The sequence below is a fragment of the Deinococcus radiotolerans genome (assembly GCF_014647435.1).
Taxonomy (GTDB): Bacteria; Deinococcota; Deinococci; order Deinococcales; family Deinococcaceae; genus Deinococcus; species Deinococcus radiotolerans.
On the sequence record NZ_BMPE01000011.1, the window covers coordinates 1 to 55,133 of the forward strand.

53 protein-coding genes and 5 tRNA genes are annotated in these 55,133 nt (G+C 70.3%); 28 read left to right on the forward strand and 30 right to left on the reverse strand.

Going from position 1 to position 55,133, the window contains the following annotated elements; genetic code table 11:
- Positions 1-113: 113 nt before the first annotated feature.
- From IEY63_RS15235 to IEY63_RS15260, 6 genes are all read left to right on the forward strand, one after another.
- Entirely contained in the window at positions 114-368 is a 255-nt protein-coding gene (locus tag IEY63_RS15235) for an acyl-CoA-binding protein (RefSeq protein WP_189069858.1), read from the forward strand.
- Positions 369-500: 132 nt separating this feature from the next.
- Positions 501-1,262, forward strand: a complete 762-nt coding sequence (locus IEY63_RS15240) for an ImmA/IrrE family metallo-endopeptidase (RefSeq protein WP_189069958.1) — start codon at positions 501-503, stop codon at positions 1,260-1,262.
- Positions 1,259-2,119, forward strand: a complete 861-nt coding sequence (gene folP / locus IEY63_RS15245) for a dihydropteroate synthase (protein WP_189069859.1) — start codon at positions 1,259-1,261, stop codon at positions 2,117-2,119. The genes IEY63_RS15240 and folP overlap by 4 nt, the downstream gene beginning before the upstream one ends.
- Before the next feature lie 22 nt (positions 2,120-2,141).
- Positions 2,142-2,525 carry a dihydroneopterin aldolase gene (gene folB, locus IEY63_RS15250; RefSeq protein ID WP_189069860.1) on the forward strand — a complete coding sequence of 128 codons (384 nt, stop codon included), beginning with the start codon at positions 2,142-2,144 and terminating at the stop codon, positions 2,523-2,525.
- A complete protein-coding gene (gene folK / locus IEY63_RS15255; RefSeq protein WP_189069861.1) occupies positions 2,522-3,046 on the forward strand; it encodes a 2-amino-4-hydroxy-6-hydroxymethyldihydropteridine diphosphokinase in 525 nt (174 codons plus the stop codon). Before folB ends, folK begins: the two co-directional genes overlap by 4 nt.
- A gap of 60 nt (positions 3,047-3,106) precedes the next feature.
- Positions 3,107-3,601, forward strand: coding sequence for a hypothetical protein (locus tag IEY63_RS15260; protein WP_189069862.1), 495 nt, complete (start codon positions 3,107-3,109; stop codon positions 3,599-3,601).
- A gap of 59 nt (positions 3,602-3,660) precedes the next feature.
- Here the strand turns inward: IEY63_RS15260 and IEY63_RS15265 are convergent, their stop codons facing one another.
- The 4 genes from IEY63_RS15265 to IEY63_RS15280 all read right to left on the reverse strand — a co-directional run bounded on the left by IEY63_RS15265 (position 3,661) and on the right by IEY63_RS15280 (position 5,586).
- The gene (locus IEY63_RS15265; RefSeq protein WP_189069863.1) at positions 3,661-3,975 is read right to left on the reverse strand and encodes a hypothetical protein; all 315 of its coding nucleotides are present in this window, start codon (positions 3,973-3,975) and stop codon (positions 3,661-3,663) included.
- Positions 3,976-4,146: 171 nt separating this feature from the next.
- Positions 4,147-4,488 (reverse strand): YraN family protein, encoded by a 342-nt coding sequence (locus tag IEY63_RS15270; RefSeq protein WP_189069864.1) that lies wholly within the window; start codon positions 4,486-4,488, stop codon positions 4,147-4,149.
- A gap of 13 nt (positions 4,489-4,501) precedes the next feature.
- A complete protein-coding gene (locus IEY63_RS15275) occupies positions 4,502-5,173 on the reverse strand; it encodes an HAD family hydrolase (RefSeq protein ID WP_189069865.1) in 672 nt (223 codons plus the stop codon).
- A complete protein-coding gene (locus tag IEY63_RS15280; protein ID WP_189069866.1) occupies positions 5,170-5,586 on the reverse strand; it encodes a putative dsRNA-binding protein in 417 nt (138 codons plus the stop codon). Before IEY63_RS15280 ends, IEY63_RS15275 begins: the two co-directional genes overlap by 4 nt.
- A gap of 30 nt (positions 5,587-5,616) precedes the next feature.
- On the opposite strand from IEY63_RS15280, the gene IEY63_RS15285 reads away from it, so the two are divergent.
- The 3 genes from IEY63_RS15285 (at position 5,617) to IEY63_RS15295 (ending at position 8,022) form a co-directional block, all read left to right on the forward strand.
- Positions 5,617-6,093 carry a hypothetical protein gene (locus IEY63_RS15285; RefSeq protein ID WP_189069867.1) on the forward strand — a complete coding sequence of 159 codons (477 nt, stop codon included), beginning with the start codon at positions 5,617-5,619 and terminating at the stop codon, positions 6,091-6,093.
- 113 nt (positions 6,094-6,206) lie between these two features.
- The gene (locus IEY63_RS15290; protein ID WP_229784745.1) at positions 6,207-7,448 is read left to right on the forward strand and encodes a uracil-xanthine permease family protein; all 1,242 of its coding nucleotides are present in this window, start codon (positions 6,207-6,209) and stop codon (positions 7,446-7,448) included.
- Between the two features lie 67 nt (positions 7,449-7,515).
- Entirely contained in the window at positions 7,516-8,022 is a 507-nt protein-coding gene (locus IEY63_RS15295; protein ID WP_189069868.1) for a hypothetical protein, read from the forward strand.
- Between the two features lie 60 nt (positions 8,023-8,082).
- On the opposite strand, the gene uvrB is transcribed toward IEY63_RS15295, so the two are convergent.
- Positions 8,083-10,098, reverse strand: coding sequence for an excinuclease ABC subunit UvrB (gene uvrB, locus IEY63_RS15300; protein WP_189069869.1), 2,016 nt, complete (start codon positions 10,096-10,098; stop codon positions 8,083-8,085).
- 139 nt (positions 10,099-10,237) lie between these two features.
- Here uvrB and IEY63_RS15305 point away from each other — a divergent pair, with 139 nt between their 5' ends.
- Complete coding sequence (locus IEY63_RS15305) at positions 10,238-11,458, forward strand: TCR/Tet family MFS transporter (protein WP_189069870.1); 1,221 nt, start codon at positions 10,238-10,240, stop codon at positions 11,456-11,458.
- A gap of 26 nt (positions 11,459-11,484) precedes the next feature.
- On the opposite strand, the gene IEY63_RS15310 is transcribed toward IEY63_RS15305, so the two are convergent.
- Positions 11,485-12,393: a LysR substrate-binding domain-containing protein gene (locus IEY63_RS15310; RefSeq protein ID WP_189069960.1), complete on the reverse strand. Its 909-nt coding sequence runs from the start codon at positions 12,391-12,393 to the stop codon at positions 11,485-11,487.
- Between the two features lie 164 nt (positions 12,394-12,557).
- Between IEY63_RS15310 and aceE the strand changes: the two genes are divergently transcribed.
- Positions 12,558-15,248: a pyruvate dehydrogenase (acetyl-transferring), homodimeric type gene (gene aceE / locus IEY63_RS15315; protein WP_189069961.1), complete on the forward strand. Its 2,691-nt coding sequence runs from the start codon at positions 12,558-12,560 to the stop codon at positions 15,246-15,248.
- Positions 15,249-15,350: 102 nt separating this feature from the next.
- Positions 15,351-17,093, forward strand: coding sequence for a dihydrolipoyllysine-residue acetyltransferase (gene aceF / locus IEY63_RS15320; RefSeq protein ID WP_189069871.1), 1,743 nt, complete (start codon positions 15,351-15,353; stop codon positions 17,091-17,093).
- 57 nt (positions 17,094-17,150) lie between these two features.
- On the opposite strand, the gene IEY63_RS15325 is transcribed toward aceF, so the two are convergent.
- Positions 17,151-17,612, reverse strand: a complete 462-nt coding sequence (locus IEY63_RS15325; protein WP_189069872.1) for a hypothetical protein — start codon at positions 17,610-17,612, stop codon at positions 17,151-17,153.
- A gap of 103 nt (positions 17,613-17,715) precedes the next feature.
- Here IEY63_RS15325 and IEY63_RS15330 point away from each other — a divergent pair, with 103 nt between their 5' ends.
- Complete coding sequence (locus IEY63_RS15330) at positions 17,716-18,273, forward strand: RNA ligase 1 family protein (RefSeq protein ID WP_189069873.1); 558 nt, start codon at positions 17,716-17,718, stop codon at positions 18,271-18,273.
- Positions 18,274-18,326: 53 nt separating this feature from the next.
- On the opposite strand, the gene IEY63_RS15335 is transcribed toward IEY63_RS15330, so the two are convergent.
- The 3 genes from IEY63_RS15335 to IEY63_RS15345 form a co-directional block, all read right to left on the reverse strand.
- Positions 18,327-19,190: a carbohydrate ABC transporter permease gene (locus IEY63_RS15335; protein WP_189069874.1), complete on the reverse strand. Its 864-nt coding sequence runs from the start codon at positions 19,188-19,190 to the stop codon at positions 18,327-18,329.
- Positions 19,180-20,118: a carbohydrate ABC transporter permease gene (locus tag IEY63_RS15340; protein ID WP_189069875.1), complete on the reverse strand. Its 939-nt coding sequence runs from the start codon at positions 20,116-20,118 to the stop codon at positions 19,180-19,182. The genes IEY63_RS15335 and IEY63_RS15340 overlap by 11 nt, the downstream gene beginning before the upstream one ends.
- 89 nt (positions 20,119-20,207) lie before the next feature.
- Entirely contained in the window at positions 20,208-21,503 is a 1,296-nt protein-coding gene (locus IEY63_RS15345; RefSeq protein WP_189069876.1) for an ABC transporter substrate-binding protein, read from the reverse strand.
- Between the two features lie 159 nt (positions 21,504-21,662).
- On the opposite strand from IEY63_RS15345, the gene IEY63_RS15350 reads away from it, so the two are divergent.
- Positions 21,663-21,818, forward strand: coding sequence for a hypothetical protein (locus IEY63_RS15350; RefSeq protein WP_189069877.1), 156 nt, complete (start codon positions 21,663-21,665; stop codon positions 21,816-21,818).
- A gap of 16 nt (positions 21,819-21,834) precedes the next feature.
- On the opposite strand, the gene IEY63_RS15355 is transcribed toward IEY63_RS15350, so the two are convergent.
- From IEY63_RS15355 to pxpA, 3 genes are all read right to left on the reverse strand, one after another.
- Positions 21,835-22,494 carry a potassium channel family protein gene (locus IEY63_RS15355; RefSeq protein ID WP_189069878.1) on the reverse strand — a complete coding sequence of 220 codons (660 nt, stop codon included), beginning with the start codon at positions 22,492-22,494 and terminating at the stop codon, positions 21,835-21,837.
- 75 nt (positions 22,495-22,569) lie between these two features.
- Complete coding sequence (locus IEY63_RS15360; protein WP_189069879.1) at positions 22,570-23,691, reverse strand: nucleotidyl cyclase domain-containing protein; 1,122 nt, start codon at positions 23,689-23,691, stop codon at positions 22,570-22,572.
- A gap of 60 nt (positions 23,692-23,751) precedes the next feature.
- Positions 23,752-24,498 carry a 5-oxoprolinase subunit PxpA gene (pxpA, locus tag IEY63_RS15365; protein ID WP_189069880.1) on the reverse strand — a complete coding sequence of 249 codons (747 nt, stop codon included), beginning with the start codon at positions 24,496-24,498 and terminating at the stop codon, positions 23,752-23,754.
- A 41-nt stretch (positions 24,499-24,539) separates the two neighbouring features.
- Here pxpA and IEY63_RS15370 point away from each other — a divergent pair, with 41 nt between their 5' ends.
- Entirely contained in the window at positions 24,540-25,973 is a 1,434-nt protein-coding gene (locus tag IEY63_RS15370; protein WP_189069881.1) for a S41 family peptidase, read from the forward strand.
- 57 nt (positions 25,974-26,030) lie between these two features.
- Here IEY63_RS15370 and IEY63_RS15375 read toward each other — a convergent pair whose 3' ends face one another.
- Positions 26,031-26,987: a 5-oxoprolinase subunit C family protein gene (locus IEY63_RS15375; protein ID WP_229784746.1), complete on the reverse strand. Its 957-nt coding sequence runs from the start codon at positions 26,985-26,987 to the stop codon at positions 26,031-26,033.
- Positions 26,984-27,616 carry a 5-oxoprolinase subunit B family protein gene (locus IEY63_RS15380; protein WP_189069882.1) on the reverse strand — a complete coding sequence of 211 codons (633 nt, stop codon included), beginning with the start codon at positions 27,614-27,616 and terminating at the stop codon, positions 26,984-26,986. Before IEY63_RS15380 ends, IEY63_RS15375 begins: the two co-directional genes overlap by 4 nt.
- A 101-nt stretch (positions 27,617-27,717) precedes the next feature.
- Between IEY63_RS15380 and IEY63_RS15385 the strand changes: the two genes are divergently transcribed.
- The 5 genes from IEY63_RS15385 (at position 27,718) to IEY63_RS15405 (ending at position 29,594) form a co-directional block, all read left to right on the forward strand.
- Positions 27,718-28,992 (forward strand): nitrilase-related carbon-nitrogen hydrolase, encoded by a 1,275-nt coding sequence (locus IEY63_RS15385; RefSeq protein ID WP_189069883.1) that lies wholly within the window; start codon positions 27,718-27,720, stop codon positions 28,990-28,992.
- A gap of 81 nt (positions 28,993-29,073) precedes the next feature.
- A tRNA-Ser gene (locus IEY63_RS15390) sits at positions 29,074-29,161 on the forward strand.
- A gap of 17 nt (positions 29,162-29,178) precedes the next feature.
- Positions 29,179-29,266: transfer RNA gene (locus tag IEY63_RS15395), tRNA-Ser, on the forward strand.
- Between the two features lie 38 nt (positions 29,267-29,304).
- Positions 29,305-29,381 (forward strand) — tRNA-Arg (locus IEY63_RS15400).
- A gap of 136 nt (positions 29,382-29,517) precedes the next feature.
- Positions 29,518-29,594: transfer RNA gene (locus tag IEY63_RS15405), tRNA-Arg, on the forward strand.
- 47 nt (positions 29,595-29,641) lie between these two features.
- Here the strand turns inward: IEY63_RS15405 and IEY63_RS15410 are convergent.
- Both IEY63_RS15410 and IEY63_RS15415 read right to left on the reverse strand, forming a co-directional pair.
- Positions 29,642-29,812: a hypothetical protein gene (locus IEY63_RS15410; RefSeq protein ID WP_189069884.1), complete on the reverse strand. Its 171-nt coding sequence runs from the start codon at positions 29,810-29,812 to the stop codon at positions 29,642-29,644.
- 61 nt (positions 29,813-29,873) lie between these two features.
- Positions 29,874-31,043 (reverse strand): S8 family serine peptidase, encoded by a 1,170-nt coding sequence (locus tag IEY63_RS15415; protein WP_189069885.1) that lies wholly within the window; start codon positions 31,041-31,043, stop codon positions 29,874-29,876.
- A 110-nt stretch (positions 31,044-31,153) separates the two neighbouring features.
- Between IEY63_RS15415 and IEY63_RS15420 the strand changes: the two genes are divergently transcribed.
- On the forward strand, positions 31,154-31,963 hold the full coding sequence (locus IEY63_RS15420) for an SDR family NAD(P)-dependent oxidoreductase (protein WP_189069886.1): 810 nt from the start codon (positions 31,154-31,156) through the stop codon (positions 31,961-31,963).
- Between the two features lie 55 nt (positions 31,964-32,018).
- Here the strand turns inward: IEY63_RS15420 and IEY63_RS15425 are convergent, their stop codons facing one another.
- From IEY63_RS15425 to IEY63_RS15445, 5 genes are all read right to left on the reverse strand, one after another.
- Positions 32,019-32,609 carry a DUF4384 domain-containing protein gene (locus tag IEY63_RS15425; protein WP_189069887.1) on the reverse strand — a complete coding sequence of 197 codons (591 nt, stop codon included), beginning with the start codon at positions 32,607-32,609 and terminating at the stop codon, positions 32,019-32,021.
- Positions 32,610-32,889: 280 nt separating this feature from the next.
- Positions 32,890-34,275 (reverse strand): hypothetical protein, encoded by a 1,386-nt coding sequence (locus IEY63_RS15430; protein ID WP_189069888.1) that lies wholly within the window; start codon positions 34,273-34,275, stop codon positions 32,890-32,892.
- Between the two features lie 96 nt (positions 34,276-34,371).
- The gene (locus IEY63_RS15435) at positions 34,372-34,515 is read right to left on the reverse strand and encodes a hypothetical protein (protein ID WP_189069889.1); all 144 of its coding nucleotides are present in this window, start codon (positions 34,513-34,515) and stop codon (positions 34,372-34,374) included.
- A 541-nt stretch (positions 34,516-35,056) separates the two neighbouring features.
- Positions 35,057-35,130 (reverse strand) — tRNA-Gln (locus IEY63_RS15440).
- A 102-nt stretch (positions 35,131-35,232) separates the two neighbouring features.
- Positions 35,233-37,905 (reverse strand): DEAD/DEAH box helicase, encoded by a 2,673-nt coding sequence (locus IEY63_RS15445; protein ID WP_189069890.1) that lies wholly within the window; start codon positions 37,903-37,905, stop codon positions 35,233-35,235.
- Positions 37,906-37,993: 88 nt separating this feature from the next.
- Between IEY63_RS15445 and IEY63_RS15450 the strand changes: the two genes are divergently transcribed.
- Entirely contained in the window at positions 37,994-39,142 is a 1,149-nt protein-coding gene (locus IEY63_RS15450) for an ATP-binding protein (protein ID WP_189069891.1), read from the forward strand.
- Positions 39,143-39,157: 15 nt separating this feature from the next.
- Here the strand turns inward: IEY63_RS15450 and IEY63_RS15455 are convergent, their stop codons facing one another.
- The gene (locus IEY63_RS15455; RefSeq protein WP_189069892.1) at positions 39,158-41,308 is read right to left on the reverse strand and encodes a hypothetical protein; all 2,151 of its coding nucleotides are present in this window, start codon (positions 41,306-41,308) and stop codon (positions 39,158-39,160) included.
- A gap of 477 nt (positions 41,309-41,785) precedes the next feature.
- On the opposite strand from IEY63_RS15455, the gene IEY63_RS15460 reads away from it, so the two are divergent.
- The gene (locus IEY63_RS15460) at positions 41,786-44,980 is read left to right on the forward strand and encodes a collagen binding domain-containing protein (protein WP_189069893.1); all 3,195 of its coding nucleotides are present in this window, start codon (positions 41,786-41,788) and stop codon (positions 44,978-44,980) included.
- A gap of 64 nt (positions 44,981-45,044) precedes the next feature.
- Here the strand turns inward: IEY63_RS15460 and IEY63_RS15465 are convergent, their stop codons facing one another.
- Both IEY63_RS15465 and IEY63_RS15470 read right to left on the reverse strand, forming a co-directional pair.
- The gene (locus tag IEY63_RS15465; RefSeq protein WP_189069894.1) at positions 45,045-45,518 is read right to left on the reverse strand and encodes a COG4315 family predicted lipoprotein; all 474 of its coding nucleotides are present in this window, start codon (positions 45,516-45,518) and stop codon (positions 45,045-45,047) included.
- An 8-nt stretch (positions 45,519-45,526) separates the two neighbouring features.
- A complete protein-coding gene (locus tag IEY63_RS15470; RefSeq protein WP_189069895.1) occupies positions 45,527-46,303 on the reverse strand; it encodes a diguanylate cyclase domain-containing protein in 777 nt (258 codons plus the stop codon).
- A gap of 151 nt (positions 46,304-46,454) precedes the next feature.
- Here IEY63_RS15470 and ispF point away from each other — a divergent pair, with 151 nt between their 5' ends.
- From ispF to IEY63_RS15490, 4 genes are all read left to right on the forward strand, one after another.
- A complete protein-coding gene (gene ispF, locus IEY63_RS15475; RefSeq protein ID WP_189069896.1) occupies positions 46,455-46,964 on the forward strand; it encodes a 2-C-methyl-D-erythritol 2,4-cyclodiphosphate synthase in 510 nt (169 codons plus the stop codon).
- Positions 46,957-47,421, forward strand: a complete 465-nt coding sequence (locus IEY63_RS15480; RefSeq protein WP_229784747.1) for a tRNA (cytidine(34)-2'-O)-methyltransferase — start codon at positions 46,957-46,959, stop codon at positions 47,419-47,421. The genes ispF and IEY63_RS15480 overlap by 8 nt, the downstream gene beginning before the upstream one ends.
- 87 nt (positions 47,422-47,508) lie before the next feature.
- The gene (locus IEY63_RS15485; RefSeq protein ID WP_229784748.1) at positions 47,509-47,751 is read left to right on the forward strand and encodes a hypothetical protein; all 243 of its coding nucleotides are present in this window, start codon (positions 47,509-47,511) and stop codon (positions 47,749-47,751) included.
- A 133-nt stretch (positions 47,752-47,884) separates the two neighbouring features.
- A complete protein-coding gene (locus IEY63_RS15490; RefSeq protein ID WP_189069897.1) occupies positions 47,885-48,448 on the forward strand; it encodes a DUF2087 domain-containing protein in 564 nt (187 codons plus the stop codon).
- Here the strand turns inward: IEY63_RS15490 and IEY63_RS15495 are convergent.
- On the reverse strand, positions 48,435-49,883 hold the full coding sequence (locus IEY63_RS15495) for an RtcB family protein (protein ID WP_189069898.1): 1,449 nt from the start codon (positions 49,881-49,883) through the stop codon (positions 48,435-48,437). The two genes, IEY63_RS15490 and IEY63_RS15495, sit on opposite strands and share 14 nt — an antisense overlap.
- A 229-nt stretch (positions 49,884-50,112) precedes the next feature.
- Between IEY63_RS15495 and IEY63_RS15500 the strand changes: the two genes are divergently transcribed.
- The gene (locus IEY63_RS15500) at positions 50,113-51,360 is read left to right on the forward strand and encodes an aminopeptidase (RefSeq protein WP_189069899.1); all 1,248 of its coding nucleotides are present in this window, start codon (positions 50,113-50,115) and stop codon (positions 51,358-51,360) included.
- A 62-nt stretch (positions 51,361-51,422) separates the two neighbouring features.
- Here IEY63_RS15500 and IEY63_RS15505 read toward each other — a convergent pair whose 3' ends face one another.
- The 4 genes from IEY63_RS15505 to IEY63_RS15520 form a co-directional block, all read right to left on the reverse strand.
- The gene (locus tag IEY63_RS15505) at positions 51,423-52,340 is read right to left on the reverse strand and encodes a ferritin-like domain-containing protein (protein ID WP_189069900.1); all 918 of its coding nucleotides are present in this window, start codon (positions 52,338-52,340) and stop codon (positions 51,423-51,425) included.
- Positions 52,341-52,507: 167 nt separating this feature from the next.
- Positions 52,508-53,149 (reverse strand): MerR family transcriptional regulator, encoded by a 642-nt coding sequence (locus tag IEY63_RS15510; RefSeq protein WP_189069901.1) that lies wholly within the window; start codon positions 53,147-53,149, stop codon positions 52,508-52,510.
- A 148-nt stretch (positions 53,150-53,297) separates the two neighbouring features.
- Positions 53,298-53,645 (reverse strand): hypothetical protein, encoded by a 348-nt coding sequence (locus tag IEY63_RS15515; protein WP_189069902.1) that lies wholly within the window; start codon positions 53,643-53,645, stop codon positions 53,298-53,300.
- Between the two features lie 99 nt (positions 53,646-53,744).
- Positions 53,745-54,737: a malate dehydrogenase gene (locus IEY63_RS15520; protein WP_160977050.1), complete on the reverse strand. Its 993-nt coding sequence runs from the start codon at positions 54,735-54,737 to the stop codon at positions 53,745-53,747.
- Between the last annotated feature and the right edge of the window lie 396 nt (positions 54,738-55,133).

Below are 55,133 nucleotides of genomic sequence, written 5' to 3' on the forward strand. Positions count from 1 at the left end.
CCCCACGGGCTGACTGCAACTCTGCTTCCTCACCCCCGACGCCTCCAGCGTCGGGGGTGCGCTTTGTTGTGCCTCCACCTCAACCACTTTCTGAACCGGGTACAATTCCTGGCATGACCACTCCGTTCGAACAGGCCCAGCAGGACGTGCAGATCCTCAGCCGCAAACCCAGCAACGACACCCTCCTGAAGCTGTACGCGCTGTACAAGCAGGGCAGTGCCGGTGACGTGAGCGGCAAACGCCCCGGCGGATTCGATTTCGTCGGCGGCGCCAAGTACGACGCCTGGGAAACCGTGAAGGGTAAAACCCAGGAGGAAGCCCAGGCGGAGTACGTGGCACTCGTGCAGACGCTCAAAACGCAGGACTGAGTGCAACCTCTCGGGGTCCCGGCCGTTGAATGCCGGACGCGCGGCCCCGCGGGCGTTCACGGTAAGCTGGGGGCTGTGAGTGACGCGCCCCCCACCCTGACGCCGGACGTCCTGAGCGGCGCGAAGGCCCGCATGCGTACCCTGGCCGCCGAGTACGGGGCGGCGCTCCCGGGCCTGGACACGCACAGCCTGATGGTCGGCCTGGACGACGTGCAGCTGACCTTCATGGCCATGGGTGACCGGGACGGCGCGTACGACCCGGAGCACAAGGTGATCCTGATCAACAGTCAGGTGCGGCCAGAACGGCAGCGCTTCACGCTGGCCCACGAGATCAGCCACGCCCTGCTGCTGCGCGACGATGACCTGCTGAGCGACCTGCACGACGAGTTCGAGGGTGACCGGCTGGAACAGGTGATCGAGACGCTGTGCAATGTGGGCGCCGCGGCGCTGCTGATGCCGCAGGGCCTGATCGAGGAGCTCCTGTCCCGCTTCGGCCCGACCGGCCGGGCGCTGGGTGAACTGGCCCGCCGCGCGGACGTGAGCGCCAGCACCGCGCTGTACACCCTGGCTGAGCATACGGCCGCGCCCGTCCTGTACGCTGTGTGCGCCGTGACCCGCCAAGGGGACGACGATGAAGAGGGCGGTGGGAAGGCCCTGACAGTCCGCGTGAGCAGCGCCGCGCCCGGCGTGAAGTACAGCCTTCGCGTGGGCACACCTATTCCGGATGATCACCCGGCCGCCGTCGCGCTGGACACCCGCCTGCCCATCGCGGAGGACAGCTTCGTGCCGTTCCGCTCGGGCCGGAAGATGCCCGCGCACGTGGACGCCTTCCCGGACCGGCACCGCGTGATGGTCAGCTTCCACCTGCGCGAGAAGGTCAGAGAAGGCGCATGAGGCACGCCCTGCACTTCCGGCGCCCGGTCCCCGGTGCGCACCGAGACGGAGACGGCTGGACGCTGACGTGGGAAGGTGCGGCCGTCATGGGCATCCTGAACGTCACGCCGGACAGCTTCAGTGACGGCGGGCGCCACGCCGCCCTGGACGCCGCGCTGGCGGCCGCCCGGGCCATGCAGGAGGCGGGCGTGCTGTTCATCGATATTGGCGGTGAGAGCACCCGCCCCGGCGCGCAGCCCGTCCCCGCACACGAGGAACTGGACCGCGTGCTGCCCGTCATCCGCGCCCTTCAGGGCACGGGGGCCGTGATCAGCGTGGACACCATGAAACCCGAGGTGGCTGCCGAGACCCTGCGGGCCGGCGCGCACCTGATCAACGACGTGACCGGCCTGCGCGACCCGCAAATGCGCGCCGTCTGCGCTGAGGCCGGGGCGCCCGCCTGCGTCATGCACATGCAGGGTGAACCGCGCACCATGCAGCGCGACCCGCACTACGACGACGTGGTGCAGGACGTCCACGCGTACCTGCACGCGCAGGCTCAACAGGCCCTGGCCGCCGGGGTACCTGACGTGATCTTGGACCCCGGCATTGGCTTCGGGAAGACACTGGAGCACAACCTCGCCCTGCTGCGCGCCCTGCCGGACCTGACGGCCAGTGATCACCCCGTCCTGATTGGCGCGAGCCGCAAACGCCTGATTGACTTCATCGCTCACGTGCCCGACGCGGCCGAGCGCGATCCCGGCACGCTGGCCCTGCACCTGCATGCCGCCCGGCACGGCGCGGCCATCGTGCGCGCACACGCCGGGGCGGCGCACGTGCAGGCCCTGCGTGTGCAGGCGGCCCTGAACCCCACCTGACCCCAGCGCCTACACTCGGGGGATGACGACTGCTGCTCCCCCTTCCAGCCGCGTGGTGCTCCGGGGCCTGGAATTCCACGCCCGGCACGGCGTATTCGAGACGGAAGCCGTGCTGGGCGCGCGCTTCGTGGTGGACGCCGAACTGCATTACCCCTTCGCGGGCCTGAGTGACAACCTGGCGGACGCCGTGAACTACGCTGAGGTGTACGCCGCTATTCAGGAGGAGGTCACCGTGCTCAGGCACCAGCTGATCGAGGTGCTGGCCGACCGGATCGCGCGGCGGCTGCTGGCGGATCAGCCGCGCCTGACGCACGTGACCATACGCGTGCACAAGCCCTTCGCGCCGCTGCCCGGCGTGTTCCGCGACGTGTTCGCCGAACTGACCCTCGGGCGGGAGGACCGGTGACCGCCCCGGTCAGCGTGGCGTTCATCGCGCTGGGCGCCAACCTGGGCGAACCCCTGCCGACCCTCCGCTGGGCAGTCACCCAACTGCGCGCCCTGGGGCAGGTCAAGGCCCTGTCCCGCCTGTACCGCACCGCGCCCGTCGGCGGGCCCGCCGGGCAGCCCGAGTATCTAAACGCCGCGCTGTGCCTGCACACACCCCTCAGCGCGCGTGACCTGCTGGCCGGCCTGCACGACATCGAGCGCCACGCTGGACGCACCCGCAGCCAGCGCTGGGAGGCCCGCACCCTCGACCTCGACTTGATCCTGTACGGCCGCCTGACCAGCGACGACCCTACCCTGCTGCTGCCCCACCCGCGCGCCTGGGACCGCGCTTTCGTGCTGGCCCCTCTGTGCGACCTGCACCCGCAGCTGCCCCACCCCACCACCGGCGAGACCGTCAGCGCCGCCCTGGCCCGCACCGACCGGCAGGGCGTGCAGGCCCACATGGACGACTGGTTCGACGACTGGTCCCCCGCCGGGTAACCGCACTGTCCCGCGTCCCACCCTTCCCCGGGCACGCGGGACGCTATGCTGAGCGGCGACATGAGCACGCACACCACATCCACCAGCCACGGAGGCGCTGGCCGCGCGCTGCTGTGGGTTGCCATCCTGCTGACCCTGGCCCTCCTGAGCTTCGTGACCGCCACCGCCGTCCGTCACAACCCCATCAACAGTGACCGGGCCGCCAACGGCGTCAGCAAGTACCGCTTCATCGAGGAATGCAAGGAGCTGGCGCATGACAGCGAGCAGCTCACGGTGGGCGCGATGGGCCAGACCATCCCCCTGAAGACCCTGGTCGAGCAGAGCAGCCCCCTGAAAGCCGGGGATGAGATTCACGCCACGCTGGAAGCCACCTCTGCCGAGATCGTGAAGGCCACCCAGACCGTCGAGGGCGGCGGCTGGACCCTCACCGCGCCCGCCACCATCGCCATCCAGAACGGCGCGAACGTCAAGACCCTGGGCCAGCTGCCCCTGGCCTGCGCGCACGACAAGAAGACCGGCAAGACCACCGCCACCCTGAACCTCCCCGGCCAGTAAGCGGCACACAGGAAGGCCCCAGCTGGTGTGTCGGCTGGGGCCTTCCCGCTGCCTTGCCGTTACATCACAACGTCCAGCCCGCTGAGGCACTCCTCGGCAATCGCGCGGGCCAGCGGATCACGCGTACTGCGGGCGTAACTGACGCCCAGCTGCAGGTGCCGCTGCCCGTCCGGGCCGCCCAGCAGCTCCAGCGTCTGGAAGAACGCCAGGTGCGTGTGCGCCAGCAGCACGTCCCGCGTCCGCTCGGGCGGCAGGACGCTCAGGAGCTCCAGCGCCTCGCGGTACAGGCGCAGCGCGCGGCCCTGATCGCCCTCCACGGCACTCTCCCGCCCCAGTTGCAGGGCGCGGGCGGCCGACAGGTAATCACTGCGCATGCCGGGGATTCTACCGTGCGGGCAGCGCAGGACGGCGCATACGGACTCCGGTGGAACGGTTTGCAAAACCTTTCCACCCGAGCGGAGCGAGCAGGAGCGAAACGGGTTCCGGTCGTGGAGTGGGCAACCCGGTGTGGTTCCGGGTTGTCAACGAAACAAACGGAATCCGTATCACTCGACCGCGTGCAGGCTCAGTGTGCCAGCCCCGGCGCTGCCGTCAATGGTCAGCACCTCCAGGCGGCAGGGGAGATCATCACGCCCCAGTTCACGCGTCAGGTAGGTCAGCGCGGCCCGGTGCATCAGCGCCAGCTTGCGCGGCGTGACGGACTCCGCCGCACTGCCAAAGCGCGCCGAGCGGCGCTGGCGGACCTCCGTGAACACCAGCGTCCCGCCCGGCTCGCGCGACACCACGTCGATCTCACCACCGGGAATCCGGTAGTTGCGGGCCAGGATCTCGCGCCCCAGCCCGGTCAGGAACGCGGCGGCACGGTCCTCGGCCTGCGCGCCCTTCATGCCGCTGGCCCGCTCAGTTCAGCCACGCCGCCCAGCCCGTGAAGTCCGGCACGGCCAGCGCCGCGCCCGCCGCGAGCAGGGCCGACTCCGGCGCGGTGGTCGTCAGGGCCACCACCCGGCAGCCCGCCCCGGCCGCGCTGCGCACGCCGTTCACGGCGTCCTCGTGCGCGAGGCAGTCGGCGGGATTCAGGCCCAGCCGCTGCGCGCCCAGCAGGAACGGCTCCGGGTGAGGTTTGCCGCGCGTGACGTCCTCACCCAGCACCCGCGTCACGAAGCGCGGCCCGAAACCCAGCTGCTCCATGCCGAACGCCACGTTCACCGCGTCGGCACTCGTGACCAGCGAGAAGGGAATCCCGCGCCCGTCGAGCGCGTCCAGGTAGTCGCTCAGGCCCGCCACCTCGCGCAGCGCGCCCGCCGCCAGGGACCGGTAGCGGCCCTCCTTCGCGTCGTGAAAGCGGGCGGCCAGCGCCTCGTCCGGGTAGGTGCCGGTCAGGCGCTCGATGATCTCCGGGTTGCGGCCCCCGTCCACCTTGTGATCCAGGTCGTCCTCTGACAGGTTCAGGCCCAGCACCTCCAAGGCCACCTCCTGCCACGCCTGCCGGTGAAAGGCGTTGTTTGCGGTCAGGACGCCGTCCATGTCGAACAGCACCCCGGCGGGCCGCCACGGCCACTCCCGCCCGCTCATAGGGGGTCTGGCCCGTGGCCGAGATCCAGCAGCAGCTCGCGGTACAGGCGGCCCGCGTCGCGGCGCACGTCGTCCAGCGTGGCGTCCTCGTCCGCGAACTCCGTGGCGGTCTCCAGCGCGGCCTCCAGCACCCCGGCGTAGATCGGCCAGCGACCCGCAGGGGCCTCGTCGAGCACCTCCTCGGTGTCCGCCATCGGCTCGCCGTCGAGCACGCGCAGCGCCGAATCCGCCGCCGCCCGCTCGGCGTCCTTGCGGCTGCGGCCCGAGCCGCCCTCGCCCAGCGCCTCCCCGCCGATCCGCACCGTCACGTGGAACGTCCGCTGGTGGGGCGGACCGTCGGACGACACCTCGAATTCCGGCGCGCCCAGGCCCAAGCTCAGGGCGCGCGCGATCAGGTCACCTTTCGCGTTCATGCACCCCAGCCTACCCGCTACGCTGAAGGCATGCGCCTCCCGACCCTCCTGCTGCCCCTGCTGCTCGGCGCGGCCCTCGCCGCCCCCGCCCCCACACCCGTCCAGCCGGGGCAGACCTGGACGCTGAGCGCCACCACCTTCGACGGCGAGGTGCTGAGCACGGCCCTGCGCCTGACCGCTGTGCCGCCCGCCCCCACTGCGCCCGGCACCTACCGCGCCGACCGGGGCAGCCTGCTGCTCGATGCGACCGCCGACACGCTGATCGCCCTGGACCTGAAAGACGCCCGCGAGGGCGGCCTGGGCCTCGCCTGCGTGCTGCGCCTGAGCACCCTGGGCCAGCCCGGCGCAACCGGTGTGCTCGCCAGCGGCCCCCTGAGCGACCTGCCCGCCGCACTGGCACGCGCCCTGGCCGTTCTGGACGTGACCCGCACGCCGCAGGAACAGGCCGACGCCGCGCGCGAACTGCGCCTGGGCCAGTGCACCCTGACGCTGGCCCCCACGCCCTGACCGGTTGCCCACCCGCCGCACGGCAGGTGCGCTACCCTGAATCCCCGGAGCAACGCCGCCCCCACCCGCCCACGCGTGCGGGTACCGACCCATGCCCTCTGGAGGCCCCCGCCGTGACCCTGAACCCCACCCGCCCCAGCGCCCGCCAGATCGTGCTGGGCCTGCAACACTCCATCGCCATGTTCGGCGCGACCGTCCTGGTCCCCATCCTGGTCGGCCTGTCCCCCAGCGTCGCGCTGTTCGGCGCGGGCGTCGCCACGCTGCTGTTCCACCTGCTCACGCGCGGACAGGTCCCGATCTTCCTGGGCAGCTCGTTCGCGTTCATCGCCCCGACCGCGCTGGTCGTCAAGGAATTCGGCCCTGCCGCCGCCGGGGGCGGCCTGATCGCCGCCGGGGCCATGTACCTGCTGTTCAGCGGCCTCGTGAAACTCCTCGGCGTAGGTCGCCTGCTGCGGGTGTTCCCGCCCGTCGTGACCGGCCCCGTCATCATCGTGATCGGCCTGGGCCTCAGCAGCGTCGCCGTGAACCAGGCCAAGACGAACTGGTGGCTGGCCCTCGTCACGCTGGCCGCCGCCGTCATCGCCAGCATCTACGGGAAGGGCCTGTTCCGCATGATTCCCATCCTGGTCGGCGTCGTCACCGGGTACGTCGTGTCCCTCCTGACCGGGCAGGTCAGCCCGGACGGCCTGAACGCCATCGCCGCCGCGCCCCTGCTGGGCCTCCCGGACTTCCACGCGCCCACCCTGGACTGGCGGGCCGTGGCGATCATCGCGCCCGTCGCGGTCGTCACGTTCATCGAACACGTCGGGGACGTCATCGTGAACGGCCGCGTCGTCGGGAAGAACTTCCTCGAGAACCCCGGCCTGAGCCGCACCCTCCTCGCCGACGGCCTGGCGAACATGAGCAGCGCCGCGCTCGGCGGACCCGCCGCCACCACCTACGCCGAGAACACCGGCGTCCTCGCCCTCACCCGCGTGTACGACCCGCGCGTCCTCCAGATCGGCGCGGTGTTCGCCGTCCTGTTCGGCTGCTCCCCGAAACTCGCCGCGGTGCTCAAAAGCCTCCCGCAGGGCGTGCTGGGCGGCGTGAGCATCCTGCTGTTCGGCATGATCGCCAGCGTCGGCATCCGCACCCTCAGTGAGGCGCGGATCGACTTCGCGCACAGCCGCAACCTCATCATCGTGTCCCTGATCCTCGTGCTGGGCCTCGGCGGCGCCGCGTTCCCCATCAGCGTCGCGGGCACCAGCCTCGAACTGCACGGCATGGCCCTCGCCGCCCTCGTCGGCATCGTCGCGAACCTGATCCTGCCCGCGCAGACACCCGAACCGGATGAACCCGAACGCACCCTGCACTGAAGCGCGGCTCGCCCCGGCCTGTCACCTGAGGCAGCGAGCCGGGGCGCGCGTTGTTAGGCTCGGCCTCATGACACGACACCTCGTGCTGGCCGCCCTGCTGACCCTCACGCCCCTCGCCCACGCCGGCAGCGGCAACGCGGCCCCGCGCGCGGTCACGCCCTTCGGCGTACCGGCCAACGCCCTCATCCGGCCCGGACAGACCTGGGTACTGGGCGGCGTCACGGTCAGCGGTGAACGTATCCGCCGCGAAACGACACTCGGCGCCTACGCCCGGCCTCAGGGAGCCGGCTGGGATTTCGGATCGCCGCTCGGCATCTTCAGCTGGCAGCCCAAGATCCGCACCGTCGTCGTCGAGGACATGACCGACGAGAGCGACATTCAGCTGTGCATTGCCATCGAGGAGCAACGGGGTGCGCGCGGCGTCCTCATCAGCGGCACCGACGAGCAGATCGATCTGCTGATCGGGCGCATCAACGCGGCAATCATGAACCCCGGCACGCCCGACCAGCTCATTCAGGACGTCCGCACCGCTGGCGTGAACGCCGGCACCTGCACCCTCACCCTCAAACGCTGAACGCACGAGGCGGCGGGCCACCTCCTGATCAAGGTTGGCCCGCCTCTTCATGACAGTCGGTCAGCGTCGTCCCTTGCGGCGGACCTTCTGTCCGGGCACGGTGGCCTGCTGGAATTCCTTGCCCTGCAATTTCGCCTCGATGGCGCGGATCTGGTCGCGCAGGGACGCGGCGCGTTCGAAGTCGAGGTCCTCGGAGGCCTGCCACATGTCGAGTTCCAGGTCGGTGAGCTGCGCGGACAGGGTGTCGCGGTCGTTGCCGACGGTGGCGGAGCTGATCTCGTCGGGCTGCTCCTCGCCGCGGATGACGTCGCGCACGCCCTTGATGACGGTGGTGGGGGTGATGCCGTGGGCCTCGTTGTACGCCATCTGTTTCTCGCGGCGGCGGGCGGTCTCGTCCATGGCGAACTGCATGGCGGGCGTGACCGTGTCGGCGTACAGGATGACCTCGCCGTTCACGTTACGGGCCGCGCGGCCGATGGTCTGGATCAGGGCGCGTTCACTGCGCAGGAAGCCGGGCTTGTCCGCGTCGAGGATGGCGACCAGCGAGACTTCCGGCAGGTCGAGGCCCTCGCGTAGCAGGTTGATGCCGACCAGCACGTCGTAATGCCCCAGCCTCAGGTCGCGGATGATGACCTGACGCTCGACGGAGTCGATGTCGCTGTGCATGTAGCGCGCCTTCACGCCCTTCTCGAGCAGGTACTCGGTGAGGTCCTCGGACATCCGCTTCGTGAGGGTCGTGACCAGGGTGCGTTCGCCCTTCGCGCTGCGCTCGCGGACGCGGCCCAGCAGGTCCTCGATCTGCCCCTGGATGGGCCGGATGCCCACGGGCGGGTCGATCAGGCCGGTCGGGCGGATGATCTGGTCGGCGACCGAGTCGCTGTGCTCCCGTTCGTACGGGCCGGGCGTGGCGGACACGAACACCAGCTGCCCGGTCTTGCTCATGAACTCGTCGAAGTTCAGCGGGCGGTTGTCCATCGCGCTGGGCAGGCGGAAGCCGTAGTCCACCAGCGTCTGCTTTCTGGCCCGGTCGCCGTTCGCCATCCCGCCGATCTGCGGGACCGTCACGTGCGACTCGTCGATGAACGTCACGAAGTCGTCCGGGAAGTAATCCAGCATCGTGTACGGCGTGTGCCCCGCCGCGCGCCCGTCAATGTGACGGGAGTAGTTCTCGATGCCCGAGCAGTACCCCAGCACCTTCAGCATCTCCAGGTCGTAGAGGGTGCGTTCCTTCAGGCGCTGCGCTTCAAGCAGCTTTCCGGTCGACTTGAAGTACTCCAGTCTCTCGTCCAGTTCCTGCTGGATGGTCACGATGGCCCGCTCGATGTTCCCCGCGCTGCTCACGTAGTGCTTGGCGGGGTACACCACGGTCGCGTCCAGATCCGCCAGCCGGTCCCCGGTCAGCGGGTGCACCACGCTGATGCGTTCCACGTCGTCGCCCCACAGCTCGATCCGCAGCGGCTGCTCGTCGTACGCGGCCCATACCGTGACCACCTCGCCCTTTACCGCGAAACGGCCCGGCATCAGCTCGATGTCATTGCGTTCGTACTGCATGTTCACCAGCCGCCCCAGCAACTCGTCACGCGGCATCTGCCCGCCCTTCTTCAGCACTGCGTTCAGCGCCGTGTACTCCTTCGGGTCACCCAGGCCATAGATGCAGCTGACCGACGCCACCACGATCGTGTCCCGCCGCGTCAGCAGGCTGCGCGTGGTCGAGTGCCGCAGCCGCTCAATCTCCTGGTTGATGCTGGCGTCCTTCTCGATGAACAGGTCCTTCCCGGGCACGTACGCCTCGGGCTGGTAGTAGTCGTAGTAACTGATGAAGAACTCCACCGCCGCGTCCGGGAAGAACTCTCGGAATTCGGATGCCAGCTGCGCGGTCAGGATCTTGTTCGGCGCCATGATCAGCGCCGGGCGCTGGGTCTCCTCGATGACCTTGGCCATGGAGTACGTCTTGCCGGTGCCGGTCGCGCCGAGCAGCGTCTGGAAGCGCAGGCCGGAATCCAGGCCGTCTACCAGGGAACGGATGGCGGTGGGCTGATCCCCGGAGGGCTGGAACGCGGACGTGACCTTGAGCATGGAACCTCCAGAAGCAGGTGGGGAAGGGGAGAGTGGGCGCAGCCCGAACGAATCTCCGTATTTTACGCCCCGGACGTAAGGGGATGGTAAGCGAGATGGCTGAAGGGAACCTTGACCTGCGGGCCGTACACTGCCCGTCATGCGCGCCCGCCCTGCCGCCCTGATCTTCATCCTGCTGACGGCCCTGATCGACATCATCGGGATCGGGTTGATCATTCCGGTGCTGCCAGGGCTGGTGAAGGAACTGGCCGGGTCGGAGGTGGCGGGCGCGCGCACGATCGGCTGGCTGACGGCGGCGTACGCGGTGATGCAGTTCGTGTTCGCGCCGATCCTGGGTCGCCTGAGTGACCGCTACGGTCGGCGGCCGGTGCTGCTGCTGTCCCTGACGGGCCTGGGCCTGGACTACCTGCTGCTGGCATTCGCGCCGAACCTGTGGTGGCTGCTCGCGGGGCGCGTCCTGGCCGGGATCACCGGGGCGAGCCTGACGGTCGCAAACGCGTACATCGCGGACGTCACGCCGCCCGAGGCGCGCGCGAAGAACTTCGGACTGCTGGGCGCGACCTTCGGGGTGGGGTTCATCCTGGGGCCCGCGCTGGGCGGCCTGCTGGGCGAGTATGGGCTGCGCGTGCCGTTCCTGGTCGCGGCGGGCCTGACCGGCCTGAACGTCCTGTACGGCCTGTTCGTCCTGCCCGAGTCGCTGCCGCCCTCGGCCCGCACCCGTGACCTGCGCCGGGGCGACCTGAACCCCTTAAAACCCCTGGCGGCACTGGCGCAGTACCCGATCCTGCGCAGCCTCACCCTGACGTTCGTGCTGCTGGGCCTTGCGGGTCAGGTGATCTTCAGTACGTGGGTGCTGTACACCGAACGCGTCCTGTCCTGGAGCCCGTCGCAGAACGGCGTGGCACTGGCATTCTTCGGGGTGCTGACGGCCGCCGTGCAGGGGGGCCTGATCGGGCCGTTCATCGCCCGTTTCGGCGAGCGGCGCACCATCATGACCGGACTGGTCAGCAGCGTCCTGGAATTCCTGGTGCTCAGCGTGGCCCGCAGCGGCCCACTGCTGTACGCGTCCCTGGTCGTGGGGGCGCTGGGCGGCCTCGCGAACCCCGCCATCCAGGGCCTGATCTCCCGTCAGGTCGGCGAGACCGAGCAGGGCCGCGTGCAGGGCGCCATCACCAGCCTGAACAGCCTCGTGGGCGTGGTGGGGCCCATCGTGGCGACCAGCGTGTACGCCGCCGGGTCGGGCGCGGGTTTTCCCGGCGCGGCCTTCCTGATGGGCGCGGTGCTGTCCGTGATCGGCACGTTCGTCCTGCTGGGTGTCCTGCGCGGCCTGCCGGACACGGGGCGACCGGCGCAGGGATAAGGCAGGACAGCGGGTGAGGGGCCGCCTTACTTCGGGGGTCCCTCTGCCGGGTCGCCGCGCAGGACCTCCTCCGCGACGGTCAGGAACGCGCGGATGATGGGGTTGCGGCCGTCACCGCGCCGCCACACGGCCACGATGTCCACGGTGGGGGCGTCCTCGATGGGGCGGTAGGCGACGCCGGGCAGGGACAGGCGGCTGAAGAACTCAATCGGCAGGAACACGCCGACGCCCGCCGCGACCAGGGACAGCAGGGTGGGCACCTCGATGGCCTCCTGCACGACGTGGGGGGTAAATCCGGCGCCGGCGCACCAGCGCATGACCTGATCGAAGTACGTGGCGCGGATCTGCCGGGGGAAGAAAACGAAGGGCTCGGCCCGCAGGTCGCTGATCTTCAGCCGGCGTTTGCGGGCCAGGGGGTGCGCGGCGGGCAGCGCGGCCACCAGCGGCTGGCGCCACAGGGCGCGCGAGTCGAGGCTGGGGTCGCGCACGGGCAGCAGCATCAGACCGATGCCCACCTGCCCGCCGCGCAGCGCGGCCTCCTGTTCCTGCGCGGTGAGTTCGCGCAGATCCACGCTGACGTTCGGGTACAGCTCCCGGAAGCGCCGCACGATCTCCGGCAGGCCGCCGAAGGCGAGGCCGCTGACGAAACCCACGCTCAGGCGGCCCACCTCGCCCCGCGCGGCGCGGCGGGCGCGCTCGACGGTCTGTCCGGCCAGGGCGAGCGTCTCGCGCGCGCCGATCAGGAATTCCTGCCCGGCGGGGGTGAGCTGCACGCGGCGGGTGGTGCGCAGCACCAGCGGCACGCCCACCTCCTCCTCCAGGTTGCGGATGGAGTTGCTGAGGGCCTGCTGGACGACGAACACACGTTCGGCGGCCCGCCCGAAGTGTTCCTCCTCGGCCAGGGCCACGAAGTGCCGCAGGTGACGCAGTTCGATCGACATGCCTGAGCGGCAGCGTAGCGCGCGCCACCCACCAGTGACAGTGGTGAATCCCATGAGAATTCCCTGTTGGAAGTGTGGGACCGGCGGGGCCTATGCTGGGCAGCATGACGCAGTCTCCCAAGAACACGGCCCCGCCGAACCGGCCCGCGCGCGCCGGCATGAACGCGCAGGAACGCCAGCAGCTCAACGCGGTCGAGACGCAGGAGTGGCTGGACTCGCTGGCGTACGTGTTCGCGGACGCCGGGGACAACCGCGCGGCGGAACTGCTCGAGGAACTCGATCACTACGCGTACTTCCACGGCGCGCCGATCACGTTCAAGCAGAACACCCCCTACATCAACACCATCGACGTCGAGGCGCAGCCCGAGTACCCCGGTGACGCCGAGATCGAACGCAAGATCCGCAACATCATCCGCTGGAACGCGGTGGCCATGGTCATCAAGGCGAACAAGAACAGTGACGGGATCGGCGGGCACCTGTCCACGTACGCCAGTGCCGCCGAGCTGCTGGAGGTGGGCTTCAACCACTTCTTCCGCGGGCACGGCGCCGGGCAGGACCGCGACCTGATCTTCTACCAGGGCCACGCCAGCCCCGGCGTGTACGCCCGCTCCTTCCTGGAGGGCCGTTTCGACGAGGCCCGCATGAACCGCTTCCGCCGCGAACTCCAGCCGGGGGGCGCGGGCCTCTCAAGCTACCCGCACCCCTGGCTGATGCCCGACTACTGGGAGTTCCCGACCGTCAGCATGGGCCTGGGCCCCATCCAGGCGATCTACCAGGCGCGCTTCATCAAGTACCTCGAAAACCGCAGCCTGAAACCCAAGGGGGACGCGAAGGTCTGGGCGTTCCTCGGGGACGGCGAGATGGACGAGCCGCAGAGCATCGGCGCGATCAGATTTGCCGCGTACGAGAACCTCGACAACCTGATCTTCGTGCTGAACGCCAACCTCCAGCGCCTCGACGGGCCGGTGCGCGCCAACAGCAAGGTCATCCAGGAGTTCGAGGCGCTGTTCCGCGGCGCGGGCTGGAACGTCATCAAGGTCATCTGGGACAGCAAGTGGGACGAACTGCTCTCCCGGGACTACAACGGCCACATCGTCAAGCGCTTCGAACTGCTCGTGGACGGCGAATCGCAGCGCTACGCGGCGTTCGGTGGGAAGGAACTGCGCGAGAAGTTCTTCAACACCCCCGAACTCAAGGCCCTGATCGAGGGCTGGAGCGACGCAGACCTGGAACTGCTGAACCGCGGCGGGCACGACATCAACAAGATCTACGCCGCGTACGCCTCGGCCGTGAAGCACCAGGGCAGCCCCACCATCATCATCCCGCGGACCATCAAGGGTTACGGCCTGGGCGAGAGCGCGCAGGCCCGCAACGTTGCCCACCAGGTCAAGAAGCTCGACTTCCACAGCCTCAAGGACCTGCGCGACACGCTGGAACTCCCCCTGACCGACGAGCAGGTCGAGCACCTCGAGTACTACCACCCCGGTCCCGACAGCCCCGAGGTGAAGTACGCCCTGGAACGCCGCGCGGCCCTCGGCGGGCCGATTCCCGCCCGCCGGGTCGAGTACCCGCACCCCACCATCCCGAACGGCGAGTTCTACGAGGAGTTCGCCAAGGGCAGCGGCGAACGCCAGGTGAGCACCACCATGGCCGCCGTGCAGATCATCAGCAAACTCCTGCGCGACAAGGAGATCGGCAAGCTGGTCGTGCCCATCGTCCCCGACGAGGCCCGCACCTTCGGCATGGACGCCCTGGTGCCCCGCATCGGCATCTACTCCCCGCGCGGCCAGACCTACACCCCGGTCGACAGCGGCTCGCTGATGGCCTACAAGGAAAGCGTGGACGGCCAGATGCTCGAAGAGGGCATCACCGAGGACGGCGCCATGGCCTCCTGGATCGCGGCCGGCACCGCTTACGCCAACCACGGCGTGCCGACCATCCCGTTCTTCGTGCTGTACTCCATGTTCGGCATGCAGCGCGTCGGTGACCTCGTGTGGGCCGCCGCCGACCAGCGCGCCCGCGGCTTCATCCTCGGCGCGACCGCCGGCCGCACCACCCTGGCCGGCGAGGGCCTCCAGCACCAGGACGGCAACAGCCACCTCCAGGCGTACGTCGTCCCGAACCTCAAGACCTACGACCCGGCCTTCGCGTACGAACTGGCCGTGATCATCGAGAGCGGCATCCAGCGCATGTACGTGGACGGCATCGACGAGTTCTACTACGTCACCATCGACAACGAGAACGAGGTCCAGCCCGCCATGCCGGCCGACGGCCGCAGCCACGAGGAGATCCGCGAGGGCATCGTCCGCGGCCTCTACCGCCTACAGAGAAGCGCCATGAAGAAACCCAAGCTCCAGGCGCAGATCCTCGCCGGGGGCCCCGCCATGGGCGCCGCGCAGGAAGCCGTCACCATGCTGGAGAAGTACGGCGTGGCCGCCGACCTGTGGAGCGTCACGAGCTACAAGGAACTCCACCAGGACGCCCTGCTCGCCCAGCGCCACAACATGCTCCACCCGACCGCCGAACCCCGCGTGCCGTACGTCGCGCAGCAGCTGAGCCGCGAGAACGCCCCCGGCGTCCTGATCAGCGTCAGCGATTACATCAAGCTCGGCGCGGACGGCCTGAACGGCCACCTCGACCGCAAACTCTGGACGCTCGGCACCGACGGCTTCGGGCGCAGCGAGGCGAGAGCGGAACTCCGCGACTTCTTCGAAGTGGACGCCAAGCACGTCGTCCTCGCCACCCTGTACGCCCTCCAGCGCGACGGCAAGATCAAGGGTGAAGTCGTCGCCCAGGCCATTGCCGACCTCGGCATCGACACGGAACGCGACGCTCCGGTACTGCGCTGACGCGCAGCGTCCAAGGGTCTGAGGGTCTAAGGGTCAACCAACCTCACCTCTTAGACCCTTAGACACTCAGACTCTTCACCCCTCTCCGAAGGAGAACCAATCATGGCGACTGAACTGAAACTGCCCGACGTGGGCGACAACATTGAGCAGGGCACGGTCGTGACGGTGCTCGTGAAGGCCGGGGACAGCGTGACCGAGGGCCAGCCGATCATCGAGATCGAGACCGACAAGGCCGTCATCGAGGTGCCCGCCGAGGCCGCCGGGACCGTGGAGGCCGTGAACGTGACCGTGGGCGACACCGTGAAGGTCGGCGGCGTGATCGCCACCCTGAGCGGCGGCAGCGCCCCGGCCGCCCCCGCCGCTCCGGCCAGCGGCCCGGTCGACGAGGCTGAGGTCGGCAGCAGCAAGGCGGTCGCGCAGGCGCAGCAGGACGCGCAGAAGGAACAGGCCGGTGAGGCCGCCGCGCCCGCCACCCCTTCCGCTGCCGCCAGCGCCGGCGGGCAGATCACCCTGCCGGACGTGGGCGACAACATCGAGCAGGGTACCGTCGTCAGCGTCCTCGTGAAGGAAGGCGACACCGTCAGCGAGGGCCAGCCCGTCATCGAGATCGAGACGGACAAGGCCGTCGTGGAAGTCCCCGCCAACGCGGGCGGCACCGTGACCGGCGTGAACGTGAAGGTCGGCGACACCGTGAAGGTGGGCGGCGTGATCGCCACCCTGGGTGGCGCGGGCGCCCCCGCCGCACCGGCCAGCGCGCCCGCCCCGGCCGCCGCTGCCCCGGCACCTGCGGCCGCCCCGGCAGCCTCCACGCCGGCCAGCGCCCCCACCGTCGTGAAGGTGAACATCAGCGGCGGCGAGCAGCCCGCCGCGCAGTTCCCCAAATCACAGGGCACCCAGAACCCCCAGACCTTCGACGGCCGCACCGTCGTGGCCGCCGCGCCCAGCGTCCGCCGCCTCGCGCGGGAACTCGGCGTGGACATCCACGCCGTGCACGGCACCGGCATCGCGGGCCGCATCAGTGAGGAGGACGTGCGCCGCACCGGCGGCACCCCCACCGTCACTGCGCCTGCCGCCGCCCCGGCCGCCAGCGCCCCCGCAGCTGCGCCCGCTGTGGCCGCCGCGCCACTGCCCGACTTCACGAAGTGGGGCGCTATCACCCGCGAGGACATGAGCGGCATCCGCAAGGCCACCGTCCGCTCCATGACCGCCAGCACCGCCATCCCCATGGTCACGCACTTCGACAAGGCCGACGTGACCGTCATGGAAGAGGTCCGTAAACGCTTCGGCGCGCGCGTGGAGAAGGCAGGCGGCAAGCTCACCATGACCCACATCCTCATGAAAGTCGTCGCGAACGCCCTGCGCAAGTTCCCCAAGTTCGGCGCGAGCCTCGACCTGGACGCCCAGCAGGTCATCTACAAGGACTTCGTGAACATCGGCGTCGCCGTGGACACGCCCGTCGGCCTGCTCGTGCCCGTCGTCAAGGACGCCGACCGCAAGAGCATCACCGACCTCGTCCTCGAACTGAGCGAAATGGCCGGCAAGGCCCGTGACCGCAAGCTGAAACCCGACGAGATGCAGGGCGCCACCTTCACGATCAGCAACCTCGGCGGGATCGGCGGGCACGCCTTCACGCCCATCGTGAACAGCCCCGAGGTCGCCATCCTCGGCGTGTCACGCGGCGGCATGGAACCCGTCTGGAACAAGGAGAAAGGCGAGTTCGAACCCCGCAACATGCTCCCCATCAGCCTCACCTACGACCACCGCCTGATCGACGGCGCCGACGCCGCCCGCTTCGTGCGCTTCATCTGCGAGTCGCTGGAAGACCCCTTCCTGATCTCGCTGTAACCCCCCCCTGAAAAAAGGCCCCCGTCCAAGTGGTGGGGGTCTTCCTGTAGGGATCGGTTACCGGACGCTCAGCACGCGGCAGGACCCCATCACCAGATAGGAAGCCTTCTCAGGCGTGAAAAGGGCAGTGTACTTGTCCTGCTTGGCACCCAGCACCACAGAACAGCTGGCCTCGTTGAAGCGCCCCAGCTGACGGACCTTGAAAGCCGCAGTGCGCTGCCCCGACCTGTCATTCCGGAGGATGACCTCGCCGAAGTCGGTGCGGGCTTTGCTGACACTGGCCGTCATGGTCGCCATGGATTCGACCGTCTCGCACCGGCCTTCACATGGCAGCGGACGTTCCTCACCAATGATGCGGAACGTTTCAGTCTCATGCTGACCACCCAGGGTGAACTCAATCTCCCACTCCTGGCCCGAGCGGACGCGATCTGAATCCACGCGACTGGTTGTGGATGCCGTGGATGCTGGCGCGCAGCTGATCAGGAGGGTGAACAGGGGAAGAAGAAAGACTTTTCGCATGCGTGTGCAGCGTACCGGAAACGCACGTATGAGCGTTGGGCGCCCTGTTCAAAAGGCGGATGCCAGCCGGTCCGTTGCCTGCTGGCTTCGGACCGGAGGAACCATGCAGAAGATTCTCAGTCTGTACGTGCGGAATTACGAGTCGGATCGCCTCGTCAGGGACGAGGTGGTGCCGGGTTCAGCGTGGGTGCTGGCGGGTGAGGGGGTCGCCACCCGCAAGTGGGACGGCACGAGCTGCCTTGTCCGCAGTGGTGAACTCTGGCGGCGTTACGATGCCAAGAAGGGCCGTACGCCCCCTGAGGGGTTTCAGCCGGCTCAGGCGCCCGACCCGGTGACCGGGCATCACCCATGCTGGCTTCCGGTGGGGGAGGGCCCGGATGACGCGTACCACCGCGAGACGTGGGCGGCGGCCGGGCAGGCGCTGCCGGACGGCACGTACGAGCTGATCGGGCCGAAAGTCCAGGGGAACCCGGAGGGTGTCCCCACCCACAGGCTGGTGCCGCACGGTCAGGACACGCTCCCAGACGCGCCGCGTGAATACGCGGCGCTGCGCGCTTACCTCGAAGCGCGGCCTGACATGGAAGGCATCGTCTGGCACCACCCGGACGGACGAATGGTGAAGCTCAAACGCAAGGATTTCTTCGGTAGCCGTCGCCGCTGAACTCCACACGAATGGGCCGCCCTGCGGATGAGGGCGGCCCGTCTGGTTGCGGCCTACTTGTCTTCGCTGAGGGCGAAGCCGCGGCTGAACTGTTCCTGCAGGGCGGTGAACACGATCAGGGGTGGCAGCATGGTGATGATGGCGCCTGCCATGACGGCGCCCCAGTCGGTCTGGCCGCCCACCTCGATGAGTTTGCGCAGGCCGACCTGCACGACCTGGTGGTCGTCGCGCTGCATGATCACCAGCGGCCAGAGGTACTGGTCCCAGGCGTACACGAACTGAATGACGGCCAGCGCGCCGATGGTGTTCCAACTCATGGGGATGAGGATGCGGGTGAGGTAGCGCAGCGGCCCGCAGCCGTCGATGCGGGCGGCGTCGGCGAGGCTGGCGGGGATGTTCAGGAAGTGCTGGCGGAACAGGAACGTGCCGGTGGCGCTGGCCAGGAACGGCACGATGATCGCCGCGAACGAGTCGGCCCATTTCAGGTCGCGGCTGACGAGGTCGAACAAGGCGACGATCAGCACCTCGGTGGGCAGCATCAGCGATACGAGGACCAGGGCGAAGGCCGCGCCCTTGAGGGGAAAGCGGAAGTACACGAAGGCCAGCGCGGCCAGCAGGGCCAGGACGGTCTTGCCGGCGGTAACGGTGACGGCCACGATGAGGCTGTTGAGCATGGAGCGGCCCAAGTGGGCGTCCACCCACACGCGTTCCAGGTTCGTGAAGAACGCGCCGCCAGGCAGCAGGGAGGGGCTCAGCACCGCGCTGGACGGCTGCGTGGCCTTGATCAGCGCGAGGATCAACGGGGCGCTGATGAGCAGCACCGCCAGGATCAGGGCAAGGTGCGCGCTCCAGTCGCCCCGGCGGGCGCGGGTGGGCGATGCGGTGCGGGCGCGGGGCAGCAGGCGGTCACGCACCATAGTGCACCCGCCGCTCGCCCAGCCGGAACTGCATGAACGTCACGAACGCCACGAGGGCCAGCATCAGCGCGCCCTGCGCGGCCGCCGCGCCGGTCTTGAAGTTCACGAAGCCGTCCTGGTACAGCTGGTACACCAGGAAGGTCGTGATCCCTGCGTGGCCCACGTACGGCCCACCGCGCGTGAGCAGGTCGGTCAGCGCGAACGAGTCGAACAGCGCCGCGACGATGTTCGTGAACACCAGGAAGAACGTGACCGGGCTCAGCAGCGGGAACGCCACGCGCCAGAACACCTGCGCGGGGGTCGCCCCGTCGATCTGCGCGGCCTCCATGACGTCGGTCGGGAGGTTCCGGATGCTCGCCAGGTAGAACACGATGTTGTACGCGAGGCCCTTCCAGATGGCCGCGACCGTCACCAGCGCGAACGCGAGCAGCGGCGTGTCCAGCCAGCGGGGGCGGACGCCCACCAGGTCACCCAGGATCTGGTTCACCACGCCGATCTCCGGGTTGAACAGGAACAGCCACAGCGTCCCGGCAATGGCGGGACTCAGCGCGTACGGGTAGATGAGCAGCAGCCGGTACGCGCGTGACCCCCGGACGGGACGGCTGGCCAGCCACGCCAGCCCCAGCGACAGCAGCAGCCCGCCCGTGACGCTCAGCAGCGTGAACACCAGCGTCTGCAGCGCCACCTGCCGGTACGTGGCGCTGCCCAGCAGGTCCGTGATGTTCCCCAGGCCCACCCACTGCTCGGTGCCCAGGATCAGGTTTGCGCGGTATCCCGCCAGCCGCAGCGTGCGCAGGGTCGGCAGGTAGATGAACACCGCCAGGATCAGCAAGCTGGGCAGCAGGAACAGCCACGGCAGCGCCGCGCCCCGGAACACCGCCCGGTCCTCCCGCCCGCCCGCATCCCTTTTCTGGCGGACGCTCAGCACGCCGCGCCCCTCGAATCGTCGGTCATACCCTCTCCTTCAACGCCGGGCGCGACCCACCCCGGTCAGGGCAGGTCGCGCGGGGAGCGCAGTTACTTGAAGTTCGCGTTGTACTCGCCCAGCGCGGCGTCGGCGCGGGCCTTGGTGTCCTTCAGCGCGGCGGCCACGCCCTGGCCGCCCAGCACTTTCTGGACGCCTTCCTCGATGATGCGGCGGGTCTGGATGGCCGCGCCGTTCAGGCCGCCGGCCGTGGCGGGGCTGGGCACGGTGCGGGTCAGCTGGTTGAACGCCACGAGTTGCAGCGGCGTCTGGCTGAACCAGCCCTGTTTACGCAGCAGGTCAATGCTGCTCTGGCGCACGGGGTAGTACCCGGTGAGTTTGTGCCAGTCGGCCATGTTCTGCGTGTTCGTCATGAACAGCGCGAAGTCCAGCGCGCCCTCGGCCTGTGCCTTGCTGACACCCTTGCTGATCCACAGGCTGGCCCCGCCGATCACGACGCCGTTACGCTTGCTGCCGTCCGGGATGGGCAGCGCGCCCACGCCGACCGTGAAGCCGTTTTTCTTCGCGGCGTCGCGGATGTTGCCGATGTCGGCGGTGGACGTGATGTGGAACGCGGCCTTCTGGTTCGTGAAGATGGCGTCGCTGCCGTCCCAGTCTTCCAGTTTGCCGGTGTAGGTGTAGTAGCCGCGGTCCTGCATGGTCTTGAAGAAGCTGAAGATGTTTTGCGCGGCTTTGCTGTCCAGGGTGGTGCTCGTGGCGCGGCCCTGACGGCCGTTGCCGTTGTTCAGGAGGGTCTGGCCCTGCTGCGCCATCCACTGCTCGACGAACCAGCCGTTCAGGCTCATGCCGAAGCACTTGGCGTCCAGTTTCGCGGCCTCGATCTTCTGGCAGGCTTTCATCAGCGCGCCGAAGGTGGTGGGCGGCGTCTTGGGGTCCAGGCCCGCTTTCTTCAGCAGCTCTTGGTTGAAGTACAGGACTGGGCTGCTGGAGTTGAACGGCAAGCTGTTCACCTTCCCGCCGATCGTGTAGTAGTTGATGACCGGCTTGATGTAGTCGCTGAAGTCCACGTTCTTCACGCTGCTGACGGGCTGGAACGCGCCGCTGTCCAGCGCGAGCTGACTGCCCACCTCGAAGATCTGCACGAGGGCCGGGGCCTTGCCCTGCCGCGCGGCCAGGATGGTCGCCTGGAGGCTGTCGTTGTAGCTGCCCTTGTAGCTGGGCACGACCTTCACGCCGGGGTTGGCCTTGTTGAACGCGTCGGCGCGCGCCTGGATCCAGCCGCTGCGTTTGGCGTCCCCGAAGGAATGCCAGAACTCAACGACGGTCTGGGCCTGGGCGGCGGAGGCGGCGGGCCCGACCAGGGCCAGCGTCAGCAGGAGTTTCTTCACGTGACCGAGGCTAGGCTCTCATGTTCAGGCGACCATCAGCGGCGCGTGACGGGACCGTCAGGGGAACGTCGGCTGCCGGTCAGGTCACGCGCCAGAGGAGTGCCCGGCCGCGTGGGCGGCGCAGGCCCGCTGTTCATGACAGGCGGTATCCTGCGCGGCATGGGTGCGCTTTACCTGCTCGTCACGCTGGGCTTCACGGCGCTGCTGCTGTTGCTTCTGCTGCGGCCCGGCGCGGCGCGCGGCATGGCCGTGTGGGGCCTCGGCGCGCTGCTCCCGCTGCTCGCGGCGCTGACCGTGGCGCTCCTCCACCGCTGACCCCGGGGGCCTGCTCTTACTCGCCCAGGTAGCGGCGCAGGTCGTCAATGGCGTGGCTGGTGCCGATCACAACCAGCTTGTCATGCGGGCGCAGCTCATCCTCGGCGCGGGGCGTCACCTCGATCTTCCCAGCGCGGCTGATCGCGATGATCTGCACGTTGAAGCGGCCCGTGAGGTTCAGGTCGCGCAGCGTGCCCTTCAGGCGCTCATTCGCCTCGATCTCCACGATGGCGTAGTCGCCGCCCAGGTCCAGGGTATCCACAATGTTCGGCGTGGCGATCTGCCGCGCCAGCCGCACGCCCATGTCATGCTCGGGCCGGATGACCAAGTCCGCGCCGATGCGTTCCAGCACGCGGCGTGCCATCTCATCAATGGCCTTGCTGACCACGTACGGCGCGCCGAGGCTCTTGGCGTTCATGGTGGCCAGGATGTTCGCCTGCACGTCCGTGCCGATCGCCACGACCACCACGTCGAAATCCCCGACGCCCAGGGCGCGCAGGGCCCGCTCGTCGCTGGCGTCCACGATGGCGGCGTGCGTGACGAGGTTCATGACCCGCTCGACGTTCTCCTCGTTCTGGTCGATGGCGACGACCTCGTGACCCATCTCGTAGAGGGTGGTGGCCACGGCCGTACCGAAGCGGCCCAGGCCGATCACCAGACACTGTTTGCTTTTCATCGATGGTCCTTTCTGCCGCCCGGAGCTGGGCAGCGTCATCCGATTGTGCCGCAAACGGGGCGCGGACGCTTCCGCTCAGGCGGGCAGGGCGCCCCGCAGGTCCGGGCTGGCGGCGCTGTCCTCATGGACCGGGCCCAGCAGCACGCGGTTGGTCCCGTTGGCCTGCGCGGCGGTCAGGGTGTCCTCGGCGGCGCGCAGCAGACCCAGGGCGTCCAGCTGCCCGTCGGCGTACATCACGCCGATGGTGACGGTCGGAATGAGGCCGTCCAGCGGGCGGGACGCCACGCGCACCCGCAGCCGCTCGCAGGCGGCGCGGGCCGAGCGGGCGTCCGGGGCGCGCATGATCAGGGCCATCTGCCCGTCGCCCAGGCAGCCCAGCAGGTCCTGGTCGCGGACGGTGCCCATCAGCACCCGGGACACGTGCGCGGACAGCCGCGCGTCCAGCGCCTGCCCCGGGGGAACATCAACGCCGATGGCCGCGACCACCAGCCGCTCGGGCAGGCGGCGGTGCATGGCCTTGAGCTGCTGTTCCAGGACCGGCCGGGCGGGCAGGCCGGTCAGGGCGTCACGGCCCGGCAGGTCCTGACCCAGCACGGCCTGGCGGACGTCGGCGCTCAGGCGGTGCGCGGCGTTGCGCTGCCCGAACAGCAGCACGCCACTGGCGAGCAGCATCTGAAGCAGGGTGCCCACCACGCTGCCCTGAAAGCTCGTGGGGTCGTGCGCGACCTTGGCGATCAGCAGCAGGCTCAGGCCGCCCAGCGCCGCGGCGTTCAGGGGGCCGCTGACCTGCGCGCCCAGCGCCCACAGGTGCGAGGCGATCAGCACGGCCATCCAGGGGGCCAGGCCCATCAGGGTGGACAGGCCCGCGCCGTCCGGCAGGACGAACAGGACGTAGCCGATCTTGGTGAGCAGGTACGTCCAGCCGCCCAGCAGCGCGGCCACCTGCACCGTGAGCAGTGGCAGGCGCGTGAAGCTCAGTGCGGCCAGGAGCGTGCCCTGGAGGGCCGCCATGAGGGGCAGGGCCAGCCGCTCGAAGGGATCGTGCTGGTGGTAGACCGCCGCGAGCAGCGTGGCCACCAGGATGCCCGCCAGCAGCCGCTGGTTCAGCGCCCGGTGGTCCACGGTCGTGCGGAACACGCCGCCGCGCGCGTCACGGGCGGACGGCGTCAGGGCACTGGGGCGGAGGTCGGGCAGCATCTCACGTCCGATTGCACCACGCGCACTCTCACGGAGACCTGACAACGCCGCCCGGCCCGTTCAGGGCGCCGCGACCCGAAGCCCGGCTGCCGTCAGGGCCGCGCGCAGCGCCCCGGCCAGTTCGGCGGCCTCGGCGCCGTCGCCGTGCAGGCACAGCGTCCGCGCGGGCACGGCGACCTCCTCGCCGGTCATGGCGGTCGTCACGCCGTCCCGGGCGATGCGGACGCCCTGCGCGACCGCCGCGTCAAAGGGCAGCAGCGCGCCCGCCTGCCCGCGCGGCCATAGGCTCCCGTCCGGCGCGTATCCGCGGTCCGCGAAGCCCTCCCCGATCTCCCGCTGCCCTGCGGCGCGCGCCTCGCGCAGCATCACGCTGCCCGGCCCGGCCAGCCCGAAGAACAGCGGCACGCCACTGTCCGCCGCGGCCTGCGCCACCGCGCGCGCCAGGGTCTCGTCCCGGACGGCCATGTTGTACAGCATTCCGTGCGGCTTGACGTGCCGCAGCGCCACGCCCTCGCGCGCCGCGACGGCCTTCAGGGCCTCGATCTGCTCGCGCACGAACGCGCGGACCTCGTCCGGCGGGAAGTGCAGTTCGCGCCGCCCGAAGCCCTCCCGGTCCGGGAAGCCCGGGTGCGCGCCCGCCGCCACCCCGAAGCGCGCCGCGAGCCTCAGCGAGCCCCGCATGCTCTCCAGATCCCCGGCGTGGCCGCCGCAGGCGATGTTCGCGCTGCTCACGGCCCTCATCACGGTCTCCTCGTGCGCGCTGCCCTCTCCCAGGTCGGCGTTCAGGTCGATGCTTGGCAGGGTCATACCTTCCAGTGTAGTCACCCGCCGCGCGCCACAATACGGGCGTGACCCGCGCCCACCTCCTGCTGCTGCCCCTGCTGCTCGCCGCCTGCACGTCCACCCCCACCCCGCAGAGTGACGACGTGCCCACCGTGGCGCGCCCCACCCGCCCGGACCAGCCCAGCTGCGCCCTGACGCCCGCGTGGCTGAGCGACCTGGGCGGCCCGCGCGGGCTGATGGGCGTGAATCTGCGGCCCGCGCCGCTGCGCCCCCAGGCCACCCCCAGCCTGTTCGACGAGCTGCTGGACGTCCGCGAGGCCATCAACCTGAACTACTGGGGGGTGTCCAGCGTGGACCTCCAGGCGCTGCACGAGCAGGCCGAAACCGCCGCCCGCAAGGCGTTCGGGAACCTGCGCGCCGCGCCCCTGACCGCGCAGACCGACGCCTTCATGAATGATTACGTGGACGGCGTGCAGGACGGGCACACCTACTTCCTGGACGCCGCCGGGTACCGCGCGTTCCGGGACAGCCTGAGCGCGGCGCCCACCCCCGCCCCCCGCCTGGGCGTCCGCTGGGCCCCGGTGCCCGCAGAGGACGGCGCGGTGCTGCTCGACGCGTTCCCCGGCTGGCCCGCCGCGCAGGCCGGACTGACGCGCGGGGACACGCTGCTGAGCGTGAACGGCCAGCCCCTGAACCGGCAGCCGGGCGATAGCGACCAAATGCACGCCGCGCGCCTGACCGCCCTGCTGGGGCAGGTAAGTGCCGCTGGTGAGCCTGTGCTGGTCACGTACCGCCGCGCCCAGGGCGGCGCAGAAACGACCGCCAGCGTGAGCGTCACGCCCCGCGTCCTGAGCAGCGCCCCGATGCCCTACGCGCAGGCGGTGGCGCCCGGCACGCTGCTGCTGCGCCTGCCCACCTTCGCCACCGGCGGCGTGGCGGATCAGGTGCATGCCCTGCTGGGCGACGCGCAGCGCGCGGGCGCCACCCGCGTGATTCTGGACCTGCGCGGCAACGGCGGCGGCCTGCTGTCCGAGGCGATCGGCGTGGCCGGCGCGTTCGCCGGGGACCGGGCGGGGGAGACCATCGAGACCCTCGACGGGCAGGACGTGACCTTCGCGTACCGCGGCGGGCAGGTGCTCGCGGGCGTGAACTGCGCCCCCACCAGCCCCGTCCTGACGCTGAACAGCCCGGCCCGCTGGACGGGCACCGTGACGGTCCTCGTGAATGCCGGGTCCGCCAGCGCCTCCGAGATCGTCGCGCAACTCGCCGCGCAGACCGGCGCTGGCCTGACCGGCGAGCCGACCTACGGCGTCGGGAATACCGTCACCGTCATCGGCGGCCTCAGCGGGGACCGCGGCCTGTCGGTCACCATCGGCCGCGCCAACGACCTGAGCGGCCGTCCCCTGCACGCCAGCGTGACCCCCACCCCGGTCACGGCCGACGACCTGCGCGCCCTCGCCCACGGGCATGACCTGCCGCTCGAGGCTGCCCTGAAGTGACCGCAACGGGGAGAAGCGGAGGCCGCGTGGTGGGCGCAGGTGAGTTGCCTCTTGCCCTTACTGCCTGAGGACCCACTCTGCCTGCCGCAGCGCCCGCTCCTGAGCCTGATACGCCGCGTGCGCTGCGTCGCGCGTCACCTGCCGCAACGTCAGGGTGTCGCCGGGCCGCAGCTGCCCCAGGCGCGGCAGGTCCGCCGTGATCACCACCAGCGGCGTGGGGTACCCGCCGTGCGTGCCCGCATCCGGCAGCAGCAGGATCGGGCGGCCATCCGGGGGCAGCTGCAGCATGCCGGGCACGTTCGGCACGCTGGGCCGCGCCGGGTCGCGCGGCGCCGCGACCGCCTCATGCAGGCGCGCGCCCATGCGGTCCGCCTGCGCACTGACCGTGAACGGCCGGTTCAGCAGCTCTGCCGGCAGGTTGCCGGTCAGGTCCCGGGTGCCGATCACGCGCAGGTCATGGTGCGGCCCAAGGGGCGTGCGGATCTCCGGCGCGATGAACGCCCGCCGCGCCCCGTGGGGGGGCGCCGTCGCCCAGGTCAGGTGATCCCCGGGCCGCAGCGCGCGCCCCTGCATCCCGCCGAACCCGGCGCGCAGGTCCGTGGCGCGGCTGCCGAACACCTCGTGCGCGTTCAGACCGCCGCGCACCGCCAGGAACGCCCGCAGGCCCGCCGCGGTGCCCGCGACCGCCAGCGTCTGTCCGGCCTGCACCGGGACGGCCCGCCACAGCGGGAAGGGCGCGCCGTCCAGCGCCGCGTCGAACGGCGCGCCGCACAGGCTGATCAGCGCCGCCTCGTGAAACAGCAGGCTGGGCCCCCCCAGCGTGACTTCCAGGCCCGCCGCGCCCGGCGCGTTCCCGACCAGCGCGTTCGCCAGGCGACGCGCCGGCGCGTCGGCCGCGCCTCCGGCCGGAACGCCCAGGGACCGCACCTGACGGCCCGCGTCCTGCACGGTGCTCTGCACGCCCGCGCGCAGCACCGTCGCGCCCGTGGCCGGCGCCCTGGCCCCCGCCGTCACGGGCGGGCCTCAAACCGGACCCGGTCGCCCGCCTGCCACGGCACCGGCGCCCGGCGCGACAGATCGAAGAAATTCACGGACGTGCGGCCCACCAGCCGCCAGCCGCCCGGCGTCGGGCGCGGGTACACGCCCGCCCACGGTCCGCCCAGTGCCACGCTGCCCGCCGGCACCCGTTCGCGCGGCGCGTCCAGGCGCGGCATCTGAAGCGCGGCGGGCAGCCCTGTCAGGAACGCGAAGCCCGGCGTGAACCCCAGGAAGGCCACCTCCAGCTCCGCCGCGCACAGCGCCGCCACGAACGCCGGCCCGGACAGACCCGCGTGCGCCGCGCACCACGCCAGGTCCGCACCGTCAAAGGTCACGGGCACCACCAGGGTCCGCCCCGACCCGCCCGGCGCGGGTCTCAGCGTCGCCAGCCGCGTCTGCACGCCCGCCAGCACCGCCTCGCCCGCGCCGGGCGGATCCAGTAGCAGCGTCAGCAGATCCAGGGCGGGCACGGCCTCCAGCACGCCCGGCAGCGGCTGCGCGCGCAGGCTGGCGAACAGTTCGCGGGCCAGTGGCGTGTGAACGCTCAGCGCAGCGTCCCCCAGCCACTCAAAAGTCGGCGGGCACGGACCGGAGGGTGCAGGCATGCACCCAGCATACGGAGCGCCCGCACCCCGCCGCGCGGTCCTGTGCAGCCGCGCCGCACACTCGCCCCGCCCGGCCCGCCGCACCCGGTACGCTGCGGGGCATGACCGCCCCCCACCCGCAGGCCGCCCGGCACGTCCGCGCGGTCGCCGTGCAGCCCCACTGGAGTGCGCAGGACTTCGTGACCGCCGCCGCGTTCCGCCGCTGGATGCGCGCCCAGCTGGACATGGCCAGACCCCACCTGAACGAGAACGGCGTGAACTTGGTCGTGCTGACCGAACTGAACGGGCTGCCACTGGTCATGCGCGGCGGCGCGTGGGCACTCCGTCTGCGCACCTTCGAGCGGGTGGCCCTGGCCCTGTTCCTGGCGCGGCTGCCACGCACGCTGCCCATCCTGCTGCGCGAGCGGGTGTCCCCCGTCCGCGCGCTGCAACTCGCGGACATCGACGCCAACACCGACCTGTACCTGACCACCTGCCGCGACCTGGCGCGCGAGTACGGCGTGTACCTCTGCTGCGGCAGCGCGCCCACCCCCCGATACGAACGCCGCAGCGCCCGGCTGTGCCGCCAGCCCGGCCTCCTGACGAACCAGACCGTCCTGCTCGACCCGAACGGCGACCTGATCGGCGTGACCGACAAGGTCCACCTCACCCCCGACGAGGAGGCGGGCGGCGTGGACCTCACCCCCGGCGCCCTGGGCGACCTGCGCGTCTTCCCCACGCCCGCCGGGGACCTGGGCGTCGCCATCAGCCTCGACGCGTTCCGGGCCGACGTCATCGGCACGCTGGCCGCGCAGGGCTGCACCGTGCTGCTGCAACCCGACGCAAACGGCGCGCCCTGGACCGCCAAGGAAGGCCTGCCCCCCGACCCCGCGAACCTCCGCGACCAGCCCGAAGCGTGGCTGGAGAGCAGCTGGCAGGTCACCGCCCAGCGCCAGATTCCCTACGCCGTGAATCCCATGGTCGTCGGCAATCTCCTCGACCTCACCTTCGACGGTCAGAGCGCCATCACCGGCCCCGCCGAGGAAGCCCCAGCGCCGCGCAGCTACGTCCTGACCGCCCCCCGCCCCGGCTTCCTGGCCCTGGCGCCCTGGGTGACCAGCGGCGAGCCCCCCGCCCTGCGCGAGGCTGGACGCCACCGCGCCGCGCTCAGCGGCCACCCCATGGAAAACCAGTACCGCGAGGCCACCCTGCACGCCGACCTGACCCTGCCGCCCGCCACGCGACCGGCCCCGCCCCGCACGCCCCACGAGGACGCGCTGCACGCCCTGCTGCGTGGCGAGGCCCGCGCCGCCCGCCCGGGACGGTGGCCCTGGGTCCTCGCGGCCCTCCCGCTGGCCCTGCTGGCCCGGCCACTCTGGCGCCGGCGCCGGGCATGACCGGCATTTGACAGGACGCGCCCCCCCTCTTATACTTCCCCTCGCGCCTGAGTTCAGCACAGGGCGCGCCCCGCCACGCAGGGGGGGTTGGCCGAGTGGTTGAAGGCAACGGTCTTGAAAACCGTAGTAGGGCAACCTACCGGGGGTTCGAATCCCTCACCCCTCGCCAAACATGACAACCGGACTGGAGAGGTGGGTGAGTGGCTGAAACCGCACCCCTGCTAAGGGTGTATACCGCAAGGTATCGAGGGTTCGAATCCCTCCCTCTTCGCCACCATTCAACGCGCCACACGTTGAATACAGCCGCAGGATGTGCCCGTAGCTCAGCTGGATAGAGCGTCTGACTACGGATCAGAAGGCCAGGGGTTCGAATCCCTTCGGGCACACCACCAGAGATGACCCCCGCCGCAAGCGGGGGTTTGCTGTTGCTTGCTTCCGCGCCGCTCCCAGTTCTCCTGTTCGTGCTTGCAATTTCTGCCTGGAACCGGTAACCTCTTTCGGCTGCGCACTGAGCGCAGACAGGACGTGCCCGTAGCTCAGCTGGATAGAGCGTCTGACTACGGATCAGAAGGCCAGGGGTTCGAATCCCTTCGGGCACACCATAAGAGAAGGCCCCCGCCGCAAGCGGGGGTTTCTGCTGTCCTGCGTCCTACTTGCCGTGCTTGGTCAGGCGGTACAGGGTCACGCCGTTACTGATGAGCAGAACCGCGCACAGCAGCGCCATGGGCCACTCCTGCTTGGTGACAAAACGGATGGTCAGGATGCCCCAGCCGCACATCAGGGCAACGACAAGCCAGATGCGCCAGGCCGGCGCGTTCATTGCGTGAACCTCATGCCGCTCAGGGTACGGGGTGAGGTGGGGGCCGGTGGTCCCGGCCCCGTTACAACCGGCCCAGCGTGGACGCCAGCGCGCGCTTGAGGGCCGCCTCGGCATTCAGGGTCCCCGACCCGCACGTGCGGTCAGGTTGCGGATCGCAGCGCCGGCCGGGGAAGGGCGTGGCGCTGCCCGTGAGGTACACGCGCAGCAGGGCCGGGCTCAGTCTGGGGCGCGCGCCCAGCAACAGGCTGGCCACACCCGTCACGTGCGGCGCAGCGAAACTCGTGCCGTTCGGGCTGCGCTGCCCACCCGGGCCGCTGATGCTCAGGCTGGGAATGCCGCGCGCAGCGTCCCCGCCGGGCGCGGCGAGCGCCACGCTGCGCCCCCAGTTGGCGTACGCGGGCCGCTGCCCCGCCTCGGTGACACTGGTCACGGTCAGCACGTTCCGGCAGCCCGCCGGGGAGTACCCGGCCGCGTCCTTCCCGTCATTTGCGGCGCCCGCAATCACCAGCGCGCCCTTCGCCGTGACGGCGTCCACCGCCGCCTGCACGCGCGCGTCACAGCCGGTGAGGGGAATGAAATCCGCGTACAGACTGAGATTCAGCAGCTTCGCAGGATTCGGATTCACCGGCGCGCCCGCCACCGGAATTCCGGCCGCCCACTTCAGGCCGTCCACGAGGTCCGGAACGGCAATGGTGCCCTCGGTATCGGCCACGCGGACATGCACGATCTTCGCCTGCGGATTGATGCCTGCCATGCCCCGCCCGTCATGCGCCGCGCCGATCAGGTTCGCGATGATCTCCGCGTGGTACGCGAACGCTCCGACCCCACTGGCGTCCGCGTCGCGGCCCGTGCCGTCCCCGGCGCGCTGCACGCTGCTCACGAAATCGTAGCCGTTCACGGCCCGCGCGCCCAACTCCGCGCTGGGCACAAACCCGGTGTCCAGCACCGCGACCGTGACCGGCGCTGACCGCTCCAGCGCCCACGCCTGCGGCATGCGAATCAACTGAAGATTCCACTGCCCCGCGAACAGCGGATCACTGGGCGTCACGGCCGCGGCCGGCGCGGTGGGCGTGACCGGGCGCGGCACGCTGGGGGCGGCACTGGGCGGCGCGATGGGCAGAATTTCCTCCAGCGGCTGCGGCAAGACTGGCGGGAGCGCCGGCGTGACGGACAGGGCCGGGCCCAGCAGCAGGGCGCCAAGCGCGGCGCGGAACAGGAGACGGGCAGTCATCCCCACAGTGTCGCCCGCCCCCCTGACGCGCGCCTGAGCGCCCCTTGACCAAACCTCCGAACAGCGCCCACCGCGACCAGACGGGGGAACGCTGCGATACCATCACCGGTATGACCGACCCGCTCCCCGGTGCCCCCCGCCACCCCACCGCGCGGCCCGTCGTGCTACTGACCGGGGCGTCCAGCGGGATCGGGCGGGCCACGGCCGTGGAACTCGCCAGCCTGGGCTACGCGCTCGTGCTGGCCGCGCGCCGCGCTGAGGACCTGCACGCCCTGGCCCGGGAACTCGACCCCAGTGGCGCGCGCGTTCTGGCCGTGCCCACGGACGTCACGGACGACGCCTCACGCCGCGCCCTGATCCGCGAGGCGCACGCGCACTTCGGTCACGTGGACGTGCTGATCAACAACGCAGGCGTCACCGTCGAGAAGGGCTGGTGGTGGAATGACCCCGATCCGCTGCGCGTCCTGCGCGTGAACCTCGACGCGCCCATTGAACTCACGCGGCTGATCCTGCCGGAATTCCAGACGCGCGGCAGCGGCCACATCGTCAACATCGGCTCCGTCGCCGGGCGGGCCGCCACGAACGGCCTGTACTCCGCCAGCAAGTTCGGCATCCGCGGCTTCAGCCTCGCGCTGCGGCGCGAACTGCTCGGCACTGGCGTGCACGTCAGCCTGATCGCCCCGGGTTTCGTGAGGAGCGAAATGACCGCCAGCGCCCGCCTGCCCATGCCCGGCCCTGAAGTCGTCGCGCAGGCCGTGGCGCGCGTCCTGCTGCGCCCGAAAGCTGAGACCATCGTCCCGCGCCTCTACCGCCCCCTGGTGTGGCTTGAGGGCCTCATCCCCGCGCTGGGCGACGCGGTCGTGCAGCGCCTCATCTGGCGCCGCTACGACCACAGCAGCGACCCCAACCCGAAACGCTGACCGCACCACGCCCCTCTGCTTGATGCGGAGGGGCGTGATACCGACTGGTTACCGCTCAGCGGCCAACGCTGTACCGCACGGTATCGCTGGTCCAGTTCTGCTGCGGAACGGGCTGCTCGACGGGATTCACGACAATACTCAGCGCCTGCGCCAGGCCCGCCTGCGTCCGCGGCTGTACGGTGGCGAAGGTCTCACCCTGCTGGTACTGGCTGAGCTGGTTCAGGTTCAGCGGGGTGCGGCTGGCGATGACCAACACCTTGTTCACGCCGCGCGGCCCACTGATGTTGAACACGAAATTATCGCCCTGCGCGGGGAACACCCGGGTCTGCCCGGCGCGCACGAAGGCGCTGCCACTCAGGCGGTTCGGCAGAATCTGATCCGTCGTGCCATCCGGGTTGAGATTGAAGAGGTACACGTACGCGTCCTCGTTGACGGTCGTGCTGATACTGATCCGGTCGCCGACGCGGTAGGTGGGGGTCCGGTCACCACTCGGGTCGCGGTCCACCCAGACCTTCACGCTGAGGTCCGTGGGGACAGGATTGACGATGATGCTCTGCGCACTCAGTTTCGGCGCGGCCAGGGCAGGTGTGGCAAGAATGCCGAGGATGGAAGCGGTCAGGGCGATCAGCAGAGCGGGCTTCTTCATGAGGGACTCCAGGGGACGTGCCGACCCTCACCGCGCGGTGATTTTCGCCGTGCGGGTGCCTATGGGGTGGCGCGTGTTCCTGTCCTGAATGGTAAGCAAAGTCACCTGACGCGCGGTGAAGGCAGCCTGACGGAACATGAGCCGGAACGTAACTGAACTCATGATCGTTCCGTCAGGCAATCGGACACAGCAGGGACTGCACCGCTACCTGCACGCATCAGGGGCAACAAAGTGAATGCGGCCCTCCCAGTTGGGAAGGCCGCACCTGCGAAAGGATGGATCAGTTAGCCGTGGCGCACACCACGTAGGGGGTCAGCGTCGTGCCGCCAGTACCACTGACACGTACCGCGGTGCTCTTCCAGCTGGTGACGGTGTCGGGGAAGCTGCTGGACACCACGAAGGTACCGTTGTTCCCGTTGCTCAGTGCGGCCCCACCACCGATGGCCTTTTTGCCCGTGGGGCAGCTGGCCGTGGCGGTCGGCGTCTGGCCTGTGGCCGCCGTGCCCGTCACAAGCTCGTAGCCGCTGACGCCGTTCAGTCCGTCCTTACCGTTGAGACCGTTGACGCCATCTTTGCCGTCGACGCCGTTCTTGCCGTCAATCCCGTTGATGCCATCTTTGCCGTCGACACCGTTCTTGCCGTCGATCCCGTTGATGCCATCTTTGCCGTCGACGCCGTTCTTGCCGTCGATCCCATTGGTGCCGTCTTTACCGTCGATGCCGTTGGTACCGGCGAGGCCCTGGAGACCCTGGGCGCCGTCTTTGCCGTCAACGCCGTTCAGGCCGTCCTTACCGTTGATGCCGTCTTTACCGTCGATACCGTTGGTACCAGCGAGGCCCTGAAGACCCTGGGCGCCGTCCTTGCCGTTGATACCGTCGATGCCATTGGTGCCAGCGAGGCCCTGGAGACCCTGAGCGCCGTCCTTGCCGTCCGCGCCGTTCAGGCCGTTCGTGCCGGCGGGACCCTGCGGGCCGACGGCGCCGTCCACGCCATTCTTGCCATCCAGGCCGTTGGCACCGGCGAGCCCTGGGGCGCCGTCCTTGCCGTCGACGCCGTTGGTGCCGGCGGGGCCCATGGCGCCGGGAGCGCCGTCTTTACCGTCGGTTCCGTTCACGCCGTCCTTACCGGCGATGCCCTGGGCACCAGCTGCGCCCGTGTCACCCTTGGCTCCGGCAGCTCCGGCAGGACCCTGCGGACCGACGGGGCCAGCGGCGCCGTCTTTACCATTTGCGCCCGCAGCGCCCTGAGCGCCGGTTGCACCAGCAGCGCCGGTGTCACCCTTGGGACCCTGGGGGCCCATGGGGCCGGCGGGACCCTGGGGGCCGGTGCCGGCGGCGACCCAGGCGAGGCCGGTGTCGGTGAAGGTCAGGGTGTACCCGGCCTTGCCAGCGTTGCTGGTGGCGAGTTTCAGGGCGGTGATGCTGCCGTCCTTGAGGCGGACGCCGTCGATGGCGCCGGTCGTGGCGGCGGTGGCGGCCGTGGCGGCGGTCGTGGCAGCCTGGATGCCGCTGGCGAGGGCGGCGAAGTTGTCGTTGACTTCGGAGGCCTTGATGGGGGTGCCGGCCTTGAAGCTGACCAGGGTGGGGGCCTGGTCGGCGGCGAGGCTGCCGGAGATGACGAGGGCGGCGCCGAGCAGGGCGGATTTGGTGTCGAGTTTGAGTTTCATGGTGACTCCTGATGGTTCAAGCAATAGGGGAGCGTGTCCGTGCGGTGTGGCGCGGACGTCTGCGGGGGTGGAGCGGTGGGTGTGGGACGCGCTGGCTTACTGCCAGGTGGTCTTGTCCCAGATGGCAGTGCTGGAGTTCCAGGTGCCGGCCGCGCCGTTGGTGGGGGTGGTGCTGCCTCTGCAGGAGGTCAGTGCGAGGGTGAGGGCGCCCAAAGCCAGAATGAGAAACCGACGATTCATAGGTATCTCCTTGGGAGGGGTCTCACCATTCGCTCCGTCTGCCCTGAGGTGACCGTGTACTGAGGCAGAGTTCATCGCTTCCCTGGTTGTGTTGCACAGGAGTGTGCTTGCTTAATCATTAATGAATTTCCTGTCATGAATCTGACATTTTTAGAAGGTTCTATGAAATTTTTCATATTAATGAGCTGTAAGGATGCCGGGGCGTATTGGGGATGCTGTCCAAGACGTTTTGCAGCGCAGGGACGGCTTTTCTCGGTGCCCCTCTGGTCCCCCCCGATGGGGGCCGAGTTCGGGGGGAACTAGAGGGCATGCCGACACTCTAATCGAAATTTTGCGCCAAAAAACCAGAAAATAGTCTTTATAGTGCGAGAATTTCCATTTTATTGTACTTAGTAAGTCATGTGATATTTCTGTCAGAGAAAGGTCTGAATCCGTGTCTTGAATATTCTCAGAATGAGAGCGCTGTTCATGAGCTTTCACGTTCATCACACGCGGCAATAGCAGAAGCGGCCCGCCCGGTTATCCGGGGGGCCGCTGGTTCTGGCAGGGATACTAGGATTCGAACCTAGACAAACAGATCCAAAATCTGTTGTGCTGCCATTACACCATATCCCTTTACTGCCGGCCTGACTGGTGCGTTTCAGGCGGCCACAAGTATAGGGGCGTGCAGCACGGTCGGTCAAGCCAGGTGCGCGGTCCACGGCGCGGCAGGACGGATCAGGATATGGCGGCGGGCGCGGGTGATTCGATGACGGTCAGGCCCGCGAACTTCAGCAGCAGCCGCTTCTGCCCCACGCCGGGGAAGTACAGCAGCACCTCGCGCCGCTCGCCCTGATGGAACCCCTGCATGAACACCCCCTCGCCGAACTTCGGGTGGCGCAGCCGCAGCGGCTGGGTGGTGCTCACCGCCCGCTGGAGCTCGCGACTGGGAATGCCCAGGCGGGCGCTGACTTCCGGCAGGGACAGGCCGTGCAGGTCCAGCAGTTCGCGCGCCTGGGTGGGCCAGCTGGGTGGGAGTGCCGGCACGTCCGGCAGCAGCGCCCGGTCAGGCGGCGCAGGGGAGAGGTCATCCGTTTCGGGCGTGACCACCTCGTCCGGGCGGACGGTGAGGCCCGGGACGCTCTGGAGGAACGCGCGGGTGGCGAGCTTGTCGGTGGGGCGCCGCTCGCCGCTGGGCAGCGTGGGTGAGAAACAGCGGCTGACCGCGATGCACTCGAAGCAGCCCTGCGCCTGCTGGCAGCACGCCTTGCTGGTCAGGTCCAGGGCGCGCTGGAGCAGGTCGTCCATGTGCTCGAACGCCCGGCGGGCCACGCCCAGGCCGCCCAGCCAGTCGTCGTACAGAAAGAAGTACGTGTCGCGCCCCTCGCGGAACGCCCCGGCGAGGTCGTTGTCATCGCACGCCACGCGTTCCGGCGTGATCTTCTGCAGCAGGTGCTTGAGGGTGTGCGCCACGGCGGTGGGCCGCTCGGTGGCGCGGGGGTCCACGCCGACCTCCAGCGCGCTGGTGCGGAAGGGCGGCAGTTCGGTGGGCTGCTCGTACAGGTGTTCGGAGAGCTTGTGGTCCTGCATGCGGTCCTGGATGCGGCCCCCGCAGCGGGCGCAGCTGCGCTCGGTCTCGCCGGGCTCGCGGTCGCAGCCGACGCACACGCGTTCGAACACCTGCCGCAGCATCTGGTACCCGGTGTAGCGCCGCCGGATGACGACCTCGCCGTGCCGGAAGGCCAGCGGGCCGCGCCGTTCCCACTCGCCCATGCGGGCCGGGGTGACCTCGATGGCGTACAGGCCGCGCGTGAAGAGGTTTGCCGCGTCGTGCTTCTCGACCAGGATCGCGGTGCCCGCCGGGTGCGCCTCCCAGCGCAGCACCTTGTACCCCTGCCCATCCAGGGTGAACACCGCGCCCTCGTGCTTCTCGGTCAGGGCGTAGTGCTGGCTGGGGCTCTCCAGCGGCGTGTCCAGCGCCCGTGTGCCCAGCCGCTCCCAGTCGGCGGCCTCGACCACCGCGAATTTCAGGCTGCCCTCGCCGCGCAGGTTCCAGTAGCGCGGGCTGGGTTGCGCCTCGTGCGGGGTGGGCAGCCCGGCCGCGTGAAACTCGTCGTTCGCGCGGGCCGCGTGCCGGGGGGACAGGTACGGGTTGTGGGCCTCCACGACCGCCTTCTCGATCGGGCCGGTCAGCAATTCCAGGAAGTTCCCCGCGTTGCTGTAGAACGCGTCCGCCGGCTGCGGGACCCCCTGCTCGTTCAGGGCCGGCAGGTACAGCACCAGCCCCGGCGCGATCCGCCCCGCGCGGCCCGCCATCTGCCGGAACGCCATGCGCGAGCCTGGGTACCCGTCGATGATCACGACCTCTAGGTCCCCGATATCCACCCCGGCCTCAAGGGCGTTCGTGGCGAACATCACGCCGCTGTGGGCGCGGCGGAACTCCGACAGGCGACCCTCGCGGTCGCTGGTGCCGGCCATGTACAGGTGCGCGCGGCTGGCGTACCGGGGCTGCGCGCGGTACGTGGAGTACAGCCGCGCCGCGCGCGACCGCCCCCGGAAGAATGCCAGCACCTTCAGGTCGTACCGCTCGCTGGCGTCCATCACGGCGTTCCAGAAGCGCCTCGGCTGACCTCTGTGGTCCGCCAGCACGAAGCGCTTGCCGTGCCGGGCCGCGCCGGACTCGCGGACCTCCACGGCGTCCACCCCGGTCAGTTCCCGCGCGAACTCCGCCGGATTCCCGATGGTCGCCGTGCTCAGGACTACCTGCGGGTCCGCGCCCAGTGCCCGCGCTAGGGCCAGCAGGCGGCGCAGCATGCCCGCCACCTCGCTCCCGAAACCACCCCGGTACGTGTGCGCCTCATCCAGCACCAGGAACGACAGGTGGCGCAGGAACTCGCGCACGCCCGGCTGCGTCAGCGACCAGTGCAGCTTGTCCGGCGTGGCCGTCACCATCCGCACCCCGGGCCGGAAGACCGCCGAACCCTGCGCGCTGCCCTGGAAGGCCGCCACCTCCCACGGAAAAGCCCCGCGCTCCCGGAAGGCCAGCAGCTTGTCCCGCTGGTCCTGACCCAGTGCCACGAGCGGGTACACGAACAGCGCCGTCGCGTGTGGGTCGCGTTCCAGGCGGTCGAACACGCCGGGGAAGAACGCGCCGGTCTTGCCGCTCGCGGTGGGCGTCGTGATGATCACATGCTCACCGGCGCGCATCAGCTCGAACGTGCGGGCCTGATGCGCGAATACCTGCGGGAACCCGAAGCCGCGCGCCACCGCGTCACTCCAGCCCAGTCCGGCCGCGTCCACCGTGCGGGCCTCCTGCGCCGTCTCCTCATGCAGTCGGGTCGCCCCGCCGCCCAGCGTGTCCCGCAGGAACCCCTCCAGACGGCTGAAGGAGGAGGAGGGGCGGGCGGTCATCCGCTCAGTCTAGAGCCGCGCAGGCAGCGCGCGGAAGGAAGAGCGTCACGGTGCTGCGCGGAGGGCAGGGTAGACTGAACGGCAGTTCATGACGAATCCTCAGTCCTCCACCGTGTTTGTCGTGACCTCACAGGCGGCCCGCGCGCAGGCCCTGGCCCCGCTGCTCCCGCGGGTGCATGTCGTGCACGTCCCCAGCGCCGAATTCCTGATGCGCGAAGCGCACGTCACTATTCCCGACGTGGCGCTGCTGTACACCGACACGCCCGGCGTGCCCCTGCACCAGGTACTGCCCATGCTGCGCCAGCGGGCCGAGCTGGGCGGCACGCACTGGCTGGCGGTCGGCTCGCAGGGCCTGGGCGAGATGCTCGGCGCGGGCGTCGACGCCCTGATCAGCGACGCCACTCCGCCCGAAGCGCTCGCGCTTCAGGTGGGCGCCCTGCTGGGCCGCGCGCAGCAGTTCAGGGACGCCCTGGGCCGCGTGGCCAGCCTGCAGCGCCGCATGGACACCTGGGAGCACGAGGAACGCGTCCGCGACCAGCTGGTGCACATGCTCGTGCACGACCTGAAAAACCCCATTGCGGCCGTCATGGGCCTGCTGGAGATCGTTCAGGAGGACCCCCGCGTGCCCGAGGACAACCGCGAGCTGCTGAAAGTGGCCCGGGACGAGACGCAGCACCTGCTGCACCTCACCGTGAACATGCTCGACGTCCGCAAGATCCAGGCGGGCAAGATGAACCTGCGGCGCGAACTGATGTTCACGCCCATGTTCCGCGAGGTGGTGGACCTCGCCCGCGGGGACGTTGGCAGTGGCCTGCGCGACCGGCACGTGCGCGTCGAGGTGGAACCCGACCTGAGCCCCGCCAGTGTCGACCCGGAAATCCTGCGCCGCGTGCTGGCGAACCTGATCAGCAACGCGCTGAAGCACACCACGACCGGCGGCGTGATCACCGTGATGGTCCGCGGCACGCCGGAGGCCGTGCAGGTCACCGTCCGCGACGATGGCGAGGGCATCCCGGCCGAGGACATCCCGAACCTGTTCGCGGCGTTCGAGCAGTCCCGCCTGACCCTGCACGGCCGCTTCGACACTGGCATGGGCCTGGCGTTCTGCAAGCTGGCCGTCGAGGAGCACGGCGGGACCATCTGGGTGGAATCCGAACGCGGGAAGGGCGCGTCGTTCTACTTCACGCTGCCGCTGGCGCAGGACGCCGAGGACGACGACTTCGCGGAACTCGTGTAGGCCCTGGCCAGGCGGTCAGTTCACCTGCACCCGCTGAATGTTCCAGGTGACCGTGCGGGTGGTGGGCAGACCCCGCACCTGCCCCGGCTCGGAACGCGAGCCCTTCAGGGTGATGACGCCGCCGCGGCTCTGCGCGGCGCCGTCCACCGTCACGCCGTACCAGTTGTGATACGGGTGCCGGGTCAGGCCCGAATCGCTGGACTGCCCGTCCGAGAAGGGATTGCAGGCGCCCTTGAAGTAATGGGAGGAACTGAAGCTGCCCTGCCCGAGCACCGAGTCGGTGTTCTCCCCAGGCAGCTCGATCTGCACGAGGTACGTCCCGTCGGGCTGCACGGACACGTCCAGGCGGCGGGTGACGTCCAGCGTGGCGGCCGAGTGATCCTGCTGCGAGTCCCGGGCCACCTCCGTGCGGACCGTCTTGTCGTCGGCGCAGACCACGCTGTAGCTCGCGTCGTACCGGGAGTTCAGGTCGTAGGTGCTGGCGTGGTGCGTCTGCGCGTTCAGGCTCGCCCAGCGCGTCCCGCCGGACTCGGTCTCGCCCTCCAGGCCGCTCACGGTGTACGTGGAGGTGGCCAGCAGCGTCTCGCTGCGCTCCCCGGCGGGTGAGCCGTTGGGGTCCAGCAGCGTGGTGTGCTCGTCCACGCGGTCCTCGACCGTGACGGTCCCGGTCCAGCAGGTGGTGCCCGTGGCGTCCGCGCAGCTGGCCTTCCAGTCCTGCACGGTCAGCGGTACGGTCGTCGAGATGGGCCACATGCGGTTGAGCAGCTCGATCGGCAGGCCCAGCAGGCCGCCCACGCCGCCCGAGGCGGTGCCCAGAGCGTCGAGCAGGTCCCCGGCCAGGCTGGCGGTCTTGAGGGTCGTGACGGCCGTCACCCGGCCCGTCTTCGTGACGGTGGTGGCCGCCGGGCCCAGCTCCTCATGCTGGCGGGCACCCGTGAAATGGAAGTCGGCCGTGCCGGACGCGTCGGTCCTGTCGTGCATGACCTCCTCGCCCGCCGCGGCCGTCAGGATGGCGTAGTCGGCGCCGTCCCCCGCGGCGCGCCAGCGGATGTCGGCGCCCTCGACCGCCCCGGCATTCGGCAGGCTGAAATCCAGCCCAACGTGATTCAGGGCCAGCCGCATGCAGTTCAGGTACTGCACGTTGTTCGGCAGCTGGTAGGCCACCTTCGCCAGGGCGGTGTGCTGGGTGTCGCCGTCATGCAGGGTGCTCTGGGTGCGCTGCACGCTGGTGTTGTTCACGGTGACGTCCATGCGGAAACTGGCGAACATCATCGTGAACTTCAGGTAGCTGAGCACCAGGTTCGCGCGGCCCAGCCACTCGGCGCTGGCGATCACGCCCGCGTCCTCCAGGTACGCCAGGAGCTGACCCATGCCGTAGTTGAGGCCCAGCGCGGCGCCGTCCATGACGGTGCCCTCCACCCCGCCGAAGGTGCAGTTCGGCGCGGCGTCCTGCGCGCGCAGGGCGGCGGACCCAAGGGAGGCGTGCCCAGCGGTGAGGCCTGGGGCGCGCACCCCGAGCGGCAGGGTCGCCCCATGGGCCTGCGCGGTCCCGGCCAGGCGCCCCGCGATCCGCAGGAGCAGCAGGGCGTGCTGCGCGGCGTCCACTGTGACGTCCGCAATGGGCGTGTCGCCCAGCAGGTCGCCGCCGGGTCCGCCCAGCGCGGACGTGAAGCGGGCCAGGAAGCGCGCCGTGGGGACGGTGCTGGCCGCGTCGGCGCGCAGGTCCTCGCGCAGTTTCGTGGCGATCTGCGCCGCGTCCGTGCCCGGCCACAGAGTGACAAGCGTCTGCGCGAACTCCAGCAGGGTCACGGTGCCGCCCTGGGCGCGCTGGTAGAGGATCGCAGCCGGGTCGTCCTGCGCCAGGGCCAGGCCCAGGCTGGGCTGCTGGGCGGGGCGCAGGACGGTGCCGTCCAGCTGCCGGACGCTCAGCCCGGCGGCACTCAGGGCGTCCAGCCACGCGGCCTGCGCGTCGTCGTTGCCCCCGGAGACGCGGGCGGCCAGCTGCGCGGCGCGCAGATCCACGCCACTCACGTCCCCGCCGGTCCCGCCGCCGGGCGGGGTGGGGACCGGCGTGGGCGTGTGAGGGGCGCCGCAGGCGGTCAGCTGGGTGGCGGCCAGGGCGAGCGTGACGGTCAGGGCGCGCAGGGCAGTCAGGTGGAGGGTCATGTGCGGAGCGTAGGCGGAGGGGCGTGGCTGGCGGATGGTGCGGGCGGCGAGAGGGAACGCCAGGTCGCCCAGGCCCCCCGATTGGCTGTATGAACTGCGGATGTTAAGTTCTTTACATTTTTTTCCCCAACTTGTTAAGATTCTTACACTCTTCGTCCTGATCTCAGCGCGTCCTCAGGCCGTCGGCACCTCCTGGCCCCACCCGGGGCCCACCCTGCACGGATCGCCGTGCACCCAGAGGCCACCATGGAGCCACACTAGACCGGCCCTGGTGAACTGATGAGCGGCACACCAGCCCCATCCCCACGCGTCCACGCCCGCTGGATCACGGCGCGCGCCTGACCTCCTGCCCGGGAGCCTCAGCGCCGCGCCCATCACGCCGGATCACCCCGTTCACCCGAACGACCCCAGCGTTCAAGCCACAGAGACGGCCCGCCACCGCGCGCCGCCGCCCGACCAGTGCCTTGGGAGGCCCTGATGAACCCCTGGCCACGCCGACTTCCCGTGGAAACCCTGCTCGCCCTGTCCGTCCTGGTCGCCTGCAACCAGAACGCCGGTCGCCCCACCCAACCGGCCATGCCCACCCCGGTGGTGACGCGTAGCCCCGGCCTGCACGCCCAGGCCTTCACCACGCCCTACCCCACCTCCGACTCCGTGTCCTTCACCCTGGAAGGCTGCCGCAACGACGGCACGCCGCCCATCACCCTGCCCAACGGCAGCGGTAAATTCATCTGCCCCGACGCGGCCTACACCACCGGCAACCTGGGCAAGGGCTGGAATGAACTGGACCTCGTGCCCCACCGCCTGACCCTCAGCGTGGGCAACCAGAAGAGTGCCACCACGCAGTTCCTGGTCGTCCTGGCCGCCGACTACCAGAGTGACGGCGCGTTCGGCTACGACGTCCTCTCCGTGCCGGAAGTGAACGCCGCCAAATCGGACGTCTCCTGCCAGATCAGCGTGGACACCCAGAAAGACCAGACCGGCATCACCGGCGGCACGGACCGCACCGCGTACCGCCTCGTGAACGTGGACCTGAACCGGGGAGCCACCTGCGTCCTGGACTACTACCAGCGGCTCGCGCTGGGCGCAGCCAGCTACCCGGGCTCGTCCCTGCAGGCGTACATGTTCGCCGACGCGGCCTTCAAGACCGGCAAGCGCACCATCCCGCTGCCCGTCCGCGAGATCCTCCCGCAATCCCTGTCCAAGACCATGGTCGCCTCGCAGGGCCGCGACCAGGTGTGGGACCTCACCAAGGGCGCCACGCCCGCCACGCTGAACTTCGGGGACGTGTGCGCCAACACCTTCACCCCGGCGCAACCCGTGAAGATCAACGTGACCTGGGAGATCAAGAGCGTCCAGCCCGGCGACGTGACCCTGATCACCAAGGTCTACGCGACCAACCCCGCCGCCCGCACCATCACCGTGCAGGTCACCGACCGCATGTACCGCGGCAGTGACCAGTCCACGCTGCTGGACACCACCCAGGGCCAGGCCGTGGACGTCCCGGCCAACACCGCCAATTACCTCGTCCTGACGCACACCTTCCCCTACACGACCAGCAGTGACCTGCTCGGCACCACCTTCAACGACGTGGCCACCGCCACGTACACCGACAAGGTCACCGGCGTCACCGTGCCCGGCGACACGACCGCCGCCGCCAGCGCCCAGGTCACCGCGGGCGCCACCACGAACGCCTCGGCCAGCGTCACGGACGACGAGATCATCACCGGGAACGGCCTGACCTTCAGCGTCACCCAGCCCACCCTGGGAACCTTCACGAACTACGCCGCGGGCACCGCCACGACCGGACCGGTCAGCTGGCAGGTCACCGGACAGACCACCGGCGGCACCGTGCAGTTCGACAAGACCGTCCTGCTCGACACGCGCCGCGTGACCACCGGCCTGCTCAGCGACGAGGCACACCTGAACGGCTCCGACGGCGCCGCCGCGCAGGCCAGCGCCGCCGTGAACATCAGCTCCAGCGCCAGCGTGACCCTCACGATCACCAAGACCATTCCGGACGTCCTGCAGAACGCCGAGCAGCAGCAGTTCTCGTTCACCGTGAAGGACAGCGCCGGCCAGGTCGTCGCGACCCCCTCCGTGACCTTCACCGCAGGGCAGACCAGCCAGAGCGTCTCCGTGACCACCAACCCCGGCGTGTACACCGTCACCGAGAACCCCGCCACCGGCTGGACCAGCCAGCCCGCACAGCACGTTGACCTTCAGCTGCCCACCTGCGCCGGCGGCGTGACCTTCAACAACGAGGTGACGCCCGCCACCGCCCGCGTGCAGAAGATCACGCTGCCCGCCGGGCAGGAAAGCGGCTGGACCTTCACCCTGAACCGCGTTAACGGCCAGCTCAGCCCACTGGAAACGGGCGTCACCGCCAGCGGCGGCCAGCTGAACTTCACCACCCCCCTGACCGAAGGCGCGTACCAGATCACGGAAACCGCCCAGCCGGGCTTCAAGCAGACGGCCAACAGCGGCTGCACCTTCACCGTGAACTACCCCGCCGACGCCGGACGCACCTACACCTGTAGCGCCACGAACACCCAGCTGCCCAGGCTGACGGTCGTGAAGTATGTGGTCAACGAGTACGGCGGCACCAAGGTCGTCTCGGACTTCCCGCTGAACGTCAGCGGCACCGCCGTCACCAGCGGCCAGGTCAACACCTTCGACCCGGGCACCTACACGGTCGGCGAGGGCAGCCTGCCCTACGGGTACACCCAGGACGCCATCAGCGGCGACTGCACGGCCACCGGCAGCGTCATCCTGAACCCCGGCGACAACAAGAGCTGCACCATCACGAACAGTGACTCCCCGGCCACGCTGGTCATCGTGAAAAACGCCAAGCCCGCCACCGGCAGCTTCTCGTTCCTGACCACCGGCAGCGGCTACAGCGGCTTCACCCTCAGCCCCGCCGGCTGGACGAACACGCAGGGCAACCTCAGCGCCGGCACGTATACCATCCGCGAACAGACGCAGCTCGGCTGGGTCCTCACCGGGCTGGGCGGCAGCCCCGACCCCAGCACCCCCTACGCCTGCGTCACCACCGGCCAGGGCGGCAGCGTGGGCACCGGCAACCTGGACACCCAGACCGCCACCATCACCCTCAAGATGGGCGACACCGTGACCTGCACCTTCGAGAACACCGGGCAGGGCGTCACCCGCACGCAGGGCTTCTGGGCCACGCACCCGCAGCTGGCCATGATCGCCTGGACCGGCGGGCAGGGCTTCGGCCACGCGTTCCCGGGCGTGTCGGCCGTCAGCGGCATCGGTGACGCGGCGCTGTGCAGCCGGACCATCGCGGCCGGCAGCCTGGCCGCCACCGGCAGCTCCGGCCTGATGGGTGCATTCTGGAGTGACGTGTCCAAGACCACCACGGGCGCCAAACGCAGCGCCCTGGATCAGGCGCGCATGCAGCTCCTCCAGCAGCTCGTGGCGGCAGAGCTGAACGCCTCGGCCTTCGGCAGCGTGCCCGCCAGCGGCAGCTTCAGCACGTGGGAAGCCGCGTACTGCGGCACGAACACCCAGGCGATCAAGACCGCGCAGCAGCAGGCCGCGAGCTTCAACACGGCCGGTGACAGCGGCGCGTTCACGCCGGGCACCTCGGCTGACAGCAAGGCCGCGCGCGCCATGGCCAACCGCGACTTCTGGAATACCCTCCCGTAAGAACCGGAGAGGGGAGTGGGCGGCGCCTCGACTTGGCGCCGCCCACTCTGCCGCCCGGCCCGGCTCAGGGCCCGTGCGGGCGGTCGTGTGCGCCGGGCAGCGCCGTCTGCTCCACCCGCGCCACGCTGAACAGGTGCTCCACCTCACCCCGCGCCGCCTGTCCCGGCTGATCGTGGGCGTACAGGTAGAGGGGCCAGCCCTGGTACGTCGTGTGATCCCAGGTGCGCAGCCCGTGCAGGTCGCGGGCCTGCACCTGCACCTGACCGGGCAGTGCCTCCGGCGCGGCGGTCAGGGCCGGGAGGGGCACGTACTGGTACAGGAAGAGTTTCAGGTGCTCCGGCCAGTGCGCGGCGAACGGTACGGTCTCCCCGAACAGCGTGGCCGCCTGAAGCGGAGAGAAGCGGTACAGCGGCAGCGGGCCGCGCGGCGTCTGCACGCTCAGGTGAGGCCCGGCGGCGTGCAGGTGCAGCAGGTCCGCGGGCGGGAGGGGCTGACCGAGCCGGCGTGAACCGGGCGCAGCGGCGTGCAGGTGCGTCATGGGGGCTCCTACAGGGCCAGGACAGAGTGGGGCGGGTGGCTGGGCGCGGCCGGGTGCAGCAGGCGTGCCAGACCGCCCGGCGTGCGCCGCGCCGCGTGGTGGCCGGCGCGCTCCTGCGCGGCGCGCAGCAGGTCCGCCAGCGTGGTGCCGTCGTGGGGCGCGTCGGCCAGGCCCGTCCGGACGTCCGGGTGGCGGCCCAGCGCGCCCAGGTGCTGCGCGGCGCGGCGCAGCGCCGGAGCCAGGTGCTCGGCCGTGAGGGGCCGGGGGCTCAGGAGCGTGAATTCGTGCGTGCCGGTGCGGTACACGCTGGCCTGCCAGGGGCGCGCCGCGTCCCACAGGTCCCGCGCGATGAGCCGCAGGGCCTGATCGACCGGCGCGTTGCCCAGGTGGCGCCGCTGGTCATGCAGGGGCGGCAGGCGCAGCGCGGCGAGGGTCGTGACGCCGTGCGTCTGGGCGGCGTCCAGCAGCAGGGCGGTGCGGTCGGGCAGGTGCGTGACGGGGTCCAGGTGGTACTGGTGGACATCCTCGATCAGCAGGATGCGGTCGCCGTTGGGCAGGCTGCTCAGGTTCAGGCGGCACACCCGCCGCGCGCCGGTCAGGGTGAGCAGGCGCGTCTGGTGAACGCCGTCCGGCCAGCTGCGCGCGGGTTCGGGCAGCGCGCTGGCGTGAAAGGTGCGGGAGAAGGCGTGGTTCGGCTGGGCCAGGGTGGGCGCGTGCGCGGGCCAGCGCAGCGCGGGCAGGGGCAGCAGGTGAAACAGGTCGTCTTCGAGGTGAAAGTGGGTCATGGGCCTCTCCCTGGAATGGGGTGGGTCGGGGGTGCGGTCTTGACGGGCAGCATGCCGCGCGGCGCGTTAAGGGGGCGTTAGGGGCCCGGGGCCGCCCGGTCGTGGGGGGCGCCAGGGGCGCGGCTGGGACAGTGCGGGCTACACTCCGGGCATGAGCTCGTGGCCGTTCAGGGTTGGATTCGGGGAGGACGCGCACCGCCTGGAGGCGGGGCGGCGGCTGGTGCTGGGCGGCGTGGAGATCCCGCACGCGGAACTGGGCGCCGTGGCCCACAGTGACGGCGACGCAGTGTTGCACGTGGTGGCGGACGCGCTGCTGTCCGGGCTGGCGCTGGGTGATATCGGGCAGTACTTCCCGGATACGGCCCCGGAGTGGCGCGGCATGGATTCACGCGTGATCGTGGAGCGGGCCCTGGCACTGGTGCAGGAGCGGGGGTGGATGCCGGTGAACGTGGCGGTCGTGGTGACGCTGGACCGCCCGAAGCTGGGGCCGCTGCGCGCCGAGATCGCGCGGTCGGTCGCGGCGCTGCTGGGCCTGCCGGAAGGGGACGTGGGCGTGAGTTTCAAGACGTCCGAGGGTCTGGCGCGTCTGCACGTGCAGACGCGCGCGACGGTGCTGCTGGCCCGCGTGGACGCCGCCGGTGCGGAGGCCCGCGGTGAGTGACGTGCCCCTGCTGCGGGTGGTGCTGTTCGAGCCGGAAAAGGCCGGGAACGTGGGGAACGTCGCGCGGACCTGCGCGGTGCTGGGCGCGGACCTGCACCTGATCCGCCCGTTCGGCTTCCACCTGCATGACCGGGAGTTCCGGCGGGCCGTGATGGATTATCTGGAGGGCGTGACGCTGCACGAGCACGCCAGCTGGACGGCCTTCCAGGGCACGCTGGCTGCGGGGGCGCGGGTCTGGGCGTTCAGCACGCACGCGACCGACCTGCACACCCGCGCGGGGTTCCGGCGGGGGGATTACCTGCTGTTCGGCCCGGAGTCGCGCGGCCTGCCCGTGTGGCTGCGGGACGCCCTGCCGAAGCTGAAGCTGCCGCAGCCGGGTGGGGGCCGCAGCCTGAACCTGAGTGTCGCGGCGGGCGTGGCGGCGTTCGAGGCGGGGCGGCAGATCGAGGGCTGGTAGGTCGGGGCGTGGCGCCCCGGTGCGCTGCGCCATTCGGCTCATTTCGATTCCCGTCGAATCGGGCATGATGATTCGAGGAGGATCGAAATGACTGAAGCCGCCGACCCCACCCCGCAGGCCCGCATGAACGCCCTGTACTGCCGCCTCGTCACGGGTATCCGCACGAACGCCGAACGCGACCTGCGCCTTGCCCACGCCGCCGGGAACGCCGCCGATCAGGCCCGCGCGCAGGCCCGCCTGGACACCCTGGACGCCGCCCTGGGCATCTACGAGGGCGCCCACCGCGCCGCGCACGGCACGTCCCCCTGGCCGTCAGGGCCCCGCCCATGAAGCAGAGACGTGCTGTGCCGTGGACCACCCGCACCGCTGCCGAACGGCCCGCGTCACGTCCGGCGTCCGTGCCGCCCCCGCTCGCCTCCGCCCGGATGAGCCGCTGCTGGCCCACCAGACCACCGGAGTTCGCATGAGTGCCGACCTAACTGCCCGCGCGGGCCTCTTCCGCGCGCTCTCGCACCCCGCGCGCCTGAGCCTGTTACGCCTCGTCTGGACCCGCGAGGCCAGCGGCGACGAACTCGCCCGCCTGATGAACCTCGCGCCCGCCACCGTCAGCCATCACCTCGCGCAGCTGGCCGAGGCGGGCCTGCTCCTCACCCGGCAGGACGGCCACCACCGCCTGCACCGCGCCCACACGGCCGCGCTGGAATTGAATCTCGCGGACGTCGTGCGCGGCGCCGCGCCCGCCCCCACCCCGGACGACCCCTACCGCGAGCGCGTCCTGCGGGCCTTCCTGAAAGGTGGGCGCCTGACCACCCTGCCCGCCCAGCGCAAGAAGAAAGACGTCATTCTGCACGAACTGGTCACGCTGTTCGAGTACGGCCGCCCGTACCCGGAAGCCGAGGTGAACGCCCTGCTGGGCGAGGTATACGCCGACGTGTCCACCCTGCGCCGCGAACTGGTCGGCCTGGGCGTCCTGAACCGCGAACGCGGCGTGTACTGGCGGCCCGCAGCCGACCCTACAGGCTCTTGACCGTCAGCAGGGGCCGCAGCGCCGCCACAGGCCGCGCCAGGCCCGCCCGGGCGTGCGTGTCGATGATTGGCGTCACCGCTTTGTACGCGCCGGGCGCCTCCTGCTTCAGCGCGGACAGCGCCCGCGCCCGGATCTCTGATCGCGCCGTGCGCAGATCGGTGGGTGTCACCACCCGCAGCGCCTCCAGCGCCCGGAGCGCCTCCGCGTCACTCTGGCGCATGGCCGCCCCGCGCGGCTGACGGCGGCCCGCGCCGTGACTGGCGCTCCCCAGCGCCAGGGGGTGCCCCTGCCCGGCCAGCAGGTAACTGAGGTCCCCCATGCTGCCCGGAATCAGGACCGGTTCGCCGTGCGGGTGACGTACGCTGGGCCCGGCGGCGGGCGTGGCGCCCTTGCGGTGCACCCAGTCCCCGTCCCCGCCGGGCCAGATGAAGTTGTGCGGCGCGTCCGCCAGCGCCGGAAACGGCTGATCCTGCGCCAGCAGGCCCGGCGGAAGGGCGCGGCCCAGCGCGGCGCGCACCATGCACGCCAGCATCAACCGGTTCCCGCTCGCCAGATGCGCCGCCGCATGCAGGGCGTCCAGCACGCCCGGCACGCCGGGATGGTCGGCCGGAAGCAGCGGCAGCGGGGCGCCGGGCGCCGCGCGGGCCGGGGCGCGCAGCTGAGCGCCGAACAGATGCCCGAACCCCAGCGATCCGCTGTGCACCATGACCACCACCTCGCCGGGCCGGACGCCCCACGCGTACGCCGCGTGCCGGTCCAGGACCGCCGCGACCTCCTGCACCTCCACGAAGTGATTCCCGCCGCCCACCGAGCCCAGCTGCGTGTCGAACGACGCCCGGTCCCGGTCGCCCAGCCAGTCCCGCACGCCGTGAAGCGGGCCGCGCACGAACGGCGCGTGCGGGTCCGGCTGATGCGCCTGCGCGCCCAGCAGGTCCCACAGGCCCCGCTGCCCCGCCGGGCGCGGCGCCGCGAGCAGGTCCGGCACGCCGCCGCGCAGCAGCGCCTCCCGCTGACGGCCCGTGAGACTCAGCGCCCGCTGCCCCTGAAAGAACACCGCCCGCAGTTCACGCTCCAGGACGTCCAGGTGCGGGCGCAGATCATCGGCCCGCAGCCCGGTCAGATGCAGGCGCATCCCGCAGCCCAGGTCATTCCCGATCAGGTGCGGCGTGAGCACGCCGCGCGTCCGCAGCGCGGTGCCCACCGGGGCGGGCGACGCGCGGTGCAGGTCCGGCGTCAGGGCCAGCGCCTCCACCCCCAGCGCCGGGTCGAGTTTCTGGGCCGCCGCGTGCAGGTCCAGCAGGCGCAGGGCGTCCCGGACGGCGGCCCGCTCAACGGGCACCTCCGGACTGGCGAACAGGTGAGCGGGCACCCCGCTGTCATGAGGCAGGAGGACGGGCGACAGGGCCTCGCCCCGCGCGGAAAGAACATCAATCATGTGGCCTCTGCTGAGAAACACCGGCCCGCACCAGGGCGCACCGGGAAGGAATCGTCGGCCCAGGCGCACTCCAGGTTCGGCGCGCAGGGCAGGGGAGAGGACGGCCCGTCTCAGCAGCAGGTGACAGGTCCCCCGACCGTAGCAGGCGCGTTCAGCTGGCCGCATCCGCCAGACGGCGCACCGCCCACGGGGGCGCGTCCTCATCCGGACGCCCGGTAGAGTGACGGACATGACAACAACGGATTTCCAGGCGCGACTGGCGCGGTACGCCGAACTGCTCGTCCGCACCGGCGTGAACCTCCCGCACGGCGGCAAGGTCCGGGTCAGCGCACCGGTCGAGGCGACCGAACTGGCCCGGCTGGTCGCGCGCGCCGCGTACCGCGCCGGGGCGACCGACGTGCGCGTCACGTACCACGACCCTCACCTGGGCCTCGCCCTGTTCGAGGACGGGTCCGATGACGCCGTGAACCACCTGCCCGACTGGCACGCGCAGGAGGCCGAGGCGATGGTCGGCGACGGCTACGCGTCCATCGCCATCATCGGTGAGGACCCCTCGCTGCTGGCAGGCGCGGATCCCACGCGGATCGCGGCGCGCAGCAAACTGGTCGCGCAGGCCATGCGCAGGGTCAGCGAGGCGACCGGCAGCTTCCGCGTGAACTGGACGGTCGGCGCGATGGCCACGCCCGCCTGGGCCGCCCGCGTGTACCCGGACCTGCCGCAGGAGCAGGCCGTGGCCCGCCTGTGGGACGATATCTTCGCCGTGACCCGCGCCGACCAGCCGGACCCGGTCGCCGCGTGGGACGCGCACCTGAGCCGCCTGGAACGCCTGACCAACCACCTGAACGGCAAGCAGTACGCCGCCGTGCACCTGAAGAGCGACCTGGGCACCGACCTGACCGTGGGCCTCGCGGAGCACCACGTCTGGCAGGGCGGCGCGGAAACCGCGCAGAACGGCGTGCGCGGCGTGCCGAACCTCCCCACCGACGAGGTGTTCACCGCCCCGCACCGGGAGCGGGTGGACGGCGTGGCGGTCGCCAGCAAACCCCTGAGCGCCCGCGGGCAGCTCATCGAGGGCATCCGTATGCGCTTCGAGGCCGGACGAGCCGTCGAGGTCAGCGCCACGCGCGGCGAGGAGACCCTCAAGGCTCTCGTCGCCACCGATGACGGCGCCGCCCGCCTGGGCGAGGTGGCCCTGGTGCCCGCCAGCGCGCCCGTCGCGCAGACCGGCACGCTGTTCCTGAACACCCTGTTCGACGAGAACGCCGCGTCACACATCGCGCTGGGCCGCTGCTACCCCACTAACGTGCAGGGCGGCACCGACCCCGCCACCCTGAGCGCCGCCGGAGGCAACAGCGACAGCCTGATCCACGTGGACTGGATGATCGGCACGCCCGCCACCGACGTGGACGGCATCACGAAGGAAGGCACCCGCGAGCCGCTGATGCGCGCGGGCGAATGGGTCATCGAAGGTCTATAACCAGGCCGGTCAAAGGGGGAGGGGAGCCGCGCGTGGCTCCCCTCCCCTGATGCCTGTTCGCCTTACAGCGCCAGGATTGCGCTGAAGTCGCCGCTGAGGCCCTCGGGGTAGAAGCCGCCCTTCGTCGCGCCGGGCGCGAGGAACACGATGTTCCCCACCTGACGCGGCGTGCGGCTGTACGCGATCCCGTTCCCGTCCGCCAGGACGATGTTCGCCGCGCCGCCCTCCACAACGCCCTGATCCACGTCGCTGGCGCCGTCCACGCTGTCACGCAGGTTGCTGATCGCCTGCACGACGTCCGCGACCTTCAGGGTGGGCGTCACGTCCGTGTTGCGCTGCTGGTACAGCAGGGTGCGGATCATGCCCGCGTGGTACGCCTCCACGGCCAGGATGCCCGCCGCGTTCTCCAGGTTCCCGCCCGCGCTCGCGTCACTCAGAAAACGCGCCGCGCCCTTGTACGCACTGACGCCCACGTCCTCGAAGATGAACGCGCCGTGCAGGAAGAACAGGTCGTTCGCGAACGGGTTGAAGCCCGTGATCGCCCCGCCCGACGCGGCGCTGCCCGCCGCCGCGAAGGCCGGACCCAGGTCCAGCGTGGGCTGCGACACGGCCGCCGCGCCCAGCACCTTGCGGATGATCTTCACGTGGTTCAGCTCGTCGGTGGCGACCTCGTTCGCGTAGGCGCGCACGTCCGCCGAGTCGAACTTCACGCCGTCGCCGTTACGGCCGGTGAAGCCCGCAGGCAGGATGACCTTGCTGCTGTTCCCGCCCGCCGCGTCCAGCTCCTGCAGGCGGCCCACGGCGGCCAGGTAGAACGCCGCTTCCAGGTACTCGAGGTTCAACGCGAAGTTGAAGATCGTGGCGTCCAGATTGGCCTTGGGCGCCATGCTCATGGCAGGCGCGCACCCGGCCAGCAGACCCGTGGCGGTGGCGGCCCCGGCGGCCCCCAGGAACTTCCGGCGATTCATGGCGTTGGACATATGAACTTCCCTCCAGACAGAGACAGGCGATTCAGGCACGAGGACACCCCGGCCAGCGCAGGCGGATTCCTGCACCGGCCCATGCGGCCGTGTCGCTCTGACCAGTCCTATGCACCCCACTGCGGGACGGATCATTCCCACGCCCGACCGTGAAGATCAGGTGAACATCAGGCCGGCAGGCTGTCCCCGTCAGGCTGCCCGAACCGGTTCTCCTGCACCAGCCGTTCCAGCGCCCGGGCCCGCTCCAGCTGCGCGCCCAGCGCCGCGTGCCGCGCCTCCAGCGACCGGACCGCGCCCCCCAGCCGCGCCAGCACGTCCACCTTCAGGGCCGCCAGGGCTGCCGGGCCCGGCGGCTCACGCTGCACCGAGAACATCGTGCCGCCCTGTGCCACCAGCCCCAGCAGACCCTGCGCGTCCAGGAACGCCCGCGTGTCCTCCAGCGTCAGGCCCAGTCCCTGCCACTGCTGCACGCCCCTCAACTCGATCACGTTGTGCAGCAGGAACCGGAACCTGCCGTTCACCCGCGTGGGGTGCAGCAGCCCCTCACGCAGCAGGTGCCGCACCGTCGTGACGGGCAGCCCCATCAGCGCCGCGAACTGGCCGATCCCCACGCCCCGCTCCTCGAACAGCGCCCCGAACACCTCCGCCCCGCCGCACATGGTCACCAGATCCGCCCGCCGCTCCTTCGGCAGGGCGCTGATCACATCCCGGACCTGCCGGACCCCCTGCCGGAACTCCGCCGCGCTCACGTCCTTCATGCACGCCGCCGCGCGGTCACCGTCACGCCCCAGCAGGGCAACGTCCAGCATGCCCTCAGTGGGCGGCTCAGGCCATCCCGCCAGGACGGTGAAACACGGGTCAGCCCATCAGGTCTCTGCGTGTTGAACATGGGTGATGCCTCCTGCCCGGCAGTGTGGAACGTGCACCCGACTGCACGTCAACCGCCCCCCCACCCAGTCAGCCCGGCCCCGCCGTCAGGTGAAAGCCCGCCCACTCCCGCCAGAACGCCCCCGCCGCGTCCAGACACGCTCCCTCCAGCCGGATCAACTCGGCCGCCCCAGCCCCGGCGAACGTCGCCTCCGCGAACGCCAGCTTCGCGCGTAGGAACGCCGCATGATGCCCCGCCGTCCCCCCGTAATTCTCGGCCACACCCGCCCACTCAGGCACCCACGCCGCCCGCAACCGCCCCGCCACGCGCGCCTGCACGTCCGCGTGCGGCCCGCCCGGCAGCAGGTACGTCACGTCCTGCGCCAGCCACCGGTCAAAGCGCTCCTCCAGCCCCGCCCGCCACGCCGCGTCACTCACGCCCCGCAGCAGAGCACACAGTGACCGTCCGGGCCGCCGCACATCAACAGAGAAAGGGGGCGACCCGCAGGCCACCCCCTCCCTCAGCTGGGCCGGTCCTTACTTGACCAGACCCAGCTTGCGCACTTCGTCGCGTTCCTCGGTCAGTTCCTGCGCCGTGGCGTCCATCTTGCCGCGGCTGAAGTCACTCACGGGGAGGCCCTGCACGATCTCGTACTTGCCGTTCTTGCAGGTCACGGGGAAACCGTAGATCAGGCCCTCGGGAATGCCGTAGCTGCCGTCGCTGGGAATCCCCATGCTGACCCACTCGCCCTCGGGGGTGCCCAGCGCCCAGTCGCGCATGTGATCAATCGCGGCGCTCGCGGCGGACGCAGCGCTGCTCAGGCCGCGCGCCTCGATGATCGCCGCGCCACGCTTCGCCACCGTCGAGATGTACTGCTGCTCGTACCAGTCACGGTCCACCTGATCCAGCGCGGGCTGGCCGTCCACCGTCGCCTGCGAAAGATCGGGGTACTGCGTCGAGGAGTGGTTGCCCCAGATCGTCAGGTTCTTGATGCTGCTCACGGGCTTCCCGGTCTTCTCCGCCAGCTGGCTGATCGCGCGGTTGTGATCCAGACGCACCATCGCCGTGAACTGCCCCGCATCCAGATCCGGCGCGTTCTGCTGCGCAATGAGCGCGTTCGTGTTCGCGGGGTTCCCCACCACGAGCACCTTCACGTCACGGCTCGCCACGGCGTTCAGCGCCTCACCCTGCGGCTTGAAGATCCCACCGTTCGCGCCCAGCAGGTCCCCACGCTCCATCCCGGCCTTGCGGGGCATGGCGCCCACCAGCAGCGCGTAATCCGCGTCCTTGAACGCCACCATCGGATCATCGCTCGTCACGATGTCCGCCAGCAGCGGGAACGCGCAGTCACGCAGCTCCATCACGACGCCGTTCAGCGCCTTCAGCGCGGGCGTGATCTCCAGCAGTTGCAGAATCACCGGCTGATCTTTGCCGAGCATGTCGCCCGACGCGATGCGGAAAAGAAGGCTGTAGCCGATCTGGCCAGCGGCGCCGGTAACGGCAACGCGGACGGGTTGTTTGGTCGTCATGGGTATCCCTCCTGAGGATGGTTTTACGGCTCACGATAACGCGCGGCGGGACGGTTGGGGGAAAGTTCCCCGGACGGGGACAGGGGGCTGTGCTTCGCGGTGGGCGGCCCCACCCCCCAACCCCCATCCCCAGGGGGGACAGGGGAGCGGCGTTGCACTGGGCAAGAGATTTCACTGTCGCGGCGGATTTGCTGTGGGCGGTGACGTGTCTGGCCTCGACGCCATCCTTCGCCACCCGCAAGGCCCGCGCGCTGCGCGCACGACGGCCGGTGGCCGTCGGCGGTGACTTGTCGGGCGGGACGCTGTGGGCCGCTGATCTACTGTTCTCGCTTCGGCGGAAGCATATGTGCAAGGCTTCCCTCTGCGGCGAGCTGTCAGTGCAGCTGATTGAAGGGT

Bases quoted from the DNA above. Each gene is read 5' to 3' on its own strand.
- IEY63_RS15235 (WP_189069858.1), top strand. From the start codon at position 114: ATGACCACTCCGTTCGAACAGGCCCAGCAGGACGTGCAGATCCTCAGC.
- IEY63_RS15240 (WP_189069958.1), top strand. From the start codon at position 501: ATGCGTACCCTGGCCGCCGAGTACGGGGCGGCGCTCCCGGGCCTGGAC.
- folP (WP_189069859.1), top strand. From the start codon at position 1,259: ATGAGGCACGCCCTGCACTTCCGGCGCCCGGTCCCCGGTGCGCACCGA.
- folB (WP_189069860.1), top strand. From the start codon at position 2,142: ATGACGACTGCTGCTCCCCCTTCCAGCCGCGTGGTGCTCCGGGGCCTG.
- IEY63_RS15260 (WP_189069862.1), top strand. From the start codon at position 3,107: ATGAGCACGCACACCACATCCACCAGCCACGGAGGCGCTGGCCGCGCG.
- IEY63_RS15265 (WP_189069863.1), bottom strand. From the start codon at position 3,975: ATGCGCAGTGATTACCTGTCGGCCGCCCGCGCCCTGCAACTGGGGCGG.
- IEY63_RS15270 (WP_189069864.1), bottom strand. From the start codon at position 4,488: ATGAAGGGCGCGCAGGCCGAGGACCGTGCCGCCGCGTTCCTGACCGGG.
- IEY63_RS15275 (WP_189069865.1), bottom strand. From the start codon at position 5,173: ATGAGCGGGCGGGAGTGGCCGTGGCGGCCCGCCGGGGTGCTGTTCGAC.
- IEY63_RS15280 (WP_189069866.1), bottom strand. From the start codon at position 5,586: ATGAACGCGAAAGGTGACCTGATCGCGCGCGCCCTGAGCTTGGGCCTG.
- IEY63_RS15285 (WP_189069867.1), top strand. From the start codon at position 5,617: ATGCGCCTCCCGACCCTCCTGCTGCCCCTGCTGCTCGGCGCGGCCCTC.
- IEY63_RS15295 (WP_189069868.1), top strand. From the start codon at position 7,516: ATGACACGACACCTCGTGCTGGCCGCCCTGCTGACCCTCACGCCCCTC.
- uvrB (WP_189069869.1), bottom strand. From the start codon at position 10,098: ATGCTCAAGGTCACGTCCGCGTTCCAGCCCTCCGGGGATCAGCCCACC.
- IEY63_RS15305 (WP_189069870.1), top strand. From the start codon at position 10,238: ATGCGCGCCCGCCCTGCCGCCCTGATCTTCATCCTGCTGACGGCCCTG.
- aceE (WP_189069961.1), top strand. From the start codon at position 12,558: ATGAACGCGCAGGAACGCCAGCAGCTCAACGCGGTCGAGACGCAGGAG.
- aceF (WP_189069871.1), top strand. From the start codon at position 15,351: ATGGCGACTGAACTGAAACTGCCCGACGTGGGCGACAACATTGAGCAG.
- IEY63_RS15325 (WP_189069872.1), bottom strand. From the start codon at position 17,612: ATGCGAAAAGTCTTTCTTCTTCCCCTGTTCACCCTCCTGATCAGCTGC.
- IEY63_RS15330 (WP_189069873.1), top strand. From the start codon at position 17,716: ATGCAGAAGATTCTCAGTCTGTACGTGCGGAATTACGAGTCGGATCGC.
- IEY63_RS15335 (WP_189069874.1), bottom strand. From the start codon at position 19,190: ATGGTGCGTGACCGCCTGCTGCCCCGCGCCCGCACCGCATCGCCCACC.
- IEY63_RS15350 (WP_189069877.1), top strand. From the start codon at position 21,663: ATGGGTGCGCTTTACCTGCTCGTCACGCTGGGCTTCACGGCGCTGCTG.
- IEY63_RS15355 (WP_189069878.1), bottom strand. From the start codon at position 22,494: ATGAAAAGCAAACAGTGTCTGGTGATCGGCCTGGGCCGCTTCGGTACG.
- IEY63_RS15360 (WP_189069879.1), bottom strand. From the start codon at position 23,691: ATGCTGCCCGACCTCCGCCCCAGTGCCCTGACGCCGTCCGCCCGTGAC.
- pxpA (WP_189069880.1), bottom strand. From the start codon at position 24,498: ATGACCCTGCCAAGCATCGACCTGAACGCCGACCTGGGAGAGGGCAGC.
- IEY63_RS15380 (WP_189069882.1), bottom strand. From the start codon at position 27,616: ATGCCTGCACCCTCCGGTCCGTGCCCGCCGACTTTTGAGTGGCTGGGG.
- IEY63_RS15385 (WP_189069883.1), top strand. From the start codon at position 27,718: ATGACCGCCCCCCACCCGCAGGCCGCCCGGCACGTCCGCGCGGTCGCC.
- IEY63_RS15410 (WP_189069884.1), bottom strand. From the start codon at position 29,812: ATGAACGCGCCGGCCTGGCGCATCTGGCTTGTCGTTGCCCTGATGTGC.
- IEY63_RS15415 (WP_189069885.1), bottom strand. From the start codon at position 31,043: ATGACTGCCCGTCTCCTGTTCCGCGCCGCGCTTGGCGCCCTGCTGCTG.
- IEY63_RS15420 (WP_189069886.1), top strand. From the start codon at position 31,154: ATGACCGACCCGCTCCCCGGTGCCCCCCGCCACCCCACCGCGCGGCCC.
- IEY63_RS15425 (WP_189069887.1), bottom strand. From the start codon at position 32,609: ATGAAGAAGCCCGCTCTGCTGATCGCCCTGACCGCTTCCATCCTCGGC.
- IEY63_RS15430 (WP_189069888.1), bottom strand. From the start codon at position 34,275: ATGAAACTCAAACTCGACACCAAATCCGCCCTGCTCGGCGCCGCCCTC.
- IEY63_RS15435 (WP_189069889.1), bottom strand. From the start codon at position 34,515: ATGAATCGTCGGTTTCTCATTCTGGCTTTGGGCGCCCTCACCCTCGCA.
- IEY63_RS15445 (WP_189069890.1), bottom strand. From the start codon at position 37,905: ATGACCGCCCGCCCCTCCTCCTCCTTCAGCCGTCTGGAGGGGTTCCTG.
- IEY63_RS15450 (WP_189069891.1), top strand. From the start codon at position 37,994: ATGACGAATCCTCAGTCCTCCACCGTGTTTGTCGTGACCTCACAGGCG.
- IEY63_RS15455 (WP_189069892.1), bottom strand. From the start codon at position 41,308: ATGACCCTCCACCTGACTGCCCTGCGCGCCCTGACCGTCACGCTCGCC.
- IEY63_RS15460 (WP_189069893.1), top strand. From the start codon at position 41,786: ATGAACCCCTGGCCACGCCGACTTCCCGTGGAAACCCTGCTCGCCCTG.
- IEY63_RS15465 (WP_189069894.1), bottom strand. From the start codon at position 45,518: ATGACGCACCTGCACGCCGCTGCGCCCGGTTCACGCCGGCTCGGTCAG.
- IEY63_RS15470 (WP_189069895.1), bottom strand. From the start codon at position 46,303: ATGACCCACTTTCACCTCGAAGACGACCTGTTTCACCTGCTGCCCCTG.
- ispF (WP_189069896.1), top strand. From the start codon at position 46,455: ATGAGCTCGTGGCCGTTCAGGGTTGGATTCGGGGAGGACGCGCACCGC.
- IEY63_RS15485 (WP_229784748.1), top strand. From the start codon at position 47,509: ATGACTGAAGCCGCCGACCCCACCCCGCAGGCCCGCATGAACGCCCTG.
- IEY63_RS15490 (WP_189069897.1), top strand. From the start codon at position 47,885: ATGAGTGCCGACCTAACTGCCCGCGCGGGCCTCTTCCGCGCGCTCTCG.
- IEY63_RS15495 (WP_189069898.1), bottom strand. From the start codon at position 49,883: ATGATTGATGTTCTTTCCGCGCGGGGCGAGGCCCTGTCGCCCGTCCTC.
- IEY63_RS15500 (WP_189069899.1), top strand. From the start codon at position 50,113: ATGACAACAACGGATTTCCAGGCGCGACTGGCGCGGTACGCCGAACTG.
- IEY63_RS15505 (WP_189069900.1), bottom strand. From the start codon at position 52,340: ATGTCCAACGCCATGAATCGCCGGAAGTTCCTGGGGGCCGCCGGGGCC.
- IEY63_RS15510 (WP_189069901.1), bottom strand. From the start codon at position 53,149: ATGCTGGACGTTGCCCTGCTGGGGCGTGACGGTGACCGCGCGGCGGCG.
- IEY63_RS15520 (WP_160977050.1), bottom strand. From the start codon at position 54,737: ATGACGACCAAACAACCCGTCCGCGTTGCCGTTACCGGCGCCGCTGGC.